General features: G+C 66.8%; 45 protein-coding genes (2 of these 45 only partly in view). 35 read left to right on the top strand and 10 right to left on the bottom strand.

Translation table 11 applies throughout. The features are described 5' to 3' along the window. From ABD017_RS07505 to ABD017_RS07530, 6 genes are all read left to right on the top strand, one after another. Positions 1–353, top strand: the 3' portion of a protein-coding gene (locus ABD017_RS07505; protein WP_343881725.1) for a DUF924 family protein. The gene continues 223 nt to the left of window position 1, outside the view; only the last 353 of its 576 coding nucleotides appear in the window; its start codon lies off the left edge, out of view; its stop codon occupies positions 351–353. A 114-nt stretch (positions 354–467) separates the two neighbouring features. Continuing rightward, positions 468–791: a DUF2845 domain-containing protein gene (locus ABD017_RS07510; RefSeq protein ID WP_343881727.1), complete on the top strand. Its 324-nt coding sequence runs from the start codon at positions 468–470 to the stop codon at positions 789–791. A 259-nt stretch (positions 792–1,050) separates the two neighbouring features. Further along, complete coding sequence (gene aceF / locus ABD017_RS07515; RefSeq protein WP_343881729.1) at positions 1,051–2,718, top strand: dihydrolipoyllysine-residue acetyltransferase; 1,668 nt, start codon at positions 1,051–1,053, stop codon at positions 2,716–2,718. 10 nt (positions 2,719–2,728) lie between these two features. Beyond that, positions 2,729–3,637 carry a mechanosensitive ion channel family protein gene (locus ABD017_RS07520; RefSeq protein ID WP_343881731.1) on the top strand — a complete coding sequence of 303 codons (909 nt, stop codon included), beginning with the start codon at positions 2,729–2,731 and terminating at the stop codon, positions 3,635–3,637. 52 nt (positions 3,638–3,689) lie between these two features. After that, entirely contained in the window at positions 3,690–5,501 is a 1,812-nt protein-coding gene (gene lpdA, locus ABD017_RS07525; RefSeq protein ID WP_343881733.1) for a dihydrolipoyl dehydrogenase, read from the top strand. Between the two features lie 136 nt (positions 5,502–5,637). Further along, positions 5,638–5,979, top strand: coding sequence for a glycine zipper 2TM domain-containing protein (locus tag ABD017_RS07530; RefSeq protein ID WP_343881735.1), 342 nt, complete (start codon positions 5,638–5,640; stop codon positions 5,977–5,979). Between the two features lie 70 nt (positions 5,980–6,049). On the opposite strand, the gene dinB is transcribed toward ABD017_RS07530, so the two are convergent. Next, positions 6,050–7,171: a DNA polymerase IV gene (dinB, locus tag ABD017_RS07535; RefSeq protein WP_425543681.1), complete on the bottom strand. Its 1,122-nt coding sequence runs from the start codon at positions 7,169–7,171 to the stop codon at positions 6,050–6,052. A 121-nt stretch (positions 7,172–7,292) separates the two neighbouring features. On the opposite strand from dinB, the gene ABD017_RS07540 reads away from it, so the two are divergent. Next, the gene (locus ABD017_RS07540; RefSeq protein ID WP_343881739.1) at positions 7,293–8,621 is read left to right on the top strand and encodes an APC family permease; all 1,329 of its coding nucleotides are present in this window, start codon (positions 7,293–7,295) and stop codon (positions 8,619–8,621) included. Between the two features lie 62 nt (positions 8,622–8,683). After that, positions 8,684–10,801 (top strand): beta-agarase, encoded by a 2,118-nt coding sequence (locus tag ABD017_RS07545; RefSeq protein WP_343881741.1) that lies wholly within the window; start codon positions 8,684–8,686, stop codon positions 10,799–10,801. Positions 10,802–10,917: 116 nt separating this feature from the next. Here the strand turns inward: ABD017_RS07545 and ABD017_RS07550 are convergent, their stop codons facing one another. From ABD017_RS07550 to ABD017_RS07560, 3 genes are read right to left on the bottom strand one after another with little or no spacing between them, the layout of a single operon-like run. Next, on the bottom strand, positions 10,918–11,325 hold the full coding sequence (locus ABD017_RS07550) for a hypothetical protein (protein WP_343881743.1): 408 nt from the start codon (positions 11,323–11,325) through the stop codon (positions 10,918–10,920). Next, positions 11,322–11,792, bottom strand: a complete 471-nt coding sequence (locus ABD017_RS07555) for an Mpo1 family 2-hydroxy fatty acid dioxygenase (RefSeq protein ID WP_343881745.1) — start codon at positions 11,790–11,792, stop codon at positions 11,322–11,324. Before ABD017_RS07555 ends, ABD017_RS07550 begins: the two co-directional genes overlap by 4 nt. Before the next feature lie 22 nt (positions 11,793–11,814). After that, positions 11,815–12,711, bottom strand: coding sequence for a phosphoribosylaminoimidazolesuccinocarboxamide synthase (locus tag ABD017_RS07560; RefSeq protein WP_343881747.1), 897 nt, complete (start codon positions 12,709–12,711; stop codon positions 11,815–11,817). Between the two features lie 136 nt (positions 12,712–12,847). Here ABD017_RS07560 and ABD017_RS07565 point away from each other — a divergent pair, with 136 nt between their 5' ends. The 11 genes from ABD017_RS07565 to ABD017_RS07615 all read left to right on the top strand — a co-directional run bounded on the left by ABD017_RS07565 (position 12,848) and on the right by ABD017_RS07615 (position 27,317). After that, entirely contained in the window at positions 12,848–13,162 is a 315-nt protein-coding gene (locus tag ABD017_RS07565; protein ID WP_343881749.1) for a c-type cytochrome, read from the top strand. After that, positions 13,159–13,965 (top strand): co-chaperone DjlA, encoded by an 807-nt coding sequence (gene djlA, locus ABD017_RS07570; RefSeq protein WP_343881751.1) that lies wholly within the window; start codon positions 13,159–13,161, stop codon positions 13,963–13,965. Before ABD017_RS07565 ends, djlA begins: the two co-directional genes overlap by 4 nt. Positions 13,966–14,221: 256 nt before the next feature. After that, a complete protein-coding gene (rpe, locus tag ABD017_RS07575) occupies positions 14,222–14,899 on the top strand; it encodes a ribulose-phosphate 3-epimerase (protein ID WP_343881753.1) in 678 nt (225 codons plus the stop codon). 517 nt (positions 14,900–15,416) lie between these two features. Continuing rightward, entirely contained in the window at positions 15,417–16,217 is an 801-nt protein-coding gene (locus ABD017_RS07580; protein ID WP_343881755.1) for an SEL1-like repeat protein, read from the top strand. A 110-nt stretch (positions 16,218–16,327) separates the two neighbouring features. Further along, entirely contained in the window at positions 16,328–17,017 is a 690-nt protein-coding gene (gene pdsR, locus ABD017_RS07585; RefSeq protein WP_343881757.1) for a proteobacterial dedicated sortase system response regulator, read from the top strand. Beyond that, positions 17,017–17,592 carry a hypothetical protein gene (locus tag ABD017_RS07590; RefSeq protein WP_343881759.1) on the top strand — a complete coding sequence of 192 codons (576 nt, stop codon included), beginning with the start codon at positions 17,017–17,019 and terminating at the stop codon, positions 17,590–17,592. Before pdsR ends, ABD017_RS07590 begins: the two co-directional genes overlap by 1 nt. A gap of 32 nt (positions 17,593–17,624) precedes the next feature. Then, positions 17,625–19,649 (top strand): ATP-binding protein, encoded by a 2,025-nt coding sequence (locus ABD017_RS07595; RefSeq protein WP_343881761.1) that lies wholly within the window; start codon positions 17,625–17,627, stop codon positions 19,647–19,649. Between the two features lie 150 nt (positions 19,650–19,799). After that, positions 19,800–21,311, top strand: a complete 1,512-nt coding sequence (trpE, locus tag ABD017_RS07600) for an anthranilate synthase component I (RefSeq protein WP_425543682.1) — start codon at positions 19,800–19,802, stop codon at positions 21,309–21,311. A gap of 58 nt (positions 21,312–21,369) precedes the next feature. Next, entirely contained in the window at positions 21,370–24,036 is a 2,667-nt protein-coding gene (locus ABD017_RS07605; protein WP_343881766.1) for a glycoside hydrolase family 3 C-terminal domain-containing protein, read from the top strand. 45 nt (positions 24,037–24,081) lie between these two features. Beyond that, entirely contained in the window at positions 24,082–26,169 is a 2,088-nt protein-coding gene (locus ABD017_RS07610) for an alpha-L-arabinofuranosidase C-terminal domain-containing protein (protein ID WP_343881768.1), read from the top strand. Next, positions 26,166–27,317: an alpha/beta hydrolase gene (locus ABD017_RS07615; RefSeq protein ID WP_343881771.1), complete on the top strand. Its 1,152-nt coding sequence runs from the start codon at positions 26,166–26,168 to the stop codon at positions 27,315–27,317. Before ABD017_RS07610 ends, ABD017_RS07615 begins: the two co-directional genes overlap by 4 nt. Before the next feature lie 51 nt (positions 27,318–27,368). On the opposite strand, the gene ABD017_RS07620 is transcribed toward ABD017_RS07615, so the two are convergent. Further along, positions 27,369–28,574 carry an AGE family epimerase/isomerase gene (locus ABD017_RS07620; RefSeq protein ID WP_343881772.1) on the bottom strand — a complete coding sequence of 402 codons (1,206 nt, stop codon included), beginning with the start codon at positions 28,572–28,574 and terminating at the stop codon, positions 27,369–27,371. A gap of 125 nt (positions 28,575–28,699) precedes the next feature. On the opposite strand from ABD017_RS07620, the gene ABD017_RS07625 reads away from it, so the two are divergent. Then, complete coding sequence (locus ABD017_RS07625) at positions 28,700–30,244, top strand: carboxylesterase/lipase family protein (protein ID WP_343881773.1); 1,545 nt, start codon at positions 28,700–28,702, stop codon at positions 30,242–30,244. 7 nt (positions 30,245–30,251) lie between these two features. Here ABD017_RS07625 and ABD017_RS07630 read toward each other — a convergent pair whose 3' ends face one another. Next, on the bottom strand, positions 30,252–31,655 hold the full coding sequence (locus ABD017_RS07630) for a GDSL-type esterase/lipase family protein (protein ID WP_343881774.1): 1,404 nt from the start codon (positions 31,653–31,655) through the stop codon (positions 30,252–30,254). Positions 31,656–31,888: 233 nt separating this feature from the next. Between ABD017_RS07630 and ABD017_RS07635 the strand changes: the two genes are divergently transcribed. Genes ABD017_RS07635 through ABD017_RS07645 form a run of 3 tightly spaced genes read left to right on the top strand, consistent with a single transcriptional unit; the run spans position 31,889 to position 35,211 of the window. Beyond that, on the top strand, positions 31,889–33,139 hold the full coding sequence (locus ABD017_RS07635) for a sugar MFS transporter (protein WP_343881776.1): 1,251 nt from the start codon (positions 31,889–31,891) through the stop codon (positions 33,137–33,139). Further along, on the top strand, positions 33,136–34,140 hold the full coding sequence (locus ABD017_RS07640) for a carbohydrate kinase family protein (protein ID WP_343881778.1): 1,005 nt from the start codon (positions 33,136–33,138) through the stop codon (positions 34,138–34,140). Before ABD017_RS07635 ends, ABD017_RS07640 begins: the two co-directional genes overlap by 4 nt. 21 nt (positions 34,141–34,161) lie before the next feature. Further along, positions 34,162–35,211 (top strand): LacI family DNA-binding transcriptional regulator, encoded by a 1,050-nt coding sequence (locus ABD017_RS07645; protein ID WP_343881780.1) that lies wholly within the window; start codon positions 34,162–34,164, stop codon positions 35,209–35,211. Positions 35,212–35,482: 271 nt separating this feature from the next. Here the strand turns inward: ABD017_RS07645 and ABD017_RS07650 are convergent, their stop codons facing one another. Together ABD017_RS07650 and ABD017_RS07655 are read right to left on the bottom strand one after the other, a co-directional pair. Further along, positions 35,483–36,634 (bottom strand): lactonase family protein, encoded by a 1,152-nt coding sequence (locus ABD017_RS07650; protein ID WP_343881782.1) that lies wholly within the window; start codon positions 36,632–36,634, stop codon positions 35,483–35,485. 121 nt (positions 36,635–36,755) lie between these two features. After that, positions 36,756–37,478, bottom strand: a complete 723-nt coding sequence (locus ABD017_RS07655) for a M15 family metallopeptidase (RefSeq protein WP_343881784.1) — start codon at positions 37,476–37,478, stop codon at positions 36,756–36,758. 148 nt (positions 37,479–37,626) lie between these two features. Here ABD017_RS07655 and ABD017_RS07660 point away from each other — a divergent pair, with 148 nt between their 5' ends. From ABD017_RS07660 to ABD017_RS07715, 12 genes are all read left to right on the top strand, one after another. Beyond that, the gene (locus ABD017_RS07660) at positions 37,627–39,009 is read left to right on the top strand and encodes a C40 family peptidase (protein WP_343881786.1); all 1,383 of its coding nucleotides are present in this window, start codon (positions 37,627–37,629) and stop codon (positions 39,007–39,009) included. 30 nt (positions 39,010–39,039) lie between these two features. Further along, positions 39,040–40,137, top strand: a complete 1,098-nt coding sequence (locus tag ABD017_RS07665) for a dipeptide epimerase (protein ID WP_343881788.1) — start codon at positions 39,040–39,042, stop codon at positions 40,135–40,137. 91 nt (positions 40,138–40,228) lie between these two features. Next, positions 40,229–40,954 (top strand): L,D-transpeptidase family protein, encoded by a 726-nt coding sequence (locus tag ABD017_RS07670; RefSeq protein WP_343882219.1) that lies wholly within the window; start codon positions 40,229–40,231, stop codon positions 40,952–40,954. Positions 40,955–41,073: 119 nt separating this feature from the next. Continuing rightward, positions 41,074–42,348, top strand: coding sequence for a M20 family metallopeptidase (locus ABD017_RS07675; protein ID WP_343881790.1), 1,275 nt, complete (start codon positions 41,074–41,076; stop codon positions 42,346–42,348). A gap of 27 nt (positions 42,349–42,375) precedes the next feature. Further along, positions 42,376–43,026 carry a trimeric intracellular cation channel family protein gene (locus ABD017_RS07680; protein ID WP_343882221.1) on the top strand — a complete coding sequence of 217 codons (651 nt, stop codon included), beginning with the start codon at positions 42,376–42,378 and terminating at the stop codon, positions 43,024–43,026. A 360-nt stretch (positions 43,027–43,386) separates the two neighbouring features. Then, positions 43,387–44,589, top strand: coding sequence for a tyrosine-type recombinase/integrase (locus ABD017_RS07685; protein WP_343881792.1), 1,203 nt, complete (start codon positions 43,387–43,389; stop codon positions 44,587–44,589). A 695-nt stretch (positions 44,590–45,284) separates the two neighbouring features. Continuing rightward, the gene (locus ABD017_RS07690; RefSeq protein ID WP_343881794.1) at positions 45,285–46,298 is read left to right on the top strand and encodes an ABC-three component system protein; all 1,014 of its coding nucleotides are present in this window, start codon (positions 45,285–45,287) and stop codon (positions 46,296–46,298) included. Beyond that, positions 46,289–46,783 (top strand): ABC-three component system middle component 2, encoded by a 495-nt coding sequence (locus ABD017_RS07695; protein WP_343881796.1) that lies wholly within the window; start codon positions 46,289–46,291, stop codon positions 46,781–46,783. The genes ABD017_RS07690 and ABD017_RS07695 overlap by 10 nt, the downstream gene beginning before the upstream one ends. Continuing rightward, positions 46,776–48,644 (top strand): coiled-coil domain-containing protein, encoded by a 1,869-nt coding sequence (locus ABD017_RS07700; protein ID WP_343881797.1) that lies wholly within the window; start codon positions 46,776–46,778, stop codon positions 48,642–48,644. The genes ABD017_RS07695 and ABD017_RS07700 overlap by 8 nt, the downstream gene beginning before the upstream one ends. A 559-nt stretch (positions 48,645–49,203) precedes the next feature. Further along, positions 49,204–50,619: a hypothetical protein gene (locus tag ABD017_RS07705; RefSeq protein WP_343881799.1), complete on the top strand. Its 1,416-nt coding sequence runs from the start codon at positions 49,204–49,206 to the stop codon at positions 50,617–50,619. After that, positions 50,616–52,550, top strand: coding sequence for a phospholipase D-like domain-containing protein (locus ABD017_RS07710; RefSeq protein WP_343881802.1), 1,935 nt, complete (start codon positions 50,616–50,618; stop codon positions 52,548–52,550). The genes ABD017_RS07705 and ABD017_RS07710 overlap by 4 nt, the downstream gene beginning before the upstream one ends. Continuing rightward, entirely contained in the window at positions 52,540–55,170 is a 2,631-nt protein-coding gene (locus ABD017_RS07715) for a DEAD/DEAH box helicase family protein (RefSeq protein WP_343881804.1), read from the top strand. The genes ABD017_RS07710 and ABD017_RS07715 overlap by 11 nt, the downstream gene beginning before the upstream one ends. Before the next feature lie 177 nt (positions 55,171–55,347). Here the strand turns inward: ABD017_RS07715 and ABD017_RS07720 are convergent, their stop codons facing one another. Together ABD017_RS07720 and ABD017_RS07725 are read right to left on the bottom strand one after the other, a co-directional pair. Next, positions 55,348–55,791, bottom strand: a complete 444-nt coding sequence (locus ABD017_RS07720) for a hypothetical protein (RefSeq protein ID WP_343881806.1) — start codon at positions 55,789–55,791, stop codon at positions 55,348–55,350. A 76-nt stretch (positions 55,792–55,867) separates the two neighbouring features. Next, positions 55,868–57,671, bottom strand: the end of a protein-coding gene (locus ABD017_RS07725) for a DEAD/DEAH box helicase (RefSeq protein ID WP_343881808.1). Its footprint extends 4,355 nt past the window's final position; only the last 1,804 of its 6,159 coding nucleotides appear in the window; its start codon lies off the right edge, out of view; it ends in the stop codon at positions 55,868–55,870.

Genomic DNA, 57,671 nt, shown 5'->3' on the forward strand with positions numbered 1-57,671 from the left:
ACGATGCGCGGGCCTGGGCGCAGGACCCGAAGGCGCTGGCGCTGGCACTGGCCGGTATCGAGCGTGGCGATGACCAGGCGCTGCCGCCGCTGCAGCGCGTGTTTGCCTATCTCCCGCTGGAACACACCGAGGATCTCGCCGTGCAGCAGCGTTCGGTGGCCCTGTTCGAGGCGCTCTGCGCCGAGGCCGGCCCCGATCAGCGCGCCTCGTTCGGGGGCTTTCTCGATTACGCGCGGCGCCATCGCGACGTCATCGCGCGCTTCGGCCGTTTCCCCCACCGCAACGCGGTGCTGGGCCGGGCGTCCACCGCGCAGGAGGCGATCTACCTGGCGCAGCCGGGGGCGGGCTTCTGATCCGCCGCTGACGCGGCAAAACCCTTCGCGTGCACGCTGCCGGTTCCGATACCGGGCACCAGCGCGGCGGCCCAGGCTGGTCGGCGGCAACGTCGCCATCCATCGGGAACCACCATGCGCCAACCAACGACCTTGCTCGCGCTGGCCCTCGCCTGCGCGCTGGGCATGTCCTGCAGCACCGCTTCGGCGTCGAACACCTTGCGCGTGGGCAGCCACGTGCTCACCACCGGCGACAGCGAGATGCGCGTGGTCGAGCTGCTGGGCCAGCCGTCGCGTCGGGTCCGCCGCCACGCCAGCACGCCACGGCGCGGCCGTGGCGTACGGGTCATCACCGATGCCGGCCGCGGCGAGCAGTGGCAATACCGCCGCGGCAGCCACCTGACCACGGTGACCATCATCGACGGCGTGGTGCACGACATCGACGACCGGCGTCACTGAGAAAAGCGCCATCCACCCGCTCCCGGCGCGCCGATCCGGCGAATGGACGTCCATGCGGCGCCGCCGGCGCGGCGGGTCGAGGGCCGTCCATCCGGCGCTGCCGCCGTGGCCGCGCGCGGGCCCGACGCGCGTTTCCCATGGTCCGCATACGCCGCCGCATAGTGGGCGAAAGACCCCACTGTTCGCTATCATTGGCGCTTATTTCGGCCGCCAACCCCGGGCGGCGCACTATCGCCATTGCCATCTCCAGGAGCCATTCATGGCCGATCTCAAAGAAGCTCGTGTTCCCGACATCGGCCACGCTGACGTACCGGTCATCGAAGTGATGGTCAAGGCCGGCGACCGCGTCGAGAAGGAACAGAGCCTCATCACGCTGGAATCGGACAAGGCCACGATGGAAGTGCCCGCGCCGTTCGCCGGCACGGTGAAGGAAGTGAAGCTGAAGGTGGGCGACGAAGTCTCCGAAGGCGCGGTGATCGCCATCTTCGAGGCCGACGACGCCGGCGCCGCACCCGCTGCCCCGGAAGCCCCCAAGGCCGCCGCCAGCGCGCCGGCGCCCGCGCCGAAGGCCGAGGCACCGCAGGCGCCTGCCGCTGCCACGCCTGCCGCCGGCGGCGTGCGCCCCGCGCTGGTGCCGGACATCGGCCACTCCGGCGTGCCGGTGATCGAGGTGCTGGTAAAGGCCGGCGACACCGTCACCAAGGACCAGAGCCTGATCACGCTGGAGTCGGACAAGGCCACCATGGAAGTGCCGTCGCCGTTCGCCGGCGTGGTGAAGGAAATGAAGGTGAAGGTGGGCGACGAGCTCTCCGAGGGCGACGTGATCGCCATGATCGAAGGTGCCGATGACGCGCCTGCCGCTGCGCCCGCCGCTCCGGCACCGGCACCGGCACCGGCACCGGCACCGGCACCCGCGGCGGCGGCGGCGCCCGCGCCCGCGCCGCAAGTCGACCGCAGCCAATTGCCCGTGGCGCGTCCGCCGGTGGATGCCGGCCTGGTGATGCCCGGCGACGCGCCCTACGCCAGCCCGGCGGTGCGCGCGTTTGCGCGTGAGCTTGGCGTGGACATCACGCAGGTCAAGGGCAGTGGCCGCGGCGGCCGCATCCAGCGGGACGACGTCAGCGCCTACGTGAAGCATGCGCTGGCCTCCGGCGCGCGCCCGGTGGCCGGCGGCGCGGCGGGCGCGGGCAACGGGCTCAGCCTGCTGCCGTGGCCGAAGGTGGATTTCGCCAAGTTCGGCGAGATCGAGGAAAAGCCGCTGTCGCGCATCCAGAAGATTTCCGGCGCCAACCTGGCCCGCAACTGGGCCATGATCCCGCACGTCACCCAGCACGAAGACGCCGACATCACCGAGCTGGAAGCCTTCCGCAAGCAGCTGGGCGCGGAGAACAAGGACACCAGGATCAGCCCGCTGGTGTTCCAGATCAAGGCGGTGGTGGCGGCGCTGAAAGCGTTCCCGCAGTTCAACGCCTCGCTGGACGAGAGCGGCGAGAAGCTGATCCTCAAGAAATATTTCCACATCGGCATCGCGGTGGATACGCCCGACGGGCTGGTGGTGCCGGTGATCCGCGACTGCGACAAGAAGGGTCTGCTCGACCTGGCCCGCGAGATGGGCGAGATCTCGAAGAAGGCGCGCGAGAAGAAGCTGGGCCCGGCCGACATGTCCGGCGGCTGCTTCTCGATCAGCTCGCTGGGCGGCATCGGCGGCACCTATTTCACGCCGATCGTCAACGCGCCCGAAGTGGCCATCCTGGGCGTGTCCAAGGCGGCGACCAAGCCGGTGTGGAATGGCAAGGAGTTCGCGCCGCGGCTGATGCTGCCGCTGTCGCTGTCGTACGACCACCGCGTGATCGACGGCGCGCTGGCCGCCCGCTTCGCCGTGTTCGTGGCCAACCAGCTGGCCGATATCCGCCGCCTGCTGCTGTGACGGAGGCCGCATGCTGGCGGCGGCACTGACACGCGCGGAGCCCGCAGCTGCGTCCACCGCCGGCTGGTTGAACCGCAGCCTTTTCCGCGGTGGCGGGGTCGACCTCACCATCGGCTCGCTGATCGCGGCGGTGCTGCTGTTCGGCCTGTGCGTGGTGTTGTCGATGCTGGTGCGGCAGTTGCTGCGCCGTTATGCGCGCCGCTACGAGCACGTCAACCTGTCGTCCATCTACGTGTTCGGCCGCTTGATGCACTACCTGCTGTTGCTGATCGGCGTGCTGCTGGCGCTGAACGCCAGCGGCATTCCGATCGCCCGCTTCACCGTGTTCGCCGGCGCGCTGGGCGTGGGCCTGGGCTTCGGTCTGCAGGCCATCTTCAACAACTTCGTCTGCGGCGTGGTGCTGCTGTTCGACCGCAGCCTCAAGGTGGGCGATTTCGTCGACCTGGCATCCGGCGTGCACGGCCGCGTGCGTGACATCCACATCCGCGCCACCCGCATCACCACCAACGACGACATCGACATCCTGGTGCCGAACTCCGAGTTCGTGAACGGTCGCGTGGTCAACTGGACCGTGCGCGAGGGCTTCCGGCGCCTGAAGGTGCCGTTCCACGTGGCCTACGCCAGTGACAAGGAAACCGTGCGCAAGGCCGCGCTGCAGGCCGCGTACGACGTGAAGTTCACGCTGGACGCCGAGGGCGACAAGGCGCCGCAGGTGCGACTGGCGGCCTTCGGCGACTGGGCGCTGCAGTTCGAGCTGGTGGTGTGGCTGAACGCCGAGGCCACGCGCCGCCCCGGCGCCGCGCTGGCCGCCTACAACTGGGCGCTGCACGATGCGTTGCTGGCGCACGGCATAACGATTCCCCTGCCGCAGCGCGACGTGCAGTTGCGCCGGCCCCGACACGCTATCCCTGTCTCCTGAATCCCGTGGCCGGCGCCACTTTCCGCCAGCCCGCAACTCCCGAGGAAAAACCATGGCCAACACCATCGAAATCAAGATTCCGGACATCGGCGGCCACGACAACGTGCCGGTGATCGAAGTGCTGGTGAAGGCCGGCGACACGGTGGCGAAGGACCAGAGCCTGATCACGCTGGAGTCGGACAAGGCGACCATGGAGGTTCCTTCCTCCGCCGCGGGTGTGGTGAAGGAGGTGAAGTTGAAGGTGGGCGATGAGGTTTCGGAAGGGGCGGTAATCCTCACTCTCGACGCTGCCGACGCTGCGCTCCCCTCTCCCAGTGGGAGAGGGGCTGGGGGTGAGGGTACGGGCGAAGCGAAATCTCCCGCTCCGGCCGCCACCCCTCCCCAGCCCTCCCCTGCAAGCAGGGGAGGGAGCGCAGCCACGCCGCAGCCTGCTGGCGCCAGTGGCCGTACGCCCGATATCGAATGCAAGCTCGTCGTGCTCGGCTCCGGCCCCGGCGGCTACACCGCCGCCTTCCGCGCCGCCGACCTGGGCGTCGACACGGTGCTGGTGGAGCGCTACGCCAGCCTGGGCGGCGTCTGCCTCAACGTGGGCTGCATCCCATCGAAGGCGCTGCTGCACGCGGCGGCGGTGATCGACGAGGCCGAGGCGATGGCCGCCCATGGCGTGAGTTTCGGCGCGCCGAAAATCGATCTCGACAAGCTGCGCGGCTTCAAGGAAAAGGTGGTCGGCCAGCTCACCGGCGGTCTGGCCGGCATGGCCAAGGCGCGCAAGGTGCGCACGGTCGAGGGCAACGGCATGTTCGTGTCGCCCAACGAAATGGAAGTGCAGACCAGTGACGGCGTGAAGCTGATCCGTTTCGAGAACGCGATCATCGCCGCCGGCTCGCAGTCGGTGAAACTGGGCATGTTCCCGTGGGATGACGAGCGCATCCTCGACTCGACCCGCGCCCTTGAAATGAAGGACGTGCCGAAGAAGTTGCTGGTGGTCGGCGGCGGCATCATCGGGCTGGAAATGGCCACGGTGTATTCGGCGCTGGGCAGCGAAGTGACCGTGGTCGAGTTCATGGATCAGATCATCCCCGGCGCGGACGCCGACCTGATCAAGCCGCTGGCCAAGCGCCTCGGCAGCCGGCTCAAGGGCATCCACCTGAAGACCAAGGTGGTCAGCGCCAAGGCCACCAAGAAAGGCATCGAGGTCGGCTACGAGGGCGACAGCATCCCCGAGACCACGCTGTTCGATCGCGTGCTGGTGTCGGTGGGCCGCTCGCCCAACGGCAACAAGATCGGCGCGGACAAGGCCGGCGTGGCGGTGACCGAGCGCGGCTTCATCAACGTCGACACCCAGATGCGCACCAACGTGCCGCACATCTACGCCATCGGCGACCTGGTCGGCCAGCCGATGCTGGCGCACAAGGCCACCCACGAGGCGCACGTGGCGGCCGAGGCGGTGGCCGGGCTGAAAAGCCATTTCGATGCGCGGGTGATCCCGTCGGTGGCATACACCAACCCGGAAATCGCCTGGGTCGGCGTGACTGAGCGCGAGGCGAAGGAAAAGGGCCTGAAGGTGGGGGTGGGCAAGTTCCCGTGGGCGGCCAGCGGCCGCGCCATCGGCATCGACCGCACCGAGGGCTTCACCAAGCTGATCTTCGACGAGCAGACCCATCGCATCGTCGGCGGCGGCATCGTGGGCGTGAACGCGGGCGAGCTGATCTCGGAACTGGCGCTGGCGATCGAGATGGGCAGCGAGGCGGCCGACATCGCCCTCACCATCCATCCGCATCCCACCCTGGGCGAGTCGGTGGGCATGGCGGCCGAGGTCTACGAAGGCACGATCACCGATCTGTACATCCCGAAGAAGAAGTGAGCGGCGACCCGCAGGGCCTGCTTCCGGCGGGCTTCCTGCGGGCAGCGTCAACCGGTGCTGAACGGCCGGCGCCGGCTTGACCGGGGCGTCACGGGCGGCGCGATATCCAGGGGCATCGCCACTCTGGAGCCCCGCCATGAAAGCCTCCCTCGCCCTGATCGCCTCCCTCGCGCTGGCCGTGCCGGCGCTGACCGCCACGCCGGCCGCCGCGCAGACCAGCCGGCATCGCACCGTCTGCGAAAACGTGCAGGTCAAGCACAACGGCTCGAAGGACGACAAGCGGTTGATCGGCACCAGCGTGGGCGCGGTGGCCGGCGGCCTGCTGGGTCACCAGGTGGGCGGCGGCAAGGGCAAGACGCTGGCCACCGTGGGTGGTGCCGTGGCCGGTGGCTACGTGGGCAACCGCGTGCAGAAGAACGCGCAGGACAAGAAGACCTACTACACCACCGAGCGTCGTTGCCATGAGGTGGAGGATTGACGGCACCTGCGGAATCGTCTGGACGTCTGGACGTCCATAAACCGCGACGCCCCACGTCGCCCGTGGCTCGTCAGCGTGGTGCGTTGTCCTCGAACAGGTCGCCCTGGCCGGCATCGTCCCCGGCCTCGATGAAGCCCGACAGGCCCACGCCCACCAGCCGGTAACGATGGGCCGCTGACGGATCGACCCGATCGCGCAGCGCACAGGCGATGTCCGCCAGCGCCTGCGCCGACGACGGTCGCGTGGCTGGTGTGAGGCTGCGGGTGAGGGTGCGGAAATCGGACGTCTTCAGCTTCAGCACCACGGTGCGCGCCACCCGCGCGCGATCGCCGCTGCCATGCTGGCGCAGGTGCCCGGCCCAGGCCTTCTCGGCCAGGCGGCGAATGTGCGGTTCGATCTCGTCCAGCGGCAGGTCGTGCTCGAACGTGTCCTCGGCGGAAATCTGCAGGGTGGGGCGTTCGGGCTCGACCGCGTGGTGGTCGATGCCGCGCGCCAGTTCGTGCAGGCGGCGGCCCCAGCGCCCGAAGCGCTGCTCCAGCTCGGCCAGCGCGTGGGCGCGCAACCCGCCTACCGTGGTGATGCCCAGCGCCGCCAGTTTCGCCTCCATCACCTTGCCCACGCCGGGCAGGCGCGCCACCGGCAGCGGCGTGAGAAACGCTTCCACCTGGTGCGGGCGGATGACGCACAGGCCGTCGGGCTTGTTCCAGTCCGAGGCGATCTTGGCCAGGAACTTGTTCGGCGCCACGCCGGCGGACGCGGTCAATGCGGTCTCCGCGCGGATCGCGGCGCGGATCGCCTCGGCGGTGGCGGTGGCGGTGGGCAGGTCGGTTTTCGGGCGGGTAACGTCCAGGTACGCCTCGTCCAGCGACAGCGGTTCGATCAGGTCGGTGTGGCGGGCGAAGATCTCGCGGATCTGCCGCGACACCGCCTTGTAGCGCACGAAATCCGGCGGCACGAAGATCAGCTGCGGACACAGCCGCTCGGCCCGCATCGCCGGCATCGCCGAACGCACGCCGAACACGCGCGCCTCGTAGCTGGCCGCGCACACCACCGAGCGCGCGCCGCGCCAGGCCACCGCCACCGGCTTGCCGCGCAATGACGGATCGTCGCGCTGCTCCACCGACGCGTAGAACGCGTCCATGTCGATGTGCAGGATTTTTCGAGGGGGGACGGACACGCGGGCAACCGGCATACCAATGCCCGGATTCTAGAACCCGCCACTGCCGCCATGTGTCAGCAGAGATGCAGGTGGCCGATTCCGCGGTACGAATGGGGCTGGTCGAAACCACCCGCGCAATGGCAAGGTGGCGGCCATGACGACCCAACCTGCCGCCTATGCCCGCCGCCTGAACAGTTGGGACGCGGCGATGATCGTGATCGGCGGCGTCATCGGCGCCGGCATCTTCCTCACCCCGTCCACGGTGGCGCGCAACACCGGCTCGGGCACCGAGGTGCTGATCCTGTGGGCGGTCGGCGGCTTGCTGACCCTGGCCGGCGTGCTGTGCTACGCCGAGCTGGGCGCGCGGCGGCCGCAGGCAGGCGGCATCTATGTCTATCTGCGCGAGGCGTTCGGGTTGCTGCCGGCGTTCCTGTTCGGCTGGACGATGGCGCTGATCAACTACCCCGGCAGCGTGGCGGCCGTGGCCACCATGTTCGCCCGCTACCTGTGCGCGGCGATCGGCCTGCCACTGCTCTATGCCTCGCCGGTGGCGGTGGGCGCGATCGTGTTCATCGTGGGCGTCAACCTGTTCGGCATCCGCGCCGGTGCGCTGATCCAGAACACGTTCACGGTGCTGAAGCTGGCTGCGTTGGCCCTGCTGGTGGTGGCCGGGTTGATCCTGGCCGACGGCCATTTCGGCTTGGCGCTTTCGGCCGACAGCGCGCATCCGGTGTCGTCATGGGCTTTCGCGGGCGCGTTGCTGCCGGTGCTGTTCAGCTACGGCGGCTTCCATTACCTGAACGATCTCGCGGGCGAGGTGCGTGAGCCGCAACGCACCCTGCCGCGCGCGCTGGGCCTGGGCATGGGCGGCGTGGTGATCTGCTATGTGCTGGCCAACCTGGCCTATCTGGGTGGGTTGGGCCATGCGGGGCTGGCCGCCAGCGAGGCGCCGGCGGCGGACCTGATGGCGAAGCTGTTCGGTCCGCACGGCGCCACCGTGATCGCGGCGGGCATTGCCTGTTCCACCTTCGGTTATTGCAGCATCGCGATTGCCGGCGGTGCCCGTGTGCTGCAGACGATGGGCGCCGACGGCATGTTTTTCCGCGCGGCCGGGCGCATCGATGCGCGCACGCGGGCGCCGCAGATCGCGCTGCTGGCGCTGGGCGCGTGGGCGATCGTGCTGACGCTGTCGGGCAGCTTCAACCAGTTGCTCAACTACACCACGGTGGGCGAGTGGCTGGGCCACGTGGCCGGTATCGCCACGCTGTTCTGGTACCGCAAGCATTTCATCGACGACCCGGCGCCGTACCGCGTGCCGTTCTATCCGCTGCTGCCGCTGGTGTTCGTGATCACCGTGTTCGGCGTGATCGTGGCCTCGGCGATCAACCGCCCTGGCGACGCGGGCATGAGCCTGCTGATCATCGCGCTGGGCGTGCCGGTGTATTACGGCTGGCGCTGGCTGGAGGGTCGCAAGGCAGGCTGAATCCGCGATGGCTGCGCATCACCTTCGCGCGCGATACTTGAGGTTTCGATCGGGACGGAAACATGAAGCGCATCGTCCTCGCCGGTTGCCTGGGCCTGCTCTGTGGCTGTCACGCAGACGCGTCGATGACGTCGGTGGACCTGGCCGCGCCAGTAGCGCCGGTCACGCTGCAGCAGGTGCATCGTGACGGCGCACCTCAGGTTATCGATGGTCTTGCCCTGCAGCGTTATACCTTCGAGGCGGCCGCTTCGCCGGCGTTGACGGTGACGCCGCCGAACGCGCTGACGGGTGACACGCTGCAGGTGCAGGTGCAGAACGCGATGCCGTGGGCGGTCACGCTGACCATCGACGTGGGCGGCGCGAACCCCGACCAGCATCTGCACGCGCAGGTAGGCTTGCCCGCCGGTCCGCCGCAGACCCTGGTGATTCCGCTGCGCGCCACCAGCCCGCGCCAGATGGGCATGCAGGTGGCGCCGCCGATGCCGTTCGACGACCACGGCCGGCCCGTCCTGCTCGCCACCACGGTGGAAGGGCGACTCGACCCGCGCACGGTGCGCACGCTGCGTTTCGGGGTGCCGGCACCGCAGGCGCCGCAGACGCTGCTGTTTGGACGCGTCGAGGCGGTTGCCGGGCAGGCGCTCCAGCGCGCCGCCTACACCGGCATCGTCGATCGCTACGGCCAGGCCACGCGCGGCCAGTGGCCGCAGAAGATCGACTCCGACGCCGCCTTGCGTGCCGCGCATGCCAGCGAACGCTCCGCGCTCGAGAAGGCGAAAACGCCACCGGAAGATCAGGACGAATACGGCGGACGTCTGGACGTCCAAAACCTCACCGCGACCGGTTGGTTTCATACGCAGAAAGCGAACGGGCGCTGGCATATGGTGACGCCTGCTGGTCACGCGTTTTTTTCGCTGGGGGTGAACGCGGTAGCCGCCGATGGCGGGCGCAGCTATGTCGAAGGCCGCGAGTTCATGTTCACCGGTTTGCCGCCGCAGGATGGCGAGTGGGCCGCGTTCTATGGCACGGACGACAATCGCAGCACCGAGCGGGGCGCCAGCCGCGGCATGGCTTTCAACCACGGCCGCTGGTTCGACTTCTACGCCGCCAACCTGTATCGCGTTGATGGCGACGGCTGGCTGGGCGCCTGGCGCACGCACACGCTGGACCGGTTGCTGGCCTGGGGTTTCAACACCCTGGGCAACTGGAGCGACCCGGCATTGGCACGGGCGCATCGCCTGCCGTACACGCGCTCGATCAATATCGCCGGCACTTACGCCAACGTCGCCAGCGGGCTGGACTATTGGGGCCGCATGCCCGATCCGTTCGATCCGCGCTTCGTGCAGGCGACCGACGCGGCCGTGGCCAAGGCCAGCGCCGACGTGCGCGACGATCCGTGGCTGCTGGGCTATTTCGCCGACAACGAGCTGGCCTGGGCCGGCGCTGGCCCGGAAGGCCGATGGGGGTTGGCGCGCGGCACGCTGGCGGGCGACACGGCTAGCCCGGCGAAGCAGGCGTTCATCGCCGACCTGCGCAAGAAGTACGTGGCGCCCGAAACGCTGGGCGCGGCGTGGGGCATCGCGCTGACCTCATGGAGCGCGCTGAACGCCACCGGCTTCGCCGCGCCATCGCCCGACGCCGCGCACCCCGCCATCGCCGACGACTACCGCGCCTGGTTGCGGCGCTACGCGGACGCCTATTTCCGCACCGTGGCGGAGGCCATCCACCGGCACGATCCACACCACCTGTTCCTGGGCGGCCGCTTCGCGGTGAACACGCCCGAGGCGGTGGCCGCGTGCGCGCGGTATTGCGACGTGGTCAGCTTCAACGTCTACGCCGACCTGCCGCAGCACGGCTTCGATACCGCCGCGATGCGCGCGCTGGACAAGCCGGTGCTGATCAGCGAATTCCATTTCGGTTCGGATGACCGCGGGCCCTTCGGCAAGGGCGTGGTCTCGGTGGCGAACGAGGCGCAACGCGGCCCGGCCTACGCACGCTTCCTGGCCGCGGCGGCCGATGACCCGCAGATCGTGGGCGTGCACTGGTTCCAGTATCTGGATCAGCCGGTGACCGGGCGTCTGCTCGATGGCGAGAACAGCCATGTGGGGCTGGTGGGGATCACCGATATTCCGTTTGGCGGGTTCGTCGACGCGGTGCGTGAGGCGAATCGGCAGCAGCGATGAGCTCCGAGTCGGTTCCTCCCCTGCATCGCAGGGGAGGTCAGGAGGGGTGCTTTTGGTGGCTGGGCGAAGAGCGCCCCCTCCCCAGCCCTCCCCTGTGAACAGGGGAGGGAGCAAAACTAAGCCAGGCTGGTCGCCACGCCGAAGCTGATCGCCATGATCGCCGCCACCGCCATGCAGGCGCTGCCGGGGCGGATGCGGCGGGCGTCGATGCGCGGCACCAGCCGCCACAGCAGCACGGTGCCGAGCAGCATGTCCAGCACCAGCGCCCCGCGCAGCAGCCCGGAGGTGAGCAGGGCGCCGTAGGGCGGGTGCAGGTGTCCCTCGTAGGCGGCCACGCCCACCACCAGCAGCATGCCGAGCAGGGTCCAGACCAGGCAGGCCAGGTAGATGCGGTTGAACACCACCGCGCAGCGTTCGGTCCAGCGCAGCACCGACCAGCCGATCAGCGCGAACACCAGCGCGGCCATGCTGCTGTAGAGCACCCACCACAGCAGGCTGCTGAGCACGGTAAGAAAAGTCGTCATGTGGTCTGCCTGAACCCCAGTTTGCGCAGCAGCTTGGCCATCAGCCAGGCGGGGCCGATCAGCAGGTAGGAAAGGTCGGTGAGAAAGCTGGGGCGGCGCCCCTCGTACTGGTGGCCGATGAACTGGCCGACCCAAGCCACCACGAACACGGCGATCGCCACGTAGCACAACGTCATCGCGCCGAGCCGGTAATACAACACGTTGGTGAACCCCCCCAGCAGTGCGAACGCCAGCAGCAAACCCAGCGCCAGCCGGTGCGAGCGCTTCCAGTACCAGTAGAACGCCAGCACCATCACCAGCACCGACCACGCGCCCGGCCGCGCGAACGAGGCGGGCACCGGGATCGTCCACAGCAGCGCGATCACCGACCACACGATCGGCGGCACGCACAGCCAGTGGAACACCTGGTTGGTGGGGTTCTGGTGATCGCGACTGTAGCTGTCGAGCCAATCCTGCATCGTGCGCATGGGAGTCCCCGTGCCTGACGGATCAATCGAGCCGGATGCCGGCCAGCTTGTGCAGCGCCTCGCCGTACTTGGCGGCGGTGCGGGCGATCACCTCGTCGGGGATCACCGGGCCAGGCGCGGTCTTGTTCCAGTCCTGCGTTTCCAGCCAGTCGCGCACGAACTGCTTGTCGTAGCTGGGCGGGCTGATGCCCACGCGGTATTCGTCGGCGGGCCAGAAGCGCGAGGAATCGGGCGTCAGCATCTCGTCCATCACGTACAGCTTGCCGCTGGCGTCAGTGCCGAACTCCAGCTTGGTGTCGGCGATGATGATGCCGCGCTCGGCCGCGTACGCCGCCGCCCAGCGATAGATCGCCAAGGTTGCGTCGCGCACCTGGCCGGCCAGCTCGGCGCCCACCGCGCCGACCATCACGTCGTAGCTCACGTTCTGGTCATGGTCGCCCACGGCGGCCTTGGTCGAGGGGGTGAAGATCGGTTCCGGCAGCTGCTGGGCCTGCTGCAGTCCGGCCGGCAAGGTGATGCCGCACAGCGCGCCGGTGGCGCGGTAATCCTTCCAGCCCGAGCCGATCAGGTAACCGCGCGCGATGCATTCCACCGGCACCGGCTTCAGCCGCCGCGTCACCACCGCGCGCTTCTCGTACAGCGCCAGGTCGGTGCCGGGCGGCAGCACCTCGGCCAGCGGCACGTCGAGCAGGTGGTTGGGCACCAGGTGCGCGGTCTTGCCGAACCAGAAGTTGGAGATCTGGGTCAGCATCTCGCCCTTGCCCGGGATCGGGTTGGGCAGCACCACGTCGAAGGCCGACAAGCGGTCGGTGGCCACCATCAGCAAGCGGTCGCCCGGCAGCGCGTAGACGTCGCGCACCTTGCCGCGGTGAATCAGTTCCAGGCCGGGCAGGTTCGATTGCAGCAAGGTGGTGGGCACGACGGTGGTTCCGCTGGGGAGAGACGCCCATTCTAGCGGCTGCGGCCGGAGGGCCGGAAATGCCGCGGCCGCACCGGCCCGCGGCCCGCGCGGGCGCACTGCTAGAATTGTCGACCTTTAGCCCCATGTGTTGCCGATGCGAATTCCACTGCTCGCGGGACTGTGCCTCGTCGCCGCTTCCACGCTTTGCGCCCAGCCCGTGCCGCGCCCCGCGCGGCTGGGTTTGTGCGCGGCCTGCCACGGTGCCACCGGCGAGGCGACCATGCCCGGCGCACCGAACCTGGCCGGCCAGCGGCTGGACTACCTGCGGGACGCGCTGGCGCAGTATCGCGACGGCCGCCGCGACGTGCCGGTGATGCGCACCGCCATCGGCGCGATCAGCGCCGCCGACCTGGACGCCCTGGCGCGCTGGTACAGCGCCCAGCCCGCCGCCGAGCAGGCGCAGCCATGAGCTACTCGTACACCTTGTGGTTCACGTTCTTCGGCCTGCTGATCGGCCACGGTGCCGGTGCGATCACCGGCGCCATCATCGGCTTCATCTTCGACAACCTGCGCTATAGCCAGCGCAAGCGCGCCACGCCGGAGGCGGGCGGCTTCGTGGGGCCGCTGTTCACCCTGCTGGGCGCGGTGGCGAAATCCGACGGGCGCGTGTCGGAGGCGGAAATCGCCATCGCCGAGCGCCTGATGAGCCGCATGGGCCTTAATGCCGAGCAGCGCAAGCAGGCGGCCACCAGCTTCAACGTGGGCAAGCAGCCGGAGTTCGACGTCACCCGCACCATCAACGAGTTGCGCCAGTGGGTGGGCGTGCGCCGCGATCACGCGTTTCCGGTGCTGGATGTGGTGATCGAAACCGTGCTGGCGGAAGGCAACCCGCCGCCGGAGAAGATGGCCATCCTGCGCCAGCTGGCGTTTGCGCTGCGCGTCAGCGAGATGGAGCTGATGGCGCTGATGGCGATGAAGGGTTATGCGTGGAACGCCGGCCCCGGCCGCCGCGGCCATGGCCCGGGTGCGGGTTCGGGTGGCTACGTGCCGCCGCAGCGTTCCAGCCAGGGCCCTGACCCGTATGCCGTGCTGGGCGTCGACCGCAGCGCCGATGATCGCGCCATCAAGCGCGCCTACCGCAAGCTGATTTCCGAACACCACCCCGACCGTCTGGGCGACCTGCCCGACGACATGCGCAAGCGCGCCGAGTCACGCGCCAGCGAGATCAACGCGGCGTACGACCGGATCAAGGAAATGCGCGGGTTCAAGTGACGGGAATGGGGAATAGGGAATAGGGAATCGGAAAAGCACCTGCTTGCGAGTGGCCCAAGGCATCCGTTTCAGAGCATCATGGTTAAGGAAAGCCTGAAAAGGCCTTTGCTCGTCATTCCAGCGAAAGCTGGAATCCAGTGTCTTCAATAAGTTACCGAGGCACTGGATCCCAGCTTTCGCTGGGATGACGACTTGTTCAGACCATCCTTAACGTATTCCCTACGGACCTCGTGAACTCTCCATTCCCGGCTTCCCAATGACCAAACAATCCCCCGTCATCGCCCCCTCCATTCTCGCCGCCGATTTCGCGCGGCTGGGCGAGGACACCGCCGCCGCGCTGGCCGCCGGTGCCGATTGGGTGCATTTCGACGTGATGGACAACCACTACGTGCCCAACCTCACGATGGGCCCGATGGTGCTGGGCGCGCTGCGCAAGTACGGCATCACCGCGCCGATCGACGTGCACCTGATGGTCAAGCCGGTGGATCGCATCGTGCCGGACTTCGCCAAGGCCGGTGCCAGCCTGATCAGCTTCCACCCCGAAGCCAGCGAGCACATCGATCGCACGCTGGGGCTGATCAAGGACTCGGGCTGCAAGGCCGGGCTGGTGTTCAACCCGGCCACGCCGCTGGACCATCTCGACTACGTGATGGACAAGCTGGACATGATCCTCATCATGTCGGTGAACCCGGGCTTCGGCGGGCAGCAGTTCATCCCCACCGCGCTGGAGAAGCTGCGCCAGGCACGAGCGCGCATCGACGCCAGCGGCCACGCGATCCGGCTGGAGATCGACGGCGGCGTCACCGCGCAGAACATCGGGGCGATCGCCGCCGCCGGTGCCGATACCTTCGTGGCCGGCTCGGCGATCTTCCATGCCGGCGATTACCGCGCCGAGATTGCCGCGATGCGCGACGCCATCGCCCAGGCACGTTGAGCCGGGCATAAAAATCCCGGCCAGCAGGGACTGGCCGGGATAAAAACGTCATCGTCGACGTTGGAGTCACCACTCGATTGACCCGCCGACCGGTGCCGCCGCTGCAGAGAGGGATCAGCGGCGGCCCCGGCATCCACGGCAATGGCATGACGAAGCCAATCCCCTGTTCTGACCCAGGCCAGCCGGGTTGGTTCCCCGGCCAACGCGGCGGATTTGTTCAGGTTTCCGCTGCCACCACGCTCGCCGCCGTCAGTACGCTCCCAGCAGAAAACCCAGCAGCAGCGCGCCAAGGGCCAGCGAGACGCGCAGCGGCTCGAAGCCACGCAGCTCGGCGTTGGGGTCCACGTTCGATCGATCGGAAGCAGGCATGGCGTTCACGGGGTTGGGGCACAAGAGACATTTGAACGGCTCGCGCGGGGGGATTACTGTCCGACGGCGGACCATTCGGCGGCAGGAATCTGGCGATATCCGGGCAACGGCGACGCCGGAGCCCCATCTACCGAAGGAGGTGGCGGTCATGGATTTCAAATATTTCGGTGCAGCAGTGCTTGCTGGTGCCCTGGGTCTGGCCTCGGCGGCCCGTGCCGCCAGCGTCGACCAGCAGAAATCGCCCGCGACGACCGCTGGCACGAGTTCGGCGAGCCTGTTTGAAGCCGACCGGACGGTCGATGACCTGGGCAAGGCCTACTGCCCACAAGGCTTGGAGCATTTCCTGCCCGGCAGCTACTACTACTGCGTCGGCGTTCGCGACCTGGCCAGGGGAAATTATTCCCGCAGCCGCAGGATGCTGCGCATTGCGGCCGGCTGGGGCAACAAGTCCGCGCAGTTCCTGCTGGGCATCGGCTATTTCAAGGGCGATACCGGCCAGCTCGACCGTCCGCTGGGGCTGGCCTGGATGGGCCTGGCGGCGGAACGCAAGGACCCGAACTACAGCGCGATCTTCAGCTCGGCGTGGCAGCAGGCCTCGCCGCGGGAGCGGGCGCGGGCGCAGGTCCTGTGGCAAGCGATGCTGCCCAAATACGAGGACGCGCGTGCGGCGCGTCGTGCGGAAATGCGTTTCGAGCATGAGCGCGATGCCCTGGTGGCGCGGTCCAGCGCGGGTCAGCAGATCTGCATTGCCGGCTTGAACGTGTCCCGCATCAGTACGGTCGTGCCCGAGTACCAGCGCAACAACAACATGTCCGCCTGCGGCGGCGCCGACCTGCCGGTGGAGCTGGCGGCGAAGAAGCTGGACGTCTACGCGGAGCAGTTGTTCGATGGTTGGGCCGGGCACGTCAGCGTGGGTGCGCTGAAAGCGGTCGAGGCACCGTCGAAGTAGGGCGAGGCAATACGGCGCACGCGCCGTGGCGAAACGCGGGCGTTGCGCCGCCGTGTCTTGCACGGCGGCAGTCCGCATAGCACGCTGCACGCTCCACACGGGAGCCAGCCATGGGTCGCAGCATTGCCATCGTCGAGGACGAGCCGTCCATCCGCGCCAACTACGTCGAGGCCTTGAACCGTTTCGGCTACGACGCCCGCGGCTATGCCTCGCGCCAGGAGGCGTCCAGCGCGTTCGCGATGCGGCTGCCGGAGCTGGTGATCATCGACATCGGCCTGGGCGACGAGCCCGAGGGCGGCTTCGACCTGTGCCGCGAGTTGCGGGCGAAATCGGCCACCTTGCCGCTGATCTTTCTCACCGCGCGCGATTCGGATTTCGACGTGATCTCCGGCCTGCGCCTGGGCGCCGACGACTACCTCAGCAAGGACACCAGCCTGCACCAGCTGGCCGCGCGCATCGCGGCGCTGTTTCGCCGCATCGAGTCGCTGAAGGCGCCGGCGTCCAGCGAGACGGTGATCGAGCATGGCCCGCTGAAGCTGGAATCCGAGCGCATGCGCATCACCTGGAACGATGCCGAGGTGCCGCTTACCGTGACCGAGTTCTGGATGGTGCACACGCTGATCCGCTTCCCCGGCCACGTGAAAAACCGTGACCAGCTGATGCGCGAGGCGGAGCTGGTGGTGGACGACGCCACCATCACCTCGCACATCAAGCGCATCCGCAAGAAATTCATCGCGGTGGCGCCGGAGTTCGACGCGATCGAAACCGTGCACGGCGTGGGCTATCGGTGGAAACCGTGATGCCGCGCATGCGTGTGATGCTGGCGCTGCTGTTGTTCGCCGGCACGGTGGCCGCGGCACCGCCGGCGGATGACGTGCTGGCCCGCGGCGCGCGCGATGGCGCGGTGCCGGCGTGGACGATCGCCGTGGCCACGCCGCCGGGCTGGACCCGCGACTGCTGCACGTACGCCCGCGCGATCGGCGTGGACGCCGTGCTCTACCGGGGCGAATGGACCGGCAAGCCGCAACGCGTGATGGTGCTGAACGTATGGCCGCGGAAACTGCCCACGATGGCGGCCGAGTTGCAGGCCGACCACAAGCGCTACCTGCAGCTCGATCCCGCAGGCAAGGTGTCGGGCTTCGCCGTGCGGCATCGGAGCATGATCTGCGAGGCCACGGTCTACCAGGGCAGCGACCACATCGACGATGTGCTGGTGTTCTGCGATCCGGGCAAGGACAGCGGCATCCGCCTCAGCTGGTCGATGACGGTGGACGCCAACGACCCGCAGCGGCGCGCGTTGCTGGATGACTTCATGCGCGTGGTGGTGGCCACGCGCTATGCGCCGGCGCGCCCGGCGGGCGCACGTGGCGGCTGAATGCTCGCGCCGCTGACCTTGCCGGCCCGCCCGTGACGCTGCGTCGCAAACTGCTGCTGGTGGCACTGTGCACGCTGGCCTTGCCGGTGGCCGGCTGGCAGTACGCGCGACAGATGGAATCGCTGCTGCGCGAAGGCCAGGCGCAGGCCCTGCTGGCATCGGCGCGGGCGGTGGCGCGCAGCCTGGCGGTCACCGGCGCGGTGCAGGCGCAGGGCGACGCGGGCTGGTACGTGCAGACGGCGGTCAACCCGATCACCGTGGACGGCTACGCCGACGACTGGGCGCCGCTGACGCCATGGCGCCAGCCGCTGCATCCGCACCGCAGCTCCGATGGCACGCTGCTGCTGGCGCGCGATGGCGATGGCCTGTACCTGTACGCGCAGGTCAGCGACACCCAGCGCACCCGCGCCGACGCCGGCGACGCGAACGCGCTGGCCGCCGACCACCTGATCCTGGCGCTGGCCAACAATGCCGGGCAGCAACGTTATTTGCTGGCCAGCGCCGCGCCGGGCGCCGTGACGGCGCCCCCGCTCGATCCGCCGGTGCCCGGCCTGCCCGACCAGCTTGCGGCGCAATGGGAGGAGGACGGCAGCGGCTTCCGGGTGGAGCTGCGCCTGCCGGCCACGCTGCCCTTGCGCGGGCTGGGCGTGGGCGCCTACGTCGCCGCCGCCGGTGGCGACCGCACGGCAGCCCCGCTACGACCCTTGCTCGGCTATTCGGCGGCGCTGTCCGCCGAGCTGGCGCGGCTGGCGCCCGACCGCGTGCAGGCCCGCGTGCTGGCACCGGGCGGCTGGCTGCTGGCGCGCAGCGGCGATCTGAACACCCGCCCCGGCGTGGATGCCCAGCCCGGCTGGTTCGCCGCGCTGGTCTACCGCTCGCTGCTGGCGGCGCGACTGGAGGATGCGGCGTTGTGGTCGCAGGAGGTGCCGCGGCTGGTGACCGGCGAGGTGGCGACGGCCGCGTCGGGCCAGCCCGCCAGCGTGTGGCGCGCCGGCGAGCAGCGTGGCAGCGTGGTGCTGTCGGCGGCCGTGCCGATCGTCCGCGATGGCCGGATCGACGGCGTGCTGTTGCTGGAGCAGGCCAGCCGCGCGGTGCCGCTGCTGGCCAACCGCGCCCTGCTGGGCCTGCTGCTGACCAGCGTCGGCGTGCTGCTGGTGGCCGGTGCGATCCTGCTGGCCTTCGCCACCCGCCTCGGCGTGCGCCTGGCGCGGCTGCGCAACGCGGCCGAGCGGGCGCAATTGAACGATGGCCGTCTGGATGGCCAGACCCGGCGCATCACCTTTCCGATGAGCGACGCGCGCGACGAGATTGGCGACCTGGCGCGCAGCTTCGAGAAGCTGTTCGACGTGGTCGGTGGCTACACCGATTACCTGCGCACGCTGGCGTCGAAGCTGTCGCATGAGTTGAACACGCCGCTGGCCATCGTGAAGTCCTCGCTGGACAACCTCGAACATGCCCAGCTCCCCGCCGAGGCGCAGCCGTACCTGGCGCGCGCCCGCGACGGCGCGGCACGTCTGGGTACGCTGGTGCGGGCGATGGGCGAGGCCAGCCGCATGGAGCGCGCGATCGCCGCCGCCGAGGCCGAGGACGTGGACCTGCGCGACGTGGTGCGCGGCTGCGCCGAGGCGTACCGCGCGCTGGCCGGCACGCGCCGCCTCGAATGCGTGCTGCCGGCGTCGCCGCTGCCCATGCATTGCGCGCCCGAGCTGATCGCCCAGGCGCTGGACAAGCTGTTCGACAACGCCTTGTCGTTCACCCCGGCCGAGGGTTGGCTGCGCCTCAGCCTGCGTCCGCTCGACGAAGGCGCCGAGATCGAACTGGCCAACCAGGGCGCGCCGTTGCCGGCGGCGATGCAGGGCCGTCTGTTCGACTCGCTGGTGAGCCTGCGCGACAAGGCCGTGCCCGGCGACGCACCGCACCTGGGCCTGGGCCTGTATGTGGTGCGGCTGGTGGCCGAGCGCCACGGCGGCAGCGCCAGCGCGCGCAACCTCGACGACGGCAGCGGCGTGGCCTTCAGCCTGCGACTGCGGCACATGCCGCGCCAGCGGCTGGCTTGACTGCTCCTCCCCCTGCCTGCAGGGGGAGGTTGGGAGGGGGTTGCTCGGGCCGGCGAGAAGATCAAGAGCGAACCCCTCCCCAGCCCTCCCCTGCGAGCAGGGGAGGGAGCGAACGGTGCGATTCGCGGGATGTTTGCGACTGCCCCTACAATGGTCGTTCTCCGTTTGGCCATCCGGATCATCCACGTGATTTCCCGAGACGAGTTCGACGCGCTGGCTGCCCAGGGGCATACGCGCATACCGCTGGTGCGCGAGGTGTTTTCCGACCTCGACACGCCGCTGTCGGTGTACCTGAAACTGGCCGATGGCCCGTACACCTTCCTGTTCGAGTCGGTCGAGGGCGGCGCCACCTGGGGACGCTATTCGATCATCGGCCTGCCGGCGAAGCGTGTGTACCGCCTGCGCGGGCACGAGCTGGAAGTGGAGGATTCGGGTGAAGTCACCGAGCGCCGCCATCTGGACGATCCGCTGGCGGAAATCGAAACGCTGCGCGCGCAGTACGACGTACCGCGGCTGCCGCAGCTGCCCGCGTTCTCCGGCGGCCTGGTCGGCTATTTCGGTTTCGAGACGATCGGCTACATCGAGCCGCGGCTGGCGCAGTGGGATCGCCCCGACGAGTTGGGCACGCCCGACGTGTTGCTGATGCTGGCCGAGGAAGTGGCGGTGTTCGACAACCTCAAGGGCAGGCTGTACCTGATCGTGCACGCCGATCCCGCGCAGCCGCAGGCGTACGCCGAGGCGCAGCGCCGGCTGGACGCGCTGGTCTACCGGCTGCGCCAGGGCGGCGCCTCGTACCCGCAGCTGGCGCAGTCGGTGGCGCTGGACGAGGGCGATTTCAAATCCTCGTTCACCCGCGAGGAATTCGAGGCGATGGTGGAGAAGGCGAAGGAATACATCCGCGCCGGCGACATCTTCCAGGTGGTGCCGTCGCAGCGGCTCAGCATCGGTTTCAATGCGCGCCCGGTGGACGTCTATCGCGCGCTGCGTGCGTTGAATCCGTCGCCGTACATGTATTTCGTGGACCTGGGCGCCACCCAGATCGTGGGCTCCTCGCCGGAGATCCTGGCGCGGCTGAAGGACGGCAAGGTGCTGGTGCGCCCGCTGGCCGGCACGCGCAAGCGCGGCGCCACCGACGAGGAGGACCAGGCGCTGGAAGCCGAGCTGCTGGCCGATCCGAAGGAACGCGCCGAGCACGTGATGCTGATCGACCTGGGTCGCAACGACATCGGCCGCATCAGCGAAACCGGCAGCGTGGAAGTCAGTGATTCGTTCGCGATCGAACGCTACTCGCACGTGATGCACATCGTGTCGCAGGTGCAGGGCACGGCGCGTGCCGGACTCAGCTACATGGACGTGCTGAAGGCCACGTTCCCCGCCGGCACGTTGAGCGGCGCGCCCAAGATCCGGGCGCTGGAAATCATCCAGGAGCTGGAGCCGTACAAGCGCAACATCTACGCCGGCGCGATCGGCTGGATCGGCTGGTGGGGCGACGCCGACACCGCCATCGCCATCCGCACCGCGGTGATCCAGGACGGCCGCCTGCACGTGCAGGCCGGCGCCGGTATCGTCTACGACTCCGACCCCGCCGCCGAGTGGGAGGAGACGATGAACAAGGGCCGCGCGCTGTTCCGCGCCGTGGCGCAGGCGGCCAAGGGGCTGTGACGCACATCCGTTGAACGGCAGTCGGTGACTGCAAAAACCATCGAAGGGGAAACCAGGCATGCGTATCTGGACAGGAATCTCGGCCGTCGTGGCGCTGGCGGCACTGGCTCCGCTCACGGTGGCGGCACAAGCGGCGCCCGCCGCCAGCCAGGCCGCCACCGACGCGGCCACCGCGAAGGCCCAGGCGCTGGTGGCGCGGATGACGCTGGAGGAGAAACTGCCGCAGCTGCTCAACGTGGCGCCGGCGATCCCGCGCCTCGGCATCCCGCGCTACAACTGGTGGACCGAATCGCTGCACGGCGCGCTGGGCACGCTGCCCACCACCAACTTCCCCGAGCCGATCGGCCTGGGCGCCAGCTTCGATGCGCCGCTGGTCAAGCGCGTTGCCGCGGCCATCAGCACCGAGGTGCGCGGGTTGCACACGCTGGCGCGCGAGACGGGGCGCTACGGCCGCATCGGCACCGGGCTCGACACCTGGTCGCCCAACCTCAACATCTTCCGCGACCCGCGCTGGGGCCGCGGCCAGGAAACCTATGGCGAGGACCCGTTCCTCACCGCGCGCATGGGCGTGGCCTTTGTCGAAGGCATGCAGGGGCCCGACCCGGATCGCCCCGAGGTCATCGCCACGCCCAAGCACTTCGCCGTGCACAACGGGCCCGAATCGACCCGCCACGAGGCCAACGTCTTCGTCTCGAAGCACGATCTGGTCGACACCTACCTGCCGGCGTTCCGCGCGGCCATCACCGAGGCGAAAGCCGGATCGGTGATGTGCGCCTACAACCGCATCGACGGCCAGCCCGCCTGCGCCAACGACATGCTGTTGAAGCATTACCTGCGCGGCGCTTGGGGCTTCACCGGCTACGTGGTGTCCGACTGCGATGCGGTGAAGGACATCAGCGACCATCACCACTACGCGCCCGATGGCGCCGCCGCCGTCGCCGCCGCGGTGCGCGCGGGCGTGGACAACGAATGCAACGGCGCAACCTTGTCCGATACCGCGGGGCTGGAAGACCGCTACCGGGAGGCGCTGCAGCGTGACCTGATCTCGGTGGCGGACATCGACCGCGCGCTGGTGCGCCTGTTCGCGGCGCGCTACCGCGTCGGTGACCTGGCCGGCCTGCCCGGCACGGCGCCGGCGGTGCCGCCGTCGGCCATCGGCAGCGCGGCAAACAGCCAGCTGGCGCTGGAGGCGGCGCAAAAGACCCTGGTGCTGCTGAAGAACGATGGCGTGCTGCCGCTCAAGGGCGGCGTGAAAGTGGCGGTGGTCGGCCCGCTGGGCGACGCCACGCGCGTGCTGCGCGGCAACTATTCCTCACCGCTCAGCGGCACGCCGGTCTCGGTGCTCGACGGCCTGCGACAGGTGCTGGGTGCGGATCAGGTGACGCTGGTGCCGTTCGGGCCGTCGATCACCGACGGTGACCGCATCCCCACCACCGAGTTGCAGACGCCCGATGGCAAGCCCGGGCTGCTGGCGCGCTACTACAACCCGGTGACGCCGCCGCCGGCCAAATTCGACGCGAAGACCATGGCCGAACAGCTGGCGGCCATCCGCTACCAGGCCAAGCCGGTGGTCAGCCGCATCGAGCCCGACGTGGGCAAGCGCGATCTCGACCTGGCCAAGGTCAACCACCATCACCGCACCGTGTGGACCGGTTTCCTGGTGCCCACGCAAAGCGGCACCTACCGGCTCGGCCTGTCCGGCTCCGGCGGCACCATGGCGTTCGACGGCGCGCCCTTCATCGACCGCACCAAGTCGCGTTGGAATGACCTGGCGACGATGAAGACGGTGACGCTGGAGCGCGGTCATCGCTACCCCATCACCGTCGATGCGACCGGTGGCGTCGACCTGGCGTGGAAGCGCATCTCCACCACGCCCGGGGCCGATCTCGATCGCGCCGCGGCGCAGGCCGACGTGCTGGTGGCCGTGGTCGGCCTCACCTCCGACCTGGAGGCCGAGGAAACCGGCGTCACCGTGCCCGGCTTCGCCGGCGGTGACAAGACCACGCTGGACCTGCCGGCCGACCAGATCGCGATGCTCAAGCGCGCCAAGGCCACCGGCAAGCCGCTGGTCGTGGTGGCGATGAACGGCAGCCCGATCGACCTGGCGTGGAGCAAAGAGAACGCCGCGGCGATACTCGAAGCGTGGTACCCGGGCCAGTCCGGCGGCCTGGCTATCGCCAACGTGCTCGGCGGCAAGACCGATCCGGGCGGGCGCCTGCCGCTCACCTTCTACCGCAGTGTGGCCGACCTGCCGCCGTTCGGCGATTACCGCATGGAAGGCCGTACCTATCGCTACTTCACCGGCGAGCCGGTCTATCCGTTCGGCTACGGCCTGAGCTACACCGAGTTCACCTACGGGCCGCTCCAAATGACCCCGGCGGCCGGCGGCGCCGCCCACGGCCTGCACGTGTCCACCACGGTAACCAACACCGGCCAGCGCGAAGGCGGCGACGTGGCGCAGCTCTACCTGCGCTTCCCGGCGATTCCGGGGGCACCGCGCGTGGCGCTGCGCGGGTTCCAGCGCGTGGCGCTGAAAGCGGGCGAAACGCGCACGGTGAGCTTCGATCTCTCGCCGCGCGACCTCAGCGCCGTCACCGCCGACGGCCAGCGCGAGGTGATGGCCGGCGGCTACACCGTCAGCGTGGGCTCGGGCCAGCCCGGCACGGGCGTGGCGATACGCGAGGCGCATTTCTCGGTCGATAGTGCCGTGGCGATGCCCGACTGACCACGGCCGCAGGCCACGCCGAATACACATCCAAGGGGAGGAATGATGCGAAAGTTCCGAATCGGAATGCTGCTGGCCGCCTGCGCGGTCGCGATGCTGCCGCCGGGCGCCGCCGCTGCCGAGCCGGCGGCCGTGCAGGCACGGATCCACGTCGACCGACAGCACCAGCCGGTATCGCGCTACGAGTACGGCATGTTCATCGAGCCGATCGGCAGCCTGGTCGCGCGCTCGCTGTGGGCCGAGATGCTCGACGACCGCAAGTTCTATTTCCCCGTGGTGGATGCCGCGCACGACCCCGTGCAGCCGCCCAGGCTCGATGGCCCGCCGCTGCCGCCGCTGCGCAAGTGGCGGCCGATCGGCGACGTCGCCGCGGTGACCATGGCCAGCGACCATCCCTACGTCGGCGCGCAGGACGTGGTGGTGGCGCTCGATGGCGCGCAGGTTCGCGGCTTCGGCCAGGGCGGCCTCGGCGTGGCCAAGGGCAAGTCCTATGACGGCCACATCGTTTTCCGCGGCACGCCGGACGCGGCCGTCTCGGTCACGCTGGCCTGGGGCGAGGGCGCACGCCAGCGGCAGACGGTGAAGCTGCCGGCGCCGACCTCGTCGTGGCAGACGGTGCCGCTGCATTTCGTGGCTGGCCGCCAGACGGACGAGGCGACGTTCACCGTCACCGGCACGGGCAGCGGCCACTTCCGCGTGGGCGTGGTGTCGTTGATGCCGGCGGACAACATCGACGGCTGGCGCGCCGACACGGTGGCGATCCTGAAGACGCTCAACTCCGGTTTCTGGCGGCTGCCCGGCGGCAACTTCCTGTCCAACTGGGACTGGCACGAGGCGATCGGCCCGCGCGACCTGCGCCCGCCGATGTACGACCGGGCCTGGGGCGCGATGCAGGCCAACGACTTCGGCATGGACGAGTGGATGACGCTCTGCCGCCTGATCGGCGTCGAGCCCTACGTGACCGTCAACGCCGGCCTGGGCGATGCCCATTCGGCGGCCGACGAGGTGGAATACCTCAACGGCCCGGCCACCAGCGAATGGGGCGCCAAGCGAGCCGCCAACGGCCACCCCGAACCCTATGGCGTGCGCTACTGGAACATCGGCAACGAGCCGTACGGCTGGTGGCAGATCGGCCGCACCACGCTCGACTACTTCATGCAGAAGCACAACCGCTTCGCGGCGGCGATGCGCGCGGTCGATCCCTCGATCATCCTGATCGGCTCGGGCGCCATGCCCGACCAGCTGCATCCGCGCGAGGCCAAGGAGAACGCCTCGCTGGCCAGCATCCAGCACAAGTTCGGCACCGAGGAGGACTGGACCGGCGGCCTGCTGCGCGAGGCCTGGGGCAACTTCGACGGCATCAGCGAGCACTGGTACGACCGCGCCGAACAGCGCCCCGACGCGCCACCCGCCGACGAGCTGCTGGAGTTCGCCCGCGCGCCGTCCAACCAGGTGCGCATGAAGGCCGAGGAGTGGCGCATCTATCAGCAGCGCTTTCCCAGGATGAAGTCGGCCAACATCTTCCTGTCGATCGACGAGTACGCGTACATCGGCGCCAAGCCCAACCTCAAGCTGTCGCTGGCCTACTCGATGGTGATGCAGGAAATGCTGCGCCACTCCGATTTCCTGCGCATGGCCGCGTTCACCACCGGCTCCTCGACCATGGACATCACGCCCACGGCGTCCACGCTCAATGCCACCGGCATGGTGTTCAAGCTCTACGGCGAGCACTTCGGCGAAGGCATGATCCCGCTCGATCTCAGCGGCAACGCGCCGCAGCCCGATCCGAAATATCCGGTGGGTTTCGATCACCCCAAGGTCAACGCGGGCAGCCCGACCTATCCGCTGGACATGATCGCCGCGCTGACACCTGACCGCCGCAGGCTGACCATCGCGGTGGTCAACGCCACGCATCAGCCGCAGCCGGTATCGATCGCGATCGACGGCGCCCGCACGGTGGGCAAGGGAACCATGTGGCGCCTGACCGGCGCGAGCCTGGCTGCGGAAAACAAGGTGGGCGCGACCCCCGGCGTGACGGTCAAATCGTCGAGCGTGCCGGCGCTGGGTACGAAGCTGGTGGTGCCGGCGATCTCCACCGCGATCTACGAATTTCCGCTGGAGGGCGACCGATGATCGACAGCATTTTTGACCCCGCCATGGCGGCGGATCATGACCGGCACGCCACGACGTCGAACCCGCCCGCAGGCATCATGCGGGTCGTTGCCATGGCAGGCGCGGCGCTGCTGTCGCTGGCGTTGTGGACAACACCGGTGCAGGCCCAGGCGCTGACCAACAGCCCGGCGCCGGTGGCCGGGGCGAAGCCGGTGACGGTCGAGCACATCAAGGTGCATGGCGCCTCGCTGGAGGGGAACCTGGCGCACGAGTCGGCCGACCGCGACGTGCTGGTGGTGCTGCCACCCGGCTACGCCAGCCATCCGCATCGCCGCTATCCGGTGGTGTACGCGCTGCACGGCTATTCGATCGGCGCCGAGCAGTGGACGAAGGAGATCCATGTTCCGCAGACCATCGAGAACGCCTTCGCCAAGGGCACGCGCCCGATGATCGTGGTGTTCCCCGATTCGAAGACCGTCTTTGGCGGCTCGATGTATTCGGGCTCGCCCACCGTGGGCGATTTCGAGACCTTCATCCAGCACGACCTGGTGGCCTACATCGACGCCCACTACCGCACGCTGCCCGATCGCCTGAGCCGCGGCCTGGTCGGCCATTCGATGGGCGGCTACGGCGCCACGCGCATCGGCATGAAGCATCCCGACGTGTTCGGTGCGCTGTACATCATGAGCCCGTGCTGCCTGTCGCCGCGCACCGGCGACCAGCTCGACGCCAAGTCGCTGGCGTCGCTGGAATCGCTGAAATCCGCCGCCGATGCCGCCGACCTGCCGTTCATGGCGCGGGCCACGCTGGCCTCCGCCGCGGCGTGGTCGCCCGACCCGGCCAGGCCGCCGTTCTATTTCGACCTGCCGACCAAGAACGGTGAACTGCAGCCCGAGGTGCTGGCCAAATGGACGGCCAATGCGCCGCTGGTTTTCGTCGACCAGTACATCGGCAACCTGCGCCGCTATGGCGCGATCGCCATCGACGTGGGCGACCAGGACGGGCTGCGTTTCGATGCGCGCAAGCTGCACGAGGTGCTCGACAGCTACGGCGTAGGCAACAGCTTCACCATCTATCCGGGCACCCATGTCAGCAACGTGGCGTTCCGCTTCCAGGACGAGGCACTGCCGTTCTTCGGCAAGCACCTGAAGTTCGAGGCCGCGCCGTAAGCCGCGCGAGCGGCGGGCGTCATGCCCGCCGCAGACGACACGCGGCAGGGCTCAGCCGATCCAGGCCAGCACGTCGTAGCAGGCGCCCATGGTGTGGTAGTCGGTCTTGCCGGCCGGGCTTTTCTCGTCGCTGTAGGGCCGGTTGTCGCGCGTGAGGATGCGGTACCAGGCGCCGTAGCGGTGGTCGACCAGGTGTTGCCAGCTGTATTGCCACAGCTGCTGGTAGGCCTGCCAGTAACTGTCCTCGCCGGTGCGCGTGGCCAGCATGGCGGCCGCGGCCAGCGACTCGGCCTGCACCCAGTAGTACTTGTCGGTGTCGTAGAACGCGCCGTCGCGGTCGAGGCCGTAGACCATGCCGCCGTGTTCGTGATCCCAGGCGTGCTCGAGCGCGTAGCCGAAAAGCTGCCGGGCCTTGGGCAGGTACCACGGCTCGGGCGCGTAGCTCTCCAGGATCAGCAGCAGCTTGGCCCATTCGGTCTGGTGGCCGGGCTGGAAACCCCACGGCTTGAAGATGTTGCTGCGGTCGTTGAAGTTGTAATCCCAGTCCACCGACCAGTCGGGGCGGTAGTGCTCCCAGACCAGCCCGCCGGTCAACGCGGCCTGGCGATTGACCATGTGCTCGGCTAGCACTTTCGCACGCGCCAGGTAGCGCGGCTTGCCGGTGGCCGCATAGGCGGCCAGCCAGGCCTCGCAGGCGTGCATGTTGGCGTTCTGGCCGCGGTAGTCGCTGAGGTTCCAGTCTGCATCCGCCTCGTCGGCGTAGAGGCCGTGGTCGGCGTCCCAGAATCTCCGTTCCATCAGCTCCCAGGTTTCATCGAGCCAGCCCTCGGCCTCGGCAACGCCGGCATGGAACGCCTTGGCGTAGGCCAGCGCCACGAACGCCAGGCCGTAGCAATGCTGGCTGGCGTCGGTGACCACGCCGTCACGCAGCTCCCACGCGTAGCCGCCGGTTTGCGGGTTGCGATGCGCGTGGCGCAGGTAGTCCAGCCCGTGCTGCAAGGCCTGCAGGTGGGCCGGGTCGCCAAACGCCTTCCACGCCATGGCGTAGTCGTAGATGAAGCGCGTGCTGCTGACCAGATGCCGTCCGCCGCGATCGTAGATGCTGCCGTCGTCGCGGAAGTAGTGAAAAAAACCGCCCGCCGGATCGACGCACCGCGGGTGATAGAAACGCATGATGTCAGCGGCATGCCCAAGCAGAAATTCGCGCGAGCGAAAATCGGGGAGCGCCAGACGGGCAGTGCCTTCGCTGAGTGTCATCTCTGTCTTTCCCGCAAACGATCCGGTGGACGGGCACCGCGACGCACGATCGAGGGTTCGCGCGGCGGTGTCGTGGTAAGGTTACCAGAACATCGCCGCAAGGCGCATAGCCGGGGGAAGAAACCATGCGAAATCCGTCTCTCCATCACCGCGCGCGGCACGGCGCCGGTAGCCGGCCGGGCCGCCTGCGCCAGCTGTGGGTCGTCTTGGCGCTGCTGGCGTCGTGGTCGGCGTGGGCTGCGCCGGCGCCGGTCACGGTCGCCATCGGCAAGGGGCGCCTGGCGGGGCAATCCGACGGCAGCGGCGCGGTGTTTCTCGGCATCCCGTTCGCCGCTCCGCCCACCGGCGCGCTGCGCTGGCGCCCACCGCAGGACGTGGCGGCATGGTCCGGCGTGCGCGATGCCACGCATGCACCGGCGGCCTGCGCGCAGAACGACTATGGCTGGAACCGGGCCGACGCGATGCATTCCAGCGAGGACTGCCTCTATCTCAACCTCAAGACGCCGAACCTGCATCCGAAGCAACCGTTGCCGGTGCTGGTATGGATCCACGGCGGCTCGAACCGCGCCGGTTCGGCGGCGGACATCGACCGGATCAGGCTGGCGCACGCAGGCATCGTGGTGGTGTCGGTGCAGTACCGGCTGGGCGTGTTCGGTTTCCTCTCGTTGCCGGCGCTGTCGGCCGAGCAGGGTGGCCATTCGGGCAACTACGGCCTGATGGATCAGCTGGCCGCGCTGGCGTGGGTGCAGCGCGAGATCGGCCGCTTCGGTGGCGATCCGCGGCGCGTCACCATTGCCGGCCAGTCGGCGGGCGGCATGGACGTGGGCCTGCTGGCCCTGGAGGCTGGCGACCGGCAGCTGTTCGCCGGGGCATGGTCCACCGGCGGCACGCCCGGCTTCGGCCAGAGCGCGCGCAGCCTGGCGCAGAACGAGGCGCTGGGCACGCAGCTCGAACAGCGCTTGCACGTGGACGACCTCGAGCAACTGCGCCAGGCGCCGCCGAAGGCGCTGCTGGCGGCCGACCTGCAACTGCACAGCGACGCCATCACCGACGACAGCTATCTGTGGCTGCAGGCCGTGGTCGATGGAAAGGTCGTCACCGAACCGCCGGCCTCCCTTCTCGCCGACGTTCCCGCGACGGCCATTCCCTACGTTCTCACGACCAATCGCATCGAGCTGCAGGTGCCCGGTGGCGCCGCGAAGATCGAACGGCGACTGCACCAGGTGTTTGGCGACCGCTACACCGAGGCCGCCCATCACTACGGCGTGGGCGCGCTGGCGCGGGCCGACGCGGATCCGGGCTACGGCACGCTGGCCGAGCGCATCGGCACCGATACCGATTTCCGCTGCGCGGGCAATCACGTGCTGGCGCATTACGCGGCGCATGGCGCGCCGGCGTGGCGGGCGCAGTTCTCGTTCCAGCCATCGCACCACAGCGCCGAGTTGCCGTATCTGTACGAGGGCAAGCCGTTGAATGCCGCGCATCCGGCGGTGAGCCCGCAGGCGTACTTCATCAACTTCATCAAGACCGGCGATCCCGACGGCGCGGGCCTGCCGCCGTGGCCGCGCTATATGCCCGATACCGGCGCCCATGTCGACATGGGCCCGGACGGCGTGCACGCCGGTACCCATCTGGGCGGGTCGATCTGCGACCTTTTCGACGGCGTGTGACAGCGCCTCAATGGCAGCGCGCGGCCGGCTGCTCCTGCGCGTGGAACAGCACGTTGTAGGCCAGCGTGCCCATCACCGCGTAACCGCGGTCGTTCGGATGCAGGCCGGTGTCGCCCGCGCACACCTGGGCCATGCCTTCGGGCAAGGACGGTTGTTGCGCGGCAGGCTTCGAGGGCTGGTACGGGCCGGCCAGCGCCGACGAGAAATCCAGCACGCTGTCGAACACGCCGGCGTGGCGCATCCATCGGTTGACGCTCTGGCGCTTGGCCTCGGTGGCCGGTGAATACCAGCCCTCGGCGGTGAACCCGGCGAACGGCGGGATGGTGCCGGCGTGGATGCGCAGGTGATGCGCGTGCGCGGCGTCCGCCAGCAGGCGCAGGCTGTCGATGATGTCGTGGGCGGCCGCGCCACGCGGCTGGCCGGCCGCGTCGATGCCGCGATTGAGGTCATTGGTACCCAGCAGCACGATCACGTCGGTCACGCCGGCGCGGTCGATCACGTCGCGCTCGAAACGCTTCAGCGCGGCCGGGCCGAAGGGGAGATAGCTCTGGTCGCTGGTCAGCTCGTTCCCGCTGATGCCGGCATTGATGACCGCGGCGCCGGGCGCGGCGGCGCGGTTCGCCCGCGTGGCCAGCACGCCCGGCCAGGTCTTGTCCGGGCCGGTGGCGTAGGCGCCATCGGTGATCGAATCGCCGAACGCCACGATCACGCGGGTAGGCTGCGCCGCCTCGACCTCCACGCCTTCGAGGACGTAGATGTGGGAGGCCGCGTCCTTGTCCAGCGCCGCCAGCGGCGGTCGTGATGCCAACGACGTTGCTGCCAGCGCATTGCCCGCCACCAGCGCCGTGGTGGTCGTGGTCTGGGCAGCGTGGTAATCGGCGATGGCCGTGTCGTCGTGGAAATAGAGGCTCACCACGACGCGGGACAAAGCCGGTAAGGCCAGGGTGATCGGATCGCTCAGTGCGGTGGCGCCGGCGGGAAGGGTCAGCATGGGCTTGCCATCGAAATGCAGCGCGTGGCGGCGCGCGGGGTCGATGGCGGTGTGGTCGCCGTCCACGTCGGCGGCTGGTGCCACGCTGGCCGCGGTGAGGGTCAATGGCGTCGATCCATACACGTTCGACAGCCGCACGCGTAGCCGCTGCCCGCCCACGCTGAGCGGCACGGTTTGCCGCAAGGTGGCGTCGCGCAAATGGGGTGCGGCGTAGGCGTCTTCGCGAGCGCCGTCGCGATCGGGCGAAGGCTGGACATGCGAAACCATCGCCTGGCCCCAGCTTTCCACCCAGTGGCCGCTGGCCGGCGCCGCTTGCGCGGTGGCGGCCATCCCCAGCAGCAATAGCGCAAGGCTTCCGGACAGGCCGATCCGCAGCCAGTCTGGCCGGCACGGGACAGGGCCGAAACGGGTGAGATTCATGCGGTTTTCTCCGGAGACGGATCGAATGCGCAGGCGACGGGATCGCGCCGCTGCCGTGGCGGACTTTCCCTGATGGCGATTTGTGGGTAACGTTATCACAAACGCCGGGAAGCAGGCTGGGGACACCGTCGATGCCGCCATGGCTTGCTGCCGGTGTCGCCGATGGCGGAAGCTCCGCGTGGTTCTCGACACCGCTTTGCCCATCCCTCGTTTTCGACCAAGGTAGCCGCGCCATGCCCCGTAGCAACGCCAGTACCCGTACCGCGCTGATCGTGATCAATGCCGTGTTCCTGATGTGGGGCTTGATGACGGTGCTCAACGACATCCTGATCCCGCACCTCAAGGGCCTCTTCACGCTGAATTATTTCGAGGTGATGCTGGTGCAGTTCACCTTCTTCGGGGCGTACTTCATCATGTCGGTGCCGTGCAGCGCGTTGTTGGCGCGCATCGGCTATCGCGCCACGATCATCACCGGCTTGCTGGTGACCGCGGTCGGCGCCGTGCTGTTTCTGCCGGCGGCGGCGGTGTCGTCGTATCCGCTGTTCCTGTTCGCGTTCTTCATCATGGCCAGCGGCATCACCGCGCTGCAGGTGGCGGCCAACCCGTACGTGAGCCTGCTGGGCGAACCGCGGCTGGCATCGAGCCGGCTGAACCTGGCGCAGATGTTCAACTCGGTGGGCACGGTGCTGGGGCCGTACATCATCGGGCCGCTGATTCTCTCGGGCGCCACGCTGGGTGCGGCCGCGCTGGCCAGCCTGCCCGAGGCCGAGCAGGTCGCCTATCGCCTGTCGCAGGCGCGGCTGGTGCAGGGGCCGTACCTGGTGCTGACGGTCGTGCTGGTGCTGCTGGCGCTGGCGATCTGGCTGTTCCGGCTGCCGCCGCTGGCGGCCAACGACGACGACGCGGCAGCGGGCGAGCACCGCTTCATGGATGCGCTGCGGCATCCGCGCGTCGCGCTGGGCGTGGTGGCGATCTTCGTCTACGTGGGCGCGGAAGTGTCGATCGGCAGCTTCCTGATCAACTTCATCGCGCGGCCGGAGATCGGCAACATCAGCGAGGCGGCCGCCGCGCACTACGTGGCGCTGTACTGGGGCGGTGCGGTGGTGGGCCGTGCGGTGGGCTGGCTGCTGATGAAGGTGCTGGACCCGCGCACCCTGCTGGGCGTGTTCGCGCTGATCGCCGGCCTGCTGGTGATCGGCACCATGGCCACGCACGGCAACGTGGCGGTGTGGGCGGTGGTGTCGATCGGCCTGTTCAACTCGATCATGTTTCCCACCATCTTCACCCTGGGCATCGACAACATGGGCCCGCTGACCGGCCGCGCCTCGGGCCTGATGATCATGGGCATCGTGGGCGGCGCGCTGCTGCCGATCGCGCAGGGCGCGCTGGCCGACCAGATCGGCATCCAGCATGCGTTCGTGATCCCGCTGCTGTGCTACGTCTACATCCTGTACTACGGCTTCAAGGGATCGCGCCTGGCATGAAGAGCATCCTCTGTTTCGGCGAGGCGCTGATCGATTTCCACGCCCAGCCGGCAACCGATGCCGCGTCGCCGCCGGCCTACCTGCCGCATGCCGGCGGCGCGCCAGCCAACGTGGCGGTGGCGGTGGCGAAGCTGGGCGGACACGCCGCGTTCGCCGGCATGCTGGGCGCCGACGTGTTCGGCGACCTCCTGCTGCGCAGCCTGGCTGACGCGGGCGTGGACATGCGCTACGTGCAGCGCACCGACAAGGCCAACACGGCGCTGGCGTTCGTGTCGCTGGATGCCAGCGGCGAGCGCAGTTTCAGCTTCTACCGGCCGCCATCGGCCGACCTGCTGTTTCGCAGCCGTCACTTCGACGAGCGCGCATTCGCGGACGCGGCGATCTTCCACGTCTGCTCCAACAGCCTCACCGAGGAGGCGATCGCGGCGGTGACGCTGGAAGGCATGGCGCGCTCGCGTGCGGCCGGTGCGCTGGTGAGCTTCGACATGAACCTGCGCCCCGCGTTGTGGCCGGCGGGCGACCAGCCCCACCCGCGCTTGTGGGCCACGCTGGAAGCGGCCGACCTGGTCAAGCTCAGCGTGGAAGAACTGGACTACATGGCCGCCGAGGCGGGCAGCCGCGAGGCCGTGTACCGACGCCTGTGGCAGGGCCACGCCCGCTGCCTCATCGTCACCGACGGCGCGGCGGCGATCCACTGGCTGACGCCTGCGCAGGCGGGCCGTTTCCAGCCGCATGCGGTGACCGCGGTCGACACCACCGGCGCGGGCGATGCCTTCGTCGGCGGCTTGCTCTACAGTCTCGCCGCGCATCGGGCGCAAGCCGATTCGCTGGCCGACCTGATGGCTGACGCGGGCACGCGCGACGCGGTGCTCGGCTTCGCCGCCGCCTGCGGTGCGCTGGCGGTGGGGCGGCGTGGTTCGTTCGCCGCCATGCCCGACATGGCCGAAGTGCGCCGCTTTCTCGAAGACCACGGGTCCGCCGTTTCGCCGCACGCCGGGTAAACTGGACGCTCAGGAGGCTTCATGGCCAAGAGCAAGCGTCGCACTTCGCAAACCGTCACCATCCTCGATGTCGCCAGCCGCGCCGGGGTTTCGCCGATGACCGCCTCGCGGGTGATGAACAACAACCCGCGCGTGGGCGAGGCGATGCGCGATCGCGTGCTGGCCGCCGCGGCCGAGCTCAACTACCGGCCGAACCTGGCGGGGCGCTCGCTGCGTTCGTCCAACGCGGCGCGCATCGGCCTGCTGTACAGCAACCCCAGCGCGGCCTATCTGAACCAGCTGATGATCGGCGTGCTGGAAGAGGGCAGCCTCAGCGGCGCGCAGATCCTGGTGGAAAAATGCAGTGGCATCCGCAGCCAGCGCGCCGCGGTGCAGCGGTTGCTGGACACCGGCGTGGACGGCGTCATCCTGCCGCCGCCGTTGTGCGACTCGCGCCAGACCAAACGCGAGCTGGACCAGGCCAACATCACCGTGGTGGCGGTGGCCACCGGCGCGCCGGTGGCGGGCATCAGTTCCGTGCGCATCGACGACTACCAGGGCGCCAGTGCGATGACCCAGCACCTGCTGGATCTTGGCCACACCGCGATCGCGCTGATCAAGGGCGACCCCAAGCACACCCCCGCGGTGCTGCGCGCGCAGGGTTTCGTCGACACCATGGCGCGTGCGGGTCTCACCGTGCCGGCCGGGCACATCGTGCCGGGGCTGTTCACCTACCGCTCCGGCCTGGCCGCCGCCAGCACGCTGCTGAAGCTGAAGAACCGGCCCACCGCCATCCTTTCCAGCAATGACGACATGGCCGCCGCGGTGGTGGCGGTGGCCCACGGCATGGGTTTGCGCGTGCCCGGCGACCTTTCCGTCACCGGCTTCGACGACACCCCCGTGGCCACCACCATCTGGCCCACGCTCACCACCATCCACCAGCCGGTGACGGCGATGGGCCGCACCGCCGTGCGCCTGATGCTGGAGGAAATCCGCTGCAAGCGCAGCGGCAAACCCAGGGCCGGCAACCACCAGGTGATGAAGTACTCGCTGGTCAAACGCGAGTCCTCGGCACCGCCGCCGAAAGGTTGAACGTGCTCTCCCTTCTCCCGCTTGCGGGAGAAGGTGCCCGAAGGGCGGAAGAGGGTGCTCTTAATCCTGGCTTCTCCGCGCGGACAAAAAGCCCCCTTCAGCCCTTCGGGCAGCTTGAATTGATGCCATCCATGGCATCAGCCCTTCGGGCAGCGTTGCTGCTCAAGATGGCAATCCTGCCATCTTGTCCCCGCACGCGGGGGAAGCAAGCGTTGGGGCTTTACGACGCTGGCAAGGCTCGCCGCAAACGAAACCTCAACCGCAACGACCCTCAGAACTTCACCACCTCCACCCAGTTGGCATCCTGGCCCACCGGATAACGGCCGTTGAGCTTCAGCGCGCCGCTGGCCGGGTCGATGTCGAACACCGAGATGTGGTCGGACTTCTCACCCGAGCAGATCAGGTACTTCCCGTCGGGGGTGATGGCGAAGCCGCGCGGCTGCTTCTCGGTGGGATAGGTGCCGACCAGGGTCAGGGCGCCGCTGGCCTTGTCCACCTTCATCGCGCTCAGCACGCTGCTGGTGCGTTCGGAGGTGTAGAGGAACCGGCCATCGGGCGTGACGTGGATGTCGGCCGCCCAGATGTCGTTGCTGGTATCCGCGTGCGGCCGCTGCGCCGGCGTGGGGTTGCGCACGAAGCGCGGCGCGCCGGGCGCCAGGGTGGTGTCGGCGGGCAGGGCGCTGGTCACGGCCTGCTGGGTGAGCCGGCCGGTGGCCGCATCGAGCGCGTAGGTGATCACCTTGTCCTGCAGTTCGTCCAGCACGTAGACGTAGCGGTCGTCGGGTGAAAACGCGATATGGCGCGGGCCCAGCCCGGCCGGCACATCCAGCGCGGGCGGATCGTTCGGCGTCACCTTGCCGGTGCGCGCGTCGAAGCGGTACTGGAACACCTTCGCACCGCCCAGGGTCTGCGCGAACAGGTAGCGGTTGCTGTTGTCGATGTGTACCGAGTGGGCATTGCGGTCGGTCTTTAGCGTCTGCGTGGGCTGGTCGGCCAGCTTGCCCGCGTGGATCGGGGTCACCGTCACCACGTCGTCGTCGTAGGAGGAGGCGAACAGGTAGTTGCCGGTCTTGTCCAGCGAGATGTAGGCCATCGGATGGCCCAGCGGCGACTGCGAGAGCTTGGTCAGGCCGCCGGTGGCCGGATCGATGGCAAAGGTCTGCACCGCGTGGGTGGGCTTGTCCACGCTGGCGTACAGGTAGCGGTGGTCGGGACTGGACGCCATCGGCATCACGTTGCCGCCCGCGGTCACGGTGGCGCCGGGGGTGAGCTTGCCGGTCTGCTCGGCCAGCTGGTAGGTCGAGATGGTGCCGTCGATGGCGTTGGAAACGTACACGTAGGTGCTGGCGTGCAGCGCCGGCAGGCCGAAGGCCAGCAGCAAGGCCGAGCCGCGCAGCAGCGTCGTACGGATGATGGGTGTCATGGCGTCCTCTCCGGGTGGGTGGCTTGTGGCGTCTGAAGCAGCTTGCGAGGGTAGCGCAGGCGCCGGCGCGAATGCGGCCTGGCACGGCGGATGGCCGTGGCGCGCCGGCGCGGCGCGGCGTTCATTGCACCGGTACGTCGAAGATCACCGCCGCGGCAGGCTCCGGTTGCAGCGTGTAATGCCACCATTCCAGCGGGTAGTTCCGGAAACCCTGGCGCGCCATCGCCTCCACCAGCAGGCGGCGGTTGGCCCGTTGCTGCGCCGTGATGCTGGCCGCATCGGTATGCGCCCGCGCGCCGAAGAAATCGAAACCGGTGCCCATGTCCAGTGCGGTGCAATCGCCATCCGCGCAACGCAGCAGGGTGAGATCGACCGTGGCGCCGCGGCTGTGGCCTGACACCGGTGCGATGTAGTCGCCCAGCAACTGCGATTTTTGCAGCTGCGGGTAATGCTGCGCCCTGGTGCGCAGGTCGCCCGGGTCATGCGCCCAGCGCACGAAGTGCGCCACCGCGCGGGCGGGGCGGTAGCAATCCCAGATCTTCAGGCGCAGATGCCGGGTGCGCAGTTGACGCTCCACCCGCGCCAGCGCATCGGCCGCGGGCGCCAGCAGCAGGCATTTGGCTGCCAGATAGCCGTCCACGGGCGCGCCCACGAAATTGTCGCGGCCGGCGTACCTGATGTCCTCGGCGATGTCCGGCACCCGCGTGCGGATATCGACCAGGCCGGCCGCGGCGGCCGTGCGGGCGTCCGACAGCACGGGGGCATCGGCCGTGCCCGCGCTGGCGGCAGCGGCCAGCAGGCTGCCCAGCGCAAGCAGGACAGGGATCAACGCGCGTCGACGCATGGGTGGCTTCCTTCTTCGTGCCGGCGCTCGCCGCCGCCTTGCCCGCCTGTGTAGCATGCACGCGATGGCCGGTCGCGTGTCCCGCTTGAACCCGGGAGTCGTCGATGTCGAGGATGGCGCCCGGTTGAACGTGGACAGGACCCGAATGATGCGACCGCCCTTGCTCGTTGCCCTGCTGACGCTGGCCCTTGCCGCCACGCCCGTGCCGGCGCGACAGGCGTCGCCCGCGGGCGTGCCGGGCGTGGGCGAGGCGCAATTGACGCCCGCGTTCTGGATCGGCCTGCAGGCGCAGCCGGAGCGGGTGATCCTGGATCGCGCGGCGATCGCGGCGCAGAACGCGAAACTGCTGCAGCGCGATCCGTCGATGCATGACCTGCGCGCACTGCCGTCCACGCTGGATCGCGCGCGGGTGGCAGGCTGGATGGCGCCGCTGTCCAGGCTGCCCACGCAGCCCTTGTACGACGTCGATGGCAAGCCGGTGCCCGCCGCCACGCTGCGCGCGATAGCCGACAACGCGGCGCTGGATGCGATCCCCGCGCAGCAGCCGACCCGCTACGGCCTGGTGGTGCGCCGCGCCGCGCTGCGCGGCTTTCCCACCGCGCGGCGGGTATTCAGCGCGAACGACGACACCGACATCGACCGCTTCCAGGAGAGCGCCGAATTCCCCGGCACGCCGGTGGTGATCGCGCACACCAGCGCCGACGGCCAGTGGCTGTTCGTGATCAGCCCGCGCTACACGGCGTGGACCGAAAAGGACAACGTGGCCGAAGGCAGCGCGGCGCAGGTGTTCGGCCATGTCGACCGGAAACCCTACCGCGTGGTGACCGGCGCCAGCGTGCGTACCGTCTTCACCCCCGAGCAGCCGGCGCTGTCGCAACTGCAGCTGGACATGGGCACGCGGCTGCCGCTGGCGACCGGTCTGCCGCCGGACCGACCGGTGAACGGGCAGGCGCCGTACACCTCGCACGTGCTGGAGCTGCCGCTGCGCGATGCGGGCGGCACGCTGCAGTTCGCGCCCGCGCTGCTGCAGAAAAACACCGACACCGCGGCCGATTACCTGCCGCTGACCCGCGCCAACATCATCCGCCAGGCGTTCAAGTTCCTGGGCGAGCGCTACGGCTGGGGCCATGCCTACGACGGCCGCGATTGCAGCGGTTTCGTGGCGGACGTCTATCGCAGCATGGGCGTGCAGCTGCCGCGCAACACCGGCCAGCAGGCAACAAGCCCCGCGCTGGCGCATCGCGTGTTCACCGACAGGGACAGCCGCGAGGATCGCCTCGCCGCCGCGCGGGCGCTGCAGACGGGCGACCTGGTCTACATTCCCGGCCACGTGATGATGGTGCTGGGCCAGTACAACGGCCAGCCGTACGTGATCCACGACGTGGCCAGCGTGAGCTACCGCAACGCGGGCGGACAGCGGGTGCGGATCAAGCTCAACGCGGTCTCGGTGACACCGCTGCTGCCGCTGCTGTCCAATGACCGGCAGACCTTCGTCGACCGCATGACCAGCATCGTGCGCATTCGCCAATGAGCGGCAAGGTCCCATGATGAAGGCGGCACCATGAAAATCCGCGCCATCCAGTTGGGCATGCTGCGGGCACCGCTGAAGACCCCGTTCATTACCGCGTTGCGTCGCGTCGACCAGGTCGAGGACGTCGTGGTGATGGTGCACACCGACAGCGGCCACGTCGGCTACGGCGGGGCACCGGCCACGGCGGCGATCACCGGCGACACGCACGGCTCGATCATCGACGCCATCCGCCACTACATCGCGCCGCCGCTGATCGGCCAGGACATCGCCGATCTCAACCATCTCGTCGATCTGATCCAGGGCGCGATGGAGCGCAACACCAGTGCCAAGGCCGCGGTGGACATCGCCATCCACGACCTGTGGGGCCAGCTCCACGGCGCGCCGTTGTACCAGCTGCTGGGCGGCGGCCGCCCGGTGCTCACCACCGACATGACCATCAGCGTGGATGGCATCGACAAGATGGTGGCCGACGCCGTGGCCGCGGTGGAGCGCAGCTTCGATGCGCTGAAGATCAAGCTGGGCAAGGACACCGGCCAGGACATCGACCGGGTCAAGGCGATCCACGCGGCGGTGGCAGGGCGCGCCCGACTGCGGCTGGACGCCAACCAGGGATGGACGGCCAAACAGGCGGTGCACGTGCTGCAGACCCTGGAGGCGGCCGGCATCGAGCCGGAGCTGGTCGAGCAGCCGGTGCAGGCGCGCGACCTGGCCGGCATGCGCTACGTCGCCGAGCGCGTGCGCACGCCGGTGATGGCCGACGAGAGCGTGTTCGGCCCGATCGACGTGATCGAGCTGATCCGCCTGCGCGCGGCCGACATCATCAACATCAAGCTGATGAAGGCCGGCGGCATCGCCCATGCGCTGAAGATCGCCGACATCGCCGCGCTGCACGGCGCGGCATGCATGATCGGCTGCATGCTGGAAAGCAGCCTCGGCGTGGCCGCTGCCGCGCACGTCGCGGTGGCCAGGTCGCGCGTGATCACCCGGGTCGACCTGGACGGCCCGTTGCTGTGCCAGGCCGATCCGGTCGATGGCGGGATCGGCTTCGACGGTCCGACCCTGTCGATCACCGACGCACCCGGCCTGGGCATCCGGGGGATTCGCGGGCTGGAAAGGCTGGACGAGTGACGGGCTGGCCGCTCGGGAACATCGCCGTGCGCGGGCCACGTCCACCGGCGGGGTCGCCGTGACCACGCGCCTGTTTGCCCTGCTCGTCGTGATGTTCGCCCTGGCTGGCGCCGGTCAGGCCGGCAGGGCGCTCCCCTGGCACGACGCCCGCCAGATGATCGTGGTGACCACCGCCGGCTGGAACACCGACCACGGCACCCTGCGCACGTTCGAACGCAGGCAGGGCCGCTGGCGGCAGGTGAGAGGCGCCACGCCGGTGACCCTCGGCGCTGCCGGCGCGGGCTGGGGCGTGGGCCTGCATCCGCCACAGCGCGGCGGCCCCGTCAAGCGCGAGGGCGACAACCGCAGCCCGGCCGGCGTGTTCCGCATCGGCGAGGCGTTCGGCTACGCGGCGCGCGCCGCCACCGCCATGCCGTATCGCCCGCTGGGCGCCAGCGACTGGTGCGTCGACGTCAGCAGCTCGCCGTACTACAACCGCATCGTCGACGCGCAGCGGGTGGGCGCCGCGGCGGTGAAAGGCGCCAGCGAGCCGATGCGCCGCGACCTGCATTTCCATGGCGACCAGCGCTATCGCGAGGGTTTCGTGATCGGGCACAACCCCGACGCAAGCCCGCAGAAAGGCAGCTGCATCTTCGCCCACCTGTGGAAATCGCCCACCGCCGCCACCGCCGGCTGCACCGCGATGACGCGTGACACGATGCAATCCCTGCTGGCCTGGCTGAAGCCGCAGGATCACCCCGTCTTCGTGCTGCTGCCGCAGGCCGAATACCGGCGATTGCACGCGCCGTGGCAGTTGCCGGCGCTGGATACGCCATGAGTGCCGCTTGGCGACACGGTGTGAAGGCCGGTGTACACCGATTCGAAACGGCGTGCGGCACATCATTCGAGAGCTGTTGCGCCGCTGGCGAGACCTGCCACAGGACCCATGACACGACCATGACCGACCAACCGACCCCTTCGGACGAAACCCTGCAGGACCATCTCCGCGCGTTGCTGCCGCGACTGGAGGCGCTGTACACCGACATCCACGCGCATCCGGAATTGTCGATGCAGGAAACCCGCACCGCGGGCCTGGCGGCGGAGCACCTGCGCGCGGCAGGCTACGAGGTCAGCACCGGCATCGGCAAGACCGGCGTGGTCGGCCTGCTGCGCAACGGCGAAGGGCCGGTGGTGATGCTGCGCGCGGACATGGATGCGCTGCCGGTGCAGGAAGCGACCGGCGCACCGTATGCCAGCAAGGTCACGGCGGTCGATCACGAAGGCAATACCGTGCCGGTGATGCACGCCTGCGGCCACGACATGCACGTCGCCTGGCTGGTCGGCGCCACTACGCTGATGGCGCAGCATCGCGACCGCTGGAAGGGCACGCTGATGGCGGTGTTCCAGCCGGCGGAGGAAACCGCCCAGGGCGCGCAGGCGATGATCGACGACGGCCTGTTCCAGCGCTTTCCGAAGCCCGACGTGGTGCTGGGCCAGCATGTGATGGTGGGCCCGGCCGGCGCCATCGGCGGGCGCAAGGGCGTGATCACCTCGGCCGCCGACAGCCTGCAGATCCGCCTGTTCGGTCGTGGCGCGCACGGCTCGATGCCGCAGGCCAGCATCGACCCGGTGGTCATGGCCGCCTCCACCGTGTTGCGGCTGCAGACCATCGTGGCGCGCGAGCTGGCGCCCACCGAGGCGGCGGTGCTCACCATCGGCTCGCTGCAGGCCGGCACCAAGGAAAACGTGATTCCCGACGAGGCCGTCATCAAGCTCAATGTGCGCACCTTCGACGAAGGCGTGCGCAAGCGCGTGCTGGCCGCCATCACCCGCATCGTCAACGCGGAGGCCGCCGCCTCGGGTGCACCGAAGCCGCCGGAAATCACGCCGCTGGACAATTACGCGCTGGTGACCAACGACGACCGGGCCACTACCCGGGTGGTCGATGCCTTCCGCAAGCACTTCCCGGCCGGACGCATCCGCCAGACCGGACCGACCTCGGCCAGCGAGGACTTCGGCTCCTTCGGCGCCGAGTGGGGCGTGCCGTCGGTGTTCTGGTTCGTCGGCGGCACCGACCCGGATGTCTACGCCAAGGCGAAGGTCGAGAACCGGCTCAACGACATCCCGACCAACCACAACCCGCGCTTCCTGCCGGTACTGCACCCGACCCTTGAGGTCGGCGTGGAAACGCTGATGGTGGCCGCGCGGGCGTGGCTTTCGCCCGCGCCCTGAACCATGTCGCACGCCACCACCGCCGTGCTGCCCATCCTGCTGCAGGTACTGGATCTGGGCGGCACCTTCGTGTTCGCCATCAGCGGCGCGATGGTCGCGGTCAGGCACCGGCTCGACATCTTCGGCGTGCTGGTACTGGCATTCGCGGCGGGCAACGCCGGCGGCATCACGCGCGATCTGATGATCGGCGCGGTACCGCCGGCGGCGATCGCCGACCTGAAGTATGCGGGCGTGTCCGCCCTGGCCGGGCTGATCATCTTCTTCCGCTACCCGGTGGCGAACCGCTTGCGCAACGACGTGCTGTGGCTGGATGCGGTGGGGTTGGCGTTCTTCGCCGTTGCCGGCGCGCAGAAAGCGCTGGCCCACGGCATCGATCCGATCATGGCGGCCCTGCTGGGCATGGTGACCGGCATCGGCGGCGGCATGCTGCGCGACGTGCTGGTGTCCGGCATCCCGACCGTGCTGCGTGCCGACCTGTACGCGCTGGCGGCGCTGGCTGGCGCCAGCGTGGTGGTGAGCGCTCACCTGCTGCATCTCCCACCGGCGCTGGCCGCCGTGGCCGGCGGTGGCGTCTGCTTCGCACTGCGCTTCATGGCCATCCGGCATGGCTGGCATCTGCCGGCCTCGCGGTCGGTGGCGGCACCGGATACGCCGCGCGGTCGCAACCACGGCGAGTGACGCCGAAGACGGAAGTCTGTTCCAGCGGGTAGGGCAGCGGATGTCTGCACGGCCGATGCGTGCGAAAATACCTGTCTTGCATGCGGTTGGGCATCAGCAGGCGGGCCGATCGATACGGTCGGACCGGCTGCTGCGGCGAGACCGTGGTAAAGATAGGCAGGCAATCACTGGGACGCGCGCAAATGCTGCTGATGATCGACAACTAGCATCGGCGTCCGAAGTGGTCCATTGCGATTTCAGGCCTGCCTCGAATATGGCGTAATTCAGGGACTTCTTGTCCTTCGGTGTCCACCAGGATCCGTTGTAAGCCAGCAAAAGTGCGGGTACCGTTGAGGGTATCGAAGTCCCGATACCCGCACCATGCCACTCACAGACGCCAAGATCCGCAACACAAAGCCTGGCCCCAAGCCCGCGAAGCTGACGGACGGTGGCGGCCTTTATCTTGAGGTACGTCCAACCGGCGCGAAGCTGTGGCGGTTCCGCTATCGCATCGCGGGGAAGGAGAACGTCTTCGCCATCGGTAAGTACCCGGTCATCGGTCTTGCCGAAGCGCGAGTTGAACATGGCAAGGCGCGAGCGCTGGTTAAACAGGGTGTTCATCCTTCCCACAATCGGCAGGCTGAGCGTCTATCGAGCCAGGTGGCAAGTGCGAACACGTTTGAGGCCGTGGCTAGAGAGTGGATCTCCAAGAAATCGCCGAGGTGGACGGCGTATTACCTGCGCCAGGTGACTCGATTTTTGGAGCTGGACGTATTCCCCCATGTGGGCAAGCTGCCCATTCGAAGCGTGACATCTGCACATTTGCTCGAAGTCATCCGCCGCATTGAGGCGCGCGGAGCCGAGACGGTTGCCTTGTTGGTCCGTCAGTGGTCGTCGGCCATTTTCAGGTATGCCGTCGCTACGTTACGCGCTGATAGTGATCCAGCCGCGGCATTGAGGGGCGCTATCCATCGGCCGAAGGTCGAACATCACAAGCCGCTTTCGCGCAAACAGATCGTCGACTTTCAAGAAGCCGTGGGGAAGTACGGCGGATACCGCACCACAGTGATCGCGCTACAACTGATGTTGCTCACTTTCGTTCGTACTGTCGAGCTTCGACAGGCAGGGTGGTCGGAGTTTGACTTGGAGCATGCCGAGTGGAGGATTCCAGCGGAGCGCATGAAGATGCGCGAACCACATATTGTTCCATTGTCCAAACAAGCGGTAGATCTTCTGCGGGAGCTGCGGACCTATACGGGAGGGCGTGGATTCCTCTTCCCAAACTATCGAAGCCCGAAAGAATGCATGACCGCTACCACCTTGAACCGAGCGCTTGAGCGCATGGGATTCAATGGCAAGGGCAGCATCGGCTTTTCGGCCCATGGGTTCCGCGCGACCGCTTCCACCCTCCTCAACGAGATGGGTTATCGCCCGGACGTGATCGAACGTCAGTTGGCGCATGCAGAGCGTGACAAGGTGCGTGCGAGCTACAACCAAGCTGAGTACATGGAAGAGCGCGCGGCAATGATGCAAGAGTGGGCGGATTTCCTTACCGATCCAACTCGTCGGGCCAAGAGGACGTAATGCCCAGGCTTTGGAGGAGCTCCAGCTTGCATGCCCGAAGTCCCCCTTCCGACCCACAAGAGTCATTTAAATGCATCGCGAAAACGAGAATGCGATTATTCGCAGGTGACGCCATTGAAGGACGTAGGCGGCCTATCATCGATGCAGCTCCGGCTGACATCATGGCAAGCAACAACCGGCGCGCGTCGACGTGCCGTGCGCCGAGGGTCCCCTCCAGCATCTCAACACATACGCCTAACGAGGATCCGGGGCGTTCATCAACCCGGCTGGCGCTCGGACACTCTTGGGGCGCGCGCCACCGGCCGCGGCCATGACCGCTTAGTCGCGAAATCGACCACGCCCTCCAATGCCGAAAACCAACAGGCATCAGATGCGGCGACCCCGCAAGGGCGCGCTTAGCGTGGCGCCGGGATTCAGTAAGAAATGGCACGAACGACCAAGCTGCGTGCCCACGTAATGCCGAAATTGCGCTCACGCAGGTCCGACCCTTGCCAAAACCGGCGCTTGCGCGCTGGCTTCCTACCCGACAGACTGCTCAGGGCAAGCGTTTGAACTTCCTCTTCGCAATCTGCTCGACAGTTGTCAGGAAGCAGCACAGGGCCGCGGGTTTGCAGGTGATGAGCGACGAGCAGACTTTGATCGGGAAAGGAATTTCCGTCGCATCTCACGCAAGCGCGGTGGGGGAATAGCGCACGATGGCATTCAACGAAGATCGCCATATTCTGAATTTAACGGACAGCGAGCTCGAAGATCTGATCAAGAAGTGGCTCGCGAAGGTTGCGGACACCTATGTTGGATTCGAGCGCCCAACCGCGTCCGCGGATATGGGGCGCGATGCCGTCGGCTTTCTCACGACCAGACGGTACGACGGCGATTGGCACAACTACCAGTGCAAGCATCTGAAGGCGCCTCTGGGCAAAGCCGAGTTCGTCATCGAGCTCGGCAAGATTTTCTATTACGCGGGCCAGGGCGAATTCATGCTGCCCACCAAGTACATATTCGTCTGCCCCAATTCGGCGGTCCGGGACGTTAAGAAGGTGATCGACCGACCGTCGCTCATCGCAGACTTCCTGATAGACAATTGGGACGCCTACTGCCTCAACGGCATATCGACGACGTCGTGCCCGCTGACTCAGGCGCTCACGACAGCGATCCGCACTTATGCGTTCGAGAAGGTCGAGCTCTGGAAGGCAAGCGAACTGGTCGAGAGGCCCAAGATGCGCGCTGTCCTTCATGAGCATCTCGACATCGATCCGGGCGAGGCACCACGGGTGCGCGCCGCTGATGTGCCGGAGGATGTCGCTGACGAAGAGTCGGCTTATGTGACCCAGCTTGTGGCAGTGTTTGCTGCTGCCAGCGGCACGCCTTTCACAAATTACGCGGAGGTTGTTGCCAACGCGACCTACGGTCACCAGATCGTGAATGCTCGTCGACGGTACCTCGAACGTCAGGCGTTCCGACGCCATTTTCGCGACAATCTGCCGGCTAGCCACATCGACAATGTCGACGAGGACGTGCACGAGACCGTGATCGATCGGTACCACGCGCTCGGGACAGCGCCGCTCTATGAGAGGCTTACGCAGATCATGGGGGTTGCCGCCACCGCCCAGGTTACCGGGGCGCTTGGTCGGCACAATCGCGTGACCCCCAGTGTCAAACAAGGCGCGTGCCACCACTTCGCGAATGTCGGACGCATGCCGTGGGTCTGAGCCTGCCCCATGCCCAGCCGCAACTGTTCAACACGCCGCTCGAAGCGGGCGTGCGGTCACTACTCATTCTCGATGCTTTCGCGCCTCAGGCCTTCGACCTCGCGACGATGTCGCTGATGGATTATTACATCGTTCACTCCGGCGACGCTGGTGGTCCACCGAGCCTCCACCCCGAGATCAATGCCCGCGCTGGCGAGTATTTCGTGCGCCGACACCTGGTCGAAGAGGGTTTACTGCTCATGGCTCGCGCGTCGCTCGTCGAACAGGTATTAACGGATAGCGGCATCGCGTTTCGGGCACACGAAACGGCAACGGCGATGATCGATCTGTTCGGAAGCGCCTATAATCGCCGCCTCGCCGAAGTGGCCCAATGGATGGCGGATGAAGCCGTTGAGCAAGGCGTTGACCTGTTCCTTGAGAGTCTGAAGAGCCACCTTGAGCGCTGGTCTCACGAAATCGTTGGCAGAGCGACTGATAATGTCTGATCGGCGCAGGATCGTCATTGACAAGCTGATGTTCACCGGACCCGAGCGAACTCCGGTTTCGGTTCAGTTTAAGTCGGGTGTGAACATCATCTGGGGCGCTTCGAACACCGGTAAATCGTTCGTGCGCAAATCGATCGACTACCTTTTGGGTGGAGAACTTCCGACCTTGCCTCCCGAAGGCAAGGGGATGGACAACTATCTCCTTTGGATCACCCTCCCTGGTGATCAGAGAATTACGTTGCGGTCGTCCGCTCTTGGCGGCGACATCTACAAGGCCGACGGGCATTCCCAGACCGTTGATGCAAGCTCGCCAGGATACGAAGTATTTTCGCGAAAGCACGTCAGCTCGCCCAACGTCTCGCGCTTTCTCCTCTCTAGCGTCGGCTACCGCGAAGCGCAACTGTTAAAAAACGAGCGCGCCGAAAAGGCGCCGTTCTCTCTGCGGGTCGTCATGCGCTACCTCCTCATCGACGAGACGAGGATGATCGACGAAAAGAGCCTGCTGCTCGCGCACAACACTACCGTTACGTCGGAAGACAAGGGGTTGCTCAAATTCCTGCTCACCGGCGTGGATGGCTCTTCGATCGCGCAGGTGCGGTCTGGCGATCAGCTCAAGGCAGCAAAGGAGGGGCAGATCGAGCTCCTCTCTCAGATGGCCGAGCAATTGCGAAAAGCGACTGACGATGCCGTCGAGACCACTTCGCTCGTTGCCGATCTGACAGTCGCCGAGCGGGAAAAAGCGGACCTTCTCGACGTGGTGGTAGAGCGCCAGAACAGTCTCGATGCGCTAGCGCTCAAGGAGCGCGGCCTATCCAACGATATTCAAGGCTACCAAGCTCGGATCGCGGAGCTGAATGCTCTCAAGGTGCGGTTCGATGAGCTCGCACGTGTCTACACCTCCGACATCGATCGCCTCGAAGGTCTAGAGGAAGGCGGCTTCCTCCTGCAACGCTTTGCCACGATCAATTGTCCGCTGTGTGGAGCTGTCCCCGACCACCAAAAACACGACCATGGCCTTGGCGGCATCGAGGAACAGCGTAACGCCATCGAGCTGGAAATGGAGAAGATCCGCGCTGAGGCCCGTGACCTTGCCGCTGCGCTCGCCGATGCCGACGCCGAAATCCTGGAGGTAGAGCGGCTGATTGTCGCGGCAGATGACAGGCTGAACAAAGTGCGCGTTGCCCGACTCCAGGCTGCCCAGAGCGAGGTATCCGCGCGGTCCATCTTTCTCAGTGCCAGCGCGCGGTATGAAAAGCTTGAAACCGCCTTGGACAACCGGCGTCGAGTTGCCGAGCTTGAGGCACAAATCGTGCGTATCAAGGGCACGACCGTGCAGTCGCGACAACGCGCCGATGGCATTGACGTCAGTCTCGACCTTTCAAACAGCGAAGCGCATGAACTTTCGACCGTGGTGAAGCAGGTCCTGAAGGCGTGGAACTATCCCGGCGCAGACGCATTACATTTCGAGAAAGGCGACCAAGACATCGTCGTCGATGGAAAGCGCCGCCGCGACAATGGCGCTGGCGTTCGGGCGCTTCTGCATGCCGCGTTCAAGATCGGCGTGCTCGTATACTGCATCGAGAAGGGCCGGCCACATCCGGGTTTCGTCATCCTGGATTCTCCGCTTTTTGCCTATCGTCCCGCAGAGGAGGGACGTTACGAGGAACTCTCTGTCGATGAGTTGGAATTGCGCAAAGCCGATGTGGCAACGCACTTCTATAGGTATCTGCAGGGCATGGCCGACCAAGCCCAGTTCATCGTGATCGAGAACCACAAATCCGATCAGGACGTCGTCGCGCCGTACGCGAATTATCAGTTCACCAAGAACCCGAGCATCGGCCGCGCTGGCCTGTTTACTTGAGCCTCGCCTAGTCACGCGCCCAAGATATCGCCACGAAAGCGGACGGCCATGCCGACTGACGCCTCAACTGCTGTGAACCCGTGGCCAGGTCCGACGTCGGGCCGCAATGCGGCCAACCAGAGATACGTGTTCTATGTCCGAATGGATCACGCGCGCCAATCCTTGGTACGTCGGGCGCACGGTGAGCGGTTGGGCCTGGTCATGCCGGACAATGTGGAGCGCCTTGCAGCGATGCATCTGAGGCATGTCACGCCGGGGATTCCGGTGCCGTGATGCGTCAGCAGCGATCCGCCCCGCCACCGGCTTCAACGATTTCCTCGCTGTCCTGCAAGGCGAAGCGGCGATGAAGGCCGTGTCCAAGCCGGGCATCGGTTTCGTGTATTGGCGCACCTCAGCGAAACCCCATTGTCCGAAGACCGGGTCATCAAACTGCGTAAGGTTGGTGACGTGGATGTCACAGCGACGGTGGTGGATTCGGTGCTGATGTGGGGATGGATCAAAGGGTTTAGCGATCGGGCGGGGAATGTGAGGATGGTTTTCAATTGAAGGAAATGATGTCGTGACTTCACCGACGTTCTTGGCGGAAATTCTCACCGATTTCGATGATCGCATCAGTAGCGAGATGAACTTGGATCCGCTCGGTCTGCGGGTCATCTGGTCTGCCTACGGGCAGAAGATCTTCCGCAACCGCATCAGCTCCATCTCCAATGACGTCCGGAACTACACTCTCAACCTCTTCAACCACGCCGTGACGAAGGCCCTGGTCGAGGGTGATGCAGTGGCACCGGGCAAGGCGCTGCTGCAAAACAAGGCCTACGCGGGTCAGGGAAAGGACTCGGTCGCTTTCAAGCAGGCCTGCCTGATCTATCTGGAAAACGTGTACGTCTTCGCGATGGTGGAGGCTGAGGCGCAGACGAAGCTCGGCGTGAATACCGCGGGCGTGCTAGGTATCTCCAAGGCGCGCCGACGCTGGCAGGAGACCGAGGGTCAGCCGCGGCTGCTCTTCAGCCCCGAGCCTCGGGCCCACGTGCTGATGCGACAGAATTCGCTCGGGGTCAGCGGACGCTACAAGACACCGCTGGTGGAGATGGGATTCTTCGACAGCAACTACGACTACCAGCTGCCGGTAGCGAGGCCGCAGTGGCGGAGGGCCCAGGCTCTGTTGTTCGATGAAGGGAGGCGGCTGGCGCCACTGCTGTCACAAGTGCACGCGCACGTGGTCGAACTGCTGGCCGCTGCGCGTCGTGACCCTGAAATCGCCTTCGGTGAGCTGCCAGTGGAGCTCAAGGAGGCTTTCGTCGCGGCTTTCCGTTCGCCTGCGGAAGTCGGGACGTATGCGCGGGACTTCTGGCTAGGGGTCACCGAACTGGACCAGGGTGCGCCCGGCGCCTTGTACGACGTTCTAAAGCAGGAGTGGCAGCCAGACGGCCAGTTGCAGTTGCGGCCGAGCGAGGTGTATGCGCGCGCAGCCGAGTTTCGTCCGCTCACGGAGGGCGAGCGCGACAAGATAGAGCGCGTCCGTGTTCTGGAGCCATTTCTCGCCGAGCTAGACTTGTTGCTGGGGGTGATGCTCTCGGCCAAGTCGCAGTCGCTGGATGCGGTGTTGAAGCTATGGCGGGGGCTGGGCCGCGACGGGTGCACGCTTCCTCAACTGGCAGCGCCTATCGAGGCCGATGCCGCGATGCGTGTCCAGGTGACGGGCACTGCCGCCGAGCGGCTGGGTGAACTATTGGCGCTGGCGAAAGGCAACGATGAAAAGAAACACGTGGAGCGGCTACTCAAGTACCACGAAAAGGTGATGGCGGCTCGCGGCCAGTCGCCCTGGCTGCGCCTGCTGAACAGCCGCGAGCTGAAGATCGACGTGCGGACCCGACCGCTGCCGGAGAAGGACAAGAGGCCTGTGGGCTCCTGGGTCCATCAGTACTACGTGCCGCAGTTCCGCAATCTCTTGTCCGGTTTGCGGGGAGAGACATGAAGCTGCTGGATTCCTTCCGACAGCAAGTTGGGTCGCTGGGCCCGTTGAGACGGGCGTGGTTCACCACCTTCAATCTGAGCATCCCGTTCTTCGAGACACACGTGTTGCCGGAACTGTTGCAGGGCGACGCTGATCCGCCGTCCAACCGCATGGACTACGAAAACATGCAGTTACAACTGGCCGAGCGCGATATCGACCTGCGCGTGTTCTGCGACTTACGCATGATGGAAGCCGACCAGCTAAAGCGAACCGCTCTGCGCGTGCACGGCGTGCTGCCGGGGTGGCTTGGATTGGATGGCTTCGGTAAGGAGTCGCTGTTCCACCCCAAGGTGATCTACCTAGAAGACGAGAGCGGTCGCATGGTACTTGGTGCGGGCAGCGCGAACCTCAGCGTTAGTGGCTGGGGGCGCAACCAAGAGGTCTTCAGCTTCCACGCAGTAAGCAACGACGTTCAGTACCAGCAGATCAAACGCTTCTTCAATCCACTATTCGCCGCCGCGGGGTTGGGCGAGGCGCTGGGTGTGCGCAGGCAGTTCAAGGGCGACGACCAAGTTTGGCGCTTCGCCCACAGCTTCGAGCGCGAGAGCTTTCTTCAGCTATTACTGGCAGACACGCAAGCCGAGCGATTGACCGTGTGGTCGCCGTACTTCTCGCGCGACCTCGCGGGCCTGATTGACAAGATCCGGGCATTGGCAGGTGAGGCGATCCATTTCTCCATCGTGCCAGATCGGGTCGCCAACCAGCACTTGCGCACAAAGTGGTCGGAGGCAATCGCGAAGTTGCTGAAGGGCCGCGTGCTCAGCTTCCATGACAGGCCTTCGCCGCGAGCGGACAAAATCGAGATGACCCACGCCAAGCTCTGGCTGGCCACGGGCCGCCGCGCGCGTTTGGCCGTTGGATCGTGGAACTGCACCGAGCCAGGCAGTGCGAGCTTCGATCTGCGCAACGTGGAGGCGGGCATCCTGCTGGACGTGCCACCCAGCACGCAGATAGCTGGGAAGCCGCTGAACCTGGGCGCAAGTGACTTCGGTACCGATGAGATGCTGCAAGACGATGAGTTGGAACTGCCACCCTATCCGTTGCCCTTCAAACTGCAGGTGAGCTTCGATTGGGCTCAGGGGCGTTATGACGTGCAAGGGCGGCTGTACGAGGAGATTCACGGCGCAGGTTACGAGATAGGTCTCCCGGGTTTGAAGCAGCGCCTCTCTCTAGCCTGGAAGAGGAACCGCAAGGAGGGGGCGTGGCCACTCGAAACCATCGATCCGAGCAAGTTGGAGGTGGCCGACAACGAGGCGCTGCTGGCCGACCACGGTTACGAGGTCTGGCGAGACGACAGCCTGGAATACCGCGGACTGGTGCTGGAAACCGAGCAGGCCCATCGGCGTGCCCATGGCTACGACTCCTTGAAGGACCTGCTAAACGACTTGATCGACGGCGTTGAGCCTGGGAGCAGTGGCAAGCCCCGTCTTCGTCCGGTACTGCGCAACGACGACGTCCCCGAAGACGATCCTTTGTTACCGGCCTTTGCCTCGGAAGGCGACGGGCTAAGCTACTTTCGTTTGTTCCATGCCTTCGAGCAGTTCCGCCAGCGGCTGCGTAAGGTGGATTCGCGCGACGACCTGGAATTGCTGCTATTCGTGCAGGCCGGCAGTCTGCAGGAGCTGGTGGGTAAGGTGAGAGAACAGCTGGTCGCGCCCGGCAGCAGTCCGGTGTTCAACTGGTTTCTGCTGCAGGAAGCGGATTCGCTGTATGCGGCGGCGCTGGAGGCCCATGCCCGCACGCGCGAGAAGTACGCGCGGGCCGTGCCGCCGGAGGGAGGCAAGTGGACGAGCCTGAAGCCCGACAAGAGGATGGTGAAGCTGCCGCGGGAGATTCGAAGCAACACCAAGTACATGCGGCAGCTGCGGGAGGCTTGTAGATATGGGCGATGAACGTTGGTGCACGCTGACGCCGGAGGGGGTGTCCCGGTGGATCACGTTTGATCGCGAGCGCGCGGACTGGATCTATCACGAGGGTGATCGAACCATGCCAGCGCGCCAAGCCGAGGGCGTGGCCGGTTTGTGGAATAAATTGGGCAGGTATAGCGCGGCGCTACTTGCCGACGAGGTTGGTATGGGCAAGACGCTGCAAGCATTGGGCGTCATGGCATTGCTTTGGAGATCAAAGCCAGATGCCCGCGTGCTGGTGATGGCGCCCAACCGCGACATCTGCCGCCACTGGCAGCGCGAGTACACCAAGTTCGTGCGCACCCATTACCGCGAGCCTGACGACATGGTGCGACGCGTCTGCGATGGCGAGCCGGTTCACGAGGTCCGGCTGGCATGGTCCCTGGGCGACTTGGCCGACGCCGTGGAGGCTCAGGCCCACCAGTTCTTCGTGACGACGATCTATGCGCTGAGCGGGCTAGTGCGTGACGAGCATGACGAGGGCTTCGATAAGCTCAAGGGTGCCGCGGCAGCGGCGACCGAGATCCACCGTAGACTGAAGGCTGCGCTGGATGGTCGCGGCTTCGACTTGGTGGTGGTGGATGAGGCGCACTACTTTCGCAACAGCCGCGGTAAGTCGCAGCGTGCGCGTGCGGCGCGCGAGTTCTTCGGTCCACCGGAAGACCGTCTGAGTGAGCACGCGCTGCTGATGACGGCTACGCCCAGCCATGCATCGATGGACGATGTTTCGGCGATCCTTGGCTATGTGGCAGAAGTAGGCGATGAACAGCCCGAGACACTCTTAAAGAAGTATGCCCTGCGCCGCCTGCGTCGCATGCAAGGGCGCGACGGCAGCCACGACAAGTACAGCTACCGCCATGAGCGGGTGCTGGCGGCGGACTTGGCGCACGACCCCGCGGCTGAACTGTTCTTCGCGCTTTATCAGAAGCTGCTGGTAGCCAAGGAGGTGGAGGACGGCAGGCGCTTCCTCTATGGCTATCTGGAGGGCTTCGAATCCTTCCAGGTCCAGGCACCCGAAGAGGAGCAGCAGACTGAGGAAGACGGCGCAAAGCGCGATTTCCAGGCCGCGCCCGACACCGAGATTCTGATACGGCTGGCGCGCATGCATGAGAGCCTGGGCGGCCTGCCGGCGCATCCCAAGTACGACGCGCTGGTGAACGCATGCGTGCCAGCCGACTTGTTCGATGCAGGTGTCGATGTGCACGAGCACAAGCACCTAGTATTTGTGCGCAGGATTCCGTCGGTGCGTGAGATTGCCAAGCGCGTGAACACAGTCTACGACCGGCAGATGGGGCGGAAGATTGCGCGCGCGCTGGAGCCGAACGACACAGGGGCGCTGCTCAAGCGATGGGAAGCGGCCCAGTGGTCGCGCGAGGCCTTCAATCGGCTCTTCGGCACCCAAGTGGAGGTCGATGAGGCGGCGCTTCTGGAAGGATACGACCTGGCATCCGAGGGGCATGCGGACGCCGATGCTGACGTTCATTCGCACGTCGCCAATCTCTTTGTCGTGAAGAAGACGGGCGCGCAGCGCAGCACCGACGCCTCGAACTTCAGCCTGCGCCTGCGCAAGTCGGAGAGCCTATTCTCGCTGTTGCTCGAGCCGGCCCGAGACTATATGAACGGTGCGTACGAATACCACTATCGCAAGCTATCCGGCGGCAGGTTGCGCGACGAGTACGCCTCAGCGGCGCTTGACGCTCGTCGCTGTGAGGCGTCGGACGACAAGCAGAAGTTTGACAAGCCGATGCCTACGCTGTGGGGGCTGATGTACGACCTGCTCGACGCCACCGATCGCGAGCACATTGCGCGTTTGACACGCGAGCCGACGCAGGCCGAAAGCTTCGGCCATTACCTGAAGAACGGTTTTCTGTTCGCCAGCCCAGTAATCGTGGAGCTCTATTGTGATTACGTTGAATTCCGACGATGGGGGGAGGCGGGCGACGCGCAGCAGCGCTATCTGGCTTTTGTGGAGTTCCTGAACAAGCGGTTGAAAGGGTCCCTGGCTTTAGCCTACTTCCGTGCGGCGCTGCGGACCTTCGAAGCCTTGTGCGAAAACGTGCCCGACGAGGATCGCCGGGGGTGGCACAAGCTCACCAGCCTGAGCAGCCCGGCGTTCTATGCCAGCGGCGCGGTCAAGGACCGGCAGCGTTTGATCCTAGGTTTCAACAGTGCCTTCTACCCGAACGTACTGGCCGCAACTTCGGTACTGCAGGAGGGGGTGAACCTGCACTTGCAGTGCCGCAAAGTACACCACTACGGCATCGCCTGGACGCCGGGCGACAATGAGCAGCGCGTGGGACGGGTGGATCGACTATTCGGCAAGGTGAATGCGTTATTGGAGCGGGACGGGCAGGCCGAGCTAGCGATTCACTACCCCTATCTGGCACGCTCGTTTGATGAGGAACAGCTAGCCTCGTTCGTGTGTCAAAAGTATTTCGTCGAAGGACGCATGGACGCGTGCCGTCAGTTGCCGGTAAGTGCCGAGATCGATCTACGGCGCGCGCGCGATGGATGGCACCGATACCTGCGTACGCCACGCGAGGGCATGACAGCAACGGACCTAGTCGATCCCTATCCATTCGATCCCAAAGAAGCGAGATCGTGAAACGTATTACTTGCCGCTCATCGTTCTCAACGCGCTGCTGGCAGTGATAGCACGCTGTTACAGGCGTCGTGAGCCCAGAACTGGAAAAGACATTGGGCGGCCGTCATCCCTCTATCTTCGCCGGCCGCCATGCCCCAGCTGGCGAAAGCGGCCTGGAGTGGGGATGAATGGTCGAGTTCACCAATTCGACAGAAGGATGGCTCGTCCGTTCACTCTCGTAACTTGCCCGGCGGCCTCCCCCAAAACAGAGCTTGTGCGCCTTGGTAATGATCCAGATAAATCGAGGTACTTGCTGTAGACGTAGTCGCTGAGCTCCACCCAGGCGTCACTCTCTTCGTCAACAGCCGCCCCGGTTGTGACATCGATGATCAAGTACGGCGCTGGGCCGTTGCCTATGTCAGCGATAAGGAAGCGGAGAGTCACATCACTTTCGGCGTCACCCGTTGCAGTGACTAGCTGCCCCGTTTCGAAAATCTTGTCTTCGATGCAACGTAGACCATCAACGACCCCTTCGTGAGCGGCGGCTTTCGCAAATTTCATCGTCCAATTCCCCTGGCCAGAAGCGCCTGTTGGACGTGCTCTACGCGCATTGGCAATTAGAAACAGCTTGAGGCGGGCCATCAAAGAGGAAGTTCCACGATGGGCCCGCCGGGGTGTTGTGCAAGAGCCATGAAAATGAAGAGTTTGTCGATTGGGGCTAGTCGTACCACGCCGTTACATCCGTAGTGCTGCGCGGATACTTGGGCGTCACCACCGTGCCGACCATCTTCCAGAAGTCGACGCCTTGGTCGAATTTCAAGTTCAACCGTTGCCCGTTAGAGTAGGAAACTTTAAGGACCCGCGAGTGAGGCACGGCGGATTTGCGTCTCACCTGCAGATCAAAGTCGAGTCCGTCGCGGCGAAAGAGCCGCTTAAGTTCGAGCTCGCGAGCCCTTTCTTCACGCCAGTCAGTTCCATATCCAGGCTGTGTCGGGAGCTCTGCTGTCTGTATGGTGAGGCTCGCAGAAGCTGTCGACGGCACGAGCCCGTCGATCAATGCTTTAAGCACGAGAGCGGACTCTGGTGACCGAAGGTAGCGGTCGGTGTATTTCAAACCATTCGGAACCTGCCCTCGAATTTCCTCGATGGCGGGGAAAGTCGCTCGGATAGCGCCTAGGATGAACTCTAGGAAGTTCTTCGCCGGGACGCCGGCATGCGAGTTAATAATGCAGATTCCACCGTTCCCGCGGCCCACTTGTTTGGGAAGGAGGTCAGCCTCATCGAGGGGCACCAGTTGCAAATCAAGCGTCCCGGTGCTGCGAACCAGAATGCCCTCATCTGACGCGCCCCAACTCTCGCCCGGGGTGGCACAGGCCACCTTAGCTCCCGCGAGTGACCAGCTACAGCTTCCTGCCGGCCCGGTTACCGTGACCAAGGGAACGTAACCCTTCTGTAACGAGCCCGAGTACATCGAGCCTATGAGTCCGGCTCGGCGCCAACTGGCGATTTGCTCTCTGGCGTCCTCGCTGAGTAAGTCCGCATTACCCAAAATCACGAGCGACGCCTGCAGCTCTGGATTCAGTAGGTGTGCTTGCAGCAAGGTCGACCGCATTGGCCAGTCCTGCAGGTCCCAATCGTTATCCCTTTCGGACGCAGTGACGCAGACCGATAAAGACCGAGCTCCTGCCAGCGACTTCGCTACGGCCCTGAGAACTGGGCTCGCCTCATACTGACAACCCGTGCTGAACAAAGCACGCACTTCATCCGGCAACGCTAGCCCGACTAGAAAGTCGTCGCTAAGCATGCGCAGGGCTGCGTGACGATCTAAGACGTCCACGTATTGGCGGGTGCTGTAATCAAGAAGGCAACGCACGCACGCGCCCTGGCAATGTGCTGGGCAACTTGCTGCGGCCTCTGCCGCGAGCCTCAATAGCTTCGGAATGCTTTCCGCTGCGCGTGTCACATAGCCGGCACCGCCGGGCGCAAGGTCATACACCAGGACGGAGAGCGCAGGCATGTCGCCATTGCGTCCACGCTGGGTGGCAAAACCAATCTCATTGGGCTCTACGCCCAGGTGAGTAGCTGCGGCATTGCGCAGCAGCACGGCGAGGGTGGTCGCAGTCACGACATCGACCATGCTCGCATGGCTGTCGGGGTGCACCAGTTGGATCTCCAGCGCTTCCGTCAGCTGCTTGCCACCCAGTGCACCAATCGTCTTGATGGCCCAGGTTTCGTCCTCTGCGTCCGCGCACGGTCTACCGGTAAGGAGACGCGAATGGCGGCGGAACGAAGCAAGCTGCTCACCTGACGCGTCGGAACCTGCCGGGTGTTCCAACGCTTCAGTACGGCCACACGCAAGGCAGACAAAGAAGCCATGACCCTGCTCGCCGCGAGCTTGGTAGTACGTGACGCTACCGGACGCTGCGCGGTAGCGACCTCGATGGTTCGGGAGATTGACCCATTCTCCCGGTACGGAGAATCGAGGTTCCTCCGAGGGCAGGTAGCGAGGCGAGGAGATGTCA

This window comes from Rhodanobacter caeni (genome assembly GCF_039523575.1).
Classification (GTDB): Bacteria; Pseudomonadota; Gammaproteobacteria; order Xanthomonadales; family Rhodanobacteraceae; genus Rhodanobacter; species Rhodanobacter caeni.

What these genes read in the sequence shown, in the direction of transcription:
- ABD017_RS07510 (WP_343881727.1), top strand. Translation starts at nt 468, where the DNA reads ATGCGCCAACCAACGACCTTGCTCGCGCTGGCCCTCGCCTGCGCGCTG.
- aceF (WP_343881729.1), top strand. Translation starts at nt 1,051, where the DNA reads ATGGCCGATCTCAAAGAAGCTCGTGTTCCCGACATCGGCCACGCTGAC.
- ABD017_RS07520 (WP_343881731.1), top strand. Translation starts at nt 2,729, where the DNA reads ATGCTGGCGGCGGCACTGACACGCGCGGAGCCCGCAGCTGCGTCCACC.
- lpdA (WP_343881733.1), top strand. Translation starts at nt 3,690, where the DNA reads ATGGCCAACACCATCGAAATCAAGATTCCGGACATCGGCGGCCACGAC.
- ABD017_RS07530 (WP_343881735.1), top strand. Translation starts at nt 5,638, where the DNA reads ATGAAAGCCTCCCTCGCCCTGATCGCCTCCCTCGCGCTGGCCGTGCCG.
- dinB (WP_425543681.1), bottom strand. Translation starts at nt 7,171, where the DNA reads ATGCCGGTTGCCCGCGTGTCCGTCCCCCCTCGAAAAATCCTGCACATC.
- ABD017_RS07540 (WP_343881739.1), top strand. Translation starts at nt 7,293, where the DNA reads ATGACGACCCAACCTGCCGCCTATGCCCGCCGCCTGAACAGTTGGGAC.
- ABD017_RS07545 (WP_343881741.1), top strand. Translation starts at nt 8,684, where the DNA reads ATGAAGCGCATCGTCCTCGCCGGTTGCCTGGGCCTGCTCTGTGGCTGT.
- ABD017_RS07550 (WP_343881743.1), bottom strand. Translation starts at nt 11,325, where the DNA reads ATGACGACTTTTCTTACCGTGCTCAGCAGCCTGCTGTGGTGGGTGCTC.
- ABD017_RS07555 (WP_343881745.1), bottom strand. Translation starts at nt 11,792, where the DNA reads ATGCGCACGATGCAGGATTGGCTCGACAGCTACAGTCGCGATCACCAG.
- ABD017_RS07565 (WP_343881749.1), top strand. Translation starts at nt 12,848, where the DNA reads ATGCGAATTCCACTGCTCGCGGGACTGTGCCTCGTCGCCGCTTCCACG.
- djlA (WP_343881751.1), top strand. Translation starts at nt 13,159, where the DNA reads ATGAGCTACTCGTACACCTTGTGGTTCACGTTCTTCGGCCTGCTGATC.
- rpe (WP_343881753.1), top strand. Translation starts at nt 14,222, where the DNA reads ATGACCAAACAATCCCCCGTCATCGCCCCCTCCATTCTCGCCGCCGAT.
- ABD017_RS07580 (WP_343881755.1), top strand. Translation starts at nt 15,417, where the DNA reads ATGGATTTCAAATATTTCGGTGCAGCAGTGCTTGCTGGTGCCCTGGGT.
- pdsR (WP_343881757.1), top strand. Translation starts at nt 16,328, where the DNA reads ATGGGTCGCAGCATTGCCATCGTCGAGGACGAGCCGTCCATCCGCGCC.
- ABD017_RS07590 (WP_343881759.1), top strand. Translation starts at nt 17,017, where the DNA reads ATGCCGCGCATGCGTGTGATGCTGGCGCTGCTGTTGTTCGCCGGCACG.
- trpE (WP_425543682.1), top strand. Translation starts at nt 19,800, where the DNA reads ATGGTCGTTCTCCGTTTGGCCATCCGGATCATCCACGTGATTTCCCGA.
- ABD017_RS07605 (WP_343881766.1), top strand. Translation starts at nt 21,370, where the DNA reads ATGCGTATCTGGACAGGAATCTCGGCCGTCGTGGCGCTGGCGGCACTG.
- ABD017_RS07610 (WP_343881768.1), top strand. Translation starts at nt 24,082, where the DNA reads ATGCGAAAGTTCCGAATCGGAATGCTGCTGGCCGCCTGCGCGGTCGCG.
- ABD017_RS07615 (WP_343881771.1), top strand. Translation starts at nt 26,166, where the DNA reads ATGATCGACAGCATTTTTGACCCCGCCATGGCGGCGGATCATGACCGG.
- ABD017_RS07620 (WP_343881772.1), bottom strand. Translation starts at nt 28,574, where the DNA reads ATGACACTCAGCGAAGGCACTGCCCGTCTGGCGCTCCCCGATTTTCGC.
- ABD017_RS07625 (WP_343881773.1), top strand. Translation starts at nt 28,700, where the DNA reads ATGCGAAATCCGTCTCTCCATCACCGCGCGCGGCACGGCGCCGGTAGC.
- ABD017_RS07630 (WP_343881774.1), bottom strand. Translation starts at nt 31,655, where the DNA reads ATGAATCTCACCCGTTTCGGCCCTGTCCCGTGCCGGCCAGACTGGCTG.
- ABD017_RS07635 (WP_343881776.1), top strand. Translation starts at nt 31,889, where the DNA reads ATGCCCCGTAGCAACGCCAGTACCCGTACCGCGCTGATCGTGATCAAT.
- ABD017_RS07640 (WP_343881778.1), top strand. Translation starts at nt 33,136, where the DNA reads ATGAAGAGCATCCTCTGTTTCGGCGAGGCGCTGATCGATTTCCACGCC.
- ABD017_RS07645 (WP_343881780.1), top strand. Translation starts at nt 34,162, where the DNA reads ATGGCCAAGAGCAAGCGTCGCACTTCGCAAACCGTCACCATCCTCGAT.
- ABD017_RS07650 (WP_343881782.1), bottom strand. Translation starts at nt 36,634, where the DNA reads ATGACACCCATCATCCGTACGACGCTGCTGCGCGGCTCGGCCTTGCTG.
- ABD017_RS07655 (WP_343881784.1), bottom strand. Translation starts at nt 37,478, where the DNA reads ATGCGTCGACGCGCGTTGATCCCTGTCCTGCTTGCGCTGGGCAGCCTG.
- ABD017_RS07660 (WP_343881786.1), top strand. Translation starts at nt 37,627, where the DNA reads ATGCGACCGCCCTTGCTCGTTGCCCTGCTGACGCTGGCCCTTGCCGCC.
- ABD017_RS07665 (WP_343881788.1), top strand. Translation starts at nt 39,040, where the DNA reads ATGAAAATCCGCGCCATCCAGTTGGGCATGCTGCGGGCACCGCTGAAG.
- ABD017_RS07670 (WP_343882219.1), top strand. Translation starts at nt 40,229, where the DNA reads ATGTTCGCCCTGGCTGGCGCCGGTCAGGCCGGCAGGGCGCTCCCCTGG.
- ABD017_RS07675 (WP_343881790.1), top strand. Translation starts at nt 41,074, where the DNA reads ATGACCGACCAACCGACCCCTTCGGACGAAACCCTGCAGGACCATCTC.
- ABD017_RS07685 (WP_343881792.1), top strand. Translation starts at nt 43,387, where the DNA reads ATGCCACTCACAGACGCCAAGATCCGCAACACAAAGCCTGGCCCCAAG.
- ABD017_RS07690 (WP_343881794.1), top strand. Translation starts at nt 45,285, where the DNA reads ATGGCATTCAACGAAGATCGCCATATTCTGAATTTAACGGACAGCGAG.
- ABD017_RS07700 (WP_343881797.1), top strand. Translation starts at nt 46,776, where the DNA reads ATGTCTGATCGGCGCAGGATCGTCATTGACAAGCTGATGTTCACCGGA.
- ABD017_RS07710 (WP_343881802.1), top strand. Translation starts at nt 50,616, where the DNA reads ATGAAGCTGCTGGATTCCTTCCGACAGCAAGTTGGGTCGCTGGGCCCG.
- ABD017_RS07715 (WP_343881804.1), top strand. Translation starts at nt 52,540, where the DNA reads ATGGGCGATGAACGTTGGTGCACGCTGACGCCGGAGGGGGTGTCCCGG.
- ABD017_RS07720 (WP_343881806.1), bottom strand. Translation starts at nt 55,791, where the DNA reads ATGGCCCGCCTCAAGCTGTTTCTAATTGCCAATGCGCGTAGAGCACGT.